This window comes from Curtobacterium sp. MCBD17_030, from assembly GCF_003224255.1.
In the GTDB taxonomy this organism is placed as follows: Bacteria; Actinomycetota; Actinomycetes; order Actinomycetales; family Microbacteriaceae; genus Curtobacterium.
This window is the reverse complement of the sequence record NZ_QKLI01000001.1, coordinates 461374-517858: the sequence shown is the minus strand read 5'-3', so window position 1 is coordinate 517858 and position 56485 is coordinate 461374. Positions and strand designations below refer to the sequence as shown.

58 protein-coding genes and 4 tRNA genes (2 of these 62 running past the window's edge) are annotated in these 56485 nt (G+C 71.8%); 47 read left to right on the top strand and 15 right to left on the bottom strand.

Annotated features, from left to right (window positions below; all coding sequences use genetic code 11):
• Nucleotides 1-36: the 5' end (the start) of a flagellar protein FlgN gene (locus DEI89_RS02415; protein ID WP_110902402.1), read on the bottom strand. It extends 450 nt beyond the left edge of the window; 36 of the gene's 486 nt are visible here — the first part of the coding sequence; it begins with the start codon at nt 34-36; its stop codon lies beyond the left edge, outside the window.
• A gap of 368 nt (nt 37-404) precedes the next feature.
• Here DEI89_RS02415 and DEI89_RS02410 point away from each other — a divergent pair, with 368 nt between their 5' ends.
• From DEI89_RS02410 to DEI89_RS02330, 17 genes are all read left to right on the top strand, one after another.
• Nucleotides 405-1223, top strand: a complete 819-nt coding sequence (locus DEI89_RS02410; protein WP_110902401.1) for a sigma-70 family RNA polymerase sigma factor — start codon at nt 405-407, stop codon at nt 1221-1223.
• A gap of 131 nt (nt 1224-1354) precedes the next feature.
• Nucleotides 1355-2569 carry a flagellin gene (locus DEI89_RS02405; protein ID WP_110902400.1) on the top strand — a complete coding sequence of 405 codons (1215 nt, stop codon included), beginning with the start codon at nt 1355-1357 and terminating at the stop codon, nt 2567-2569.
• 122 nt (nt 2570-2691) lie between these two features.
• Nucleotides 2692-4092: a flagellar filament capping protein FliD gene (gene fliD / locus DEI89_RS02400; RefSeq protein ID WP_110902399.1), complete on the top strand. Its 1401-nt coding sequence runs from the start codon at nt 2692-2694 to the stop codon at nt 4090-4092.
• A 17-nt stretch (nt 4093-4109) separates the two neighbouring features.
• The gene (fliS, locus tag DEI89_RS02395; RefSeq protein ID WP_110902398.1) at nt 4110-4592 is read left to right on the top strand and encodes a flagellar export chaperone FliS; all 483 of its coding nucleotides are present in this window, start codon (nt 4110-4112) and stop codon (nt 4590-4592) included.
• Nucleotides 4582-4893, top strand: coding sequence for a hypothetical protein (locus DEI89_RS02390; RefSeq protein WP_110902397.1), 312 nt, complete (start codon nt 4582-4584; stop codon nt 4891-4893). The genes fliS and DEI89_RS02390 overlap by 11 nt, the downstream gene beginning before the upstream one ends.
• A 157-nt stretch (nt 4894-5050) precedes the next feature.
• On the top strand, nt 5051-5395 hold the full coding sequence (locus DEI89_RS02385) for a flagellar basal body protein (protein ID WP_110902396.1): 345 nt from the start codon (nt 5051-5053) through the stop codon (nt 5393-5395).
• Nucleotides 5392-5787 (top strand): flagellar basal body rod protein FlgC, encoded by a 396-nt coding sequence (locus DEI89_RS02380; RefSeq protein WP_258368647.1) that lies wholly within the window; start codon nt 5392-5394, stop codon nt 5785-5787. The genes DEI89_RS02385 and DEI89_RS02380 overlap by 4 nt, the downstream gene beginning before the upstream one ends.
• The gene (fliE, locus tag DEI89_RS02375; protein WP_181421458.1) at nt 5787-6119 is read left to right on the top strand and encodes a flagellar hook-basal body complex protein FliE; all 333 of its coding nucleotides are present in this window, start codon (nt 5787-5789) and stop codon (nt 6117-6119) included. Before DEI89_RS02380 ends, fliE begins: the two co-directional genes overlap by 1 nt.
• Nucleotides 6119-7795 (top strand): flagellar basal-body MS-ring/collar protein FliF, encoded by a 1677-nt coding sequence (fliF, locus tag DEI89_RS02370; protein ID WP_110902395.1) that lies wholly within the window; start codon nt 6119-6121, stop codon nt 7793-7795. Before fliE ends, fliF begins: the two co-directional genes overlap by 1 nt.
• Nucleotides 7792-8829: a flagellar motor switch protein FliG gene (gene fliG / locus DEI89_RS02365; protein ID WP_110902394.1), complete on the top strand. Its 1038-nt coding sequence runs from the start codon at nt 7792-7794 to the stop codon at nt 8827-8829. Before fliF ends, fliG begins: the two co-directional genes overlap by 4 nt.
• Nucleotides 8822-9445, top strand: coding sequence for a hypothetical protein (locus DEI89_RS02360; RefSeq protein ID WP_110902393.1), 624 nt, complete (start codon nt 8822-8824; stop codon nt 9443-9445). Before fliG ends, DEI89_RS02360 begins: the two co-directional genes overlap by 8 nt.
• Nucleotides 9442-10800 carry a FliI/YscN family ATPase gene (locus DEI89_RS02355; protein ID WP_258368644.1) on the top strand — a complete coding sequence of 453 codons (1359 nt, stop codon included), beginning with the start codon at nt 9442-9444 and terminating at the stop codon, nt 10798-10800. Before DEI89_RS02360 ends, DEI89_RS02355 begins: the two co-directional genes overlap by 4 nt.
• Nucleotides 10800-11225, top strand: coding sequence for a flagellar FliJ family protein (locus DEI89_RS02350; protein WP_110902392.1), 426 nt, complete (start codon nt 10800-10802; stop codon nt 11223-11225). The genes DEI89_RS02355 and DEI89_RS02350 overlap by 1 nt, the downstream gene beginning before the upstream one ends.
• Nucleotides 11222-11980: a C40 family peptidase gene (locus DEI89_RS18210; RefSeq protein WP_110902391.1), complete on the top strand. Its 759-nt coding sequence runs from the start codon at nt 11222-11224 to the stop codon at nt 11978-11980. The genes DEI89_RS02350 and DEI89_RS18210 overlap by 4 nt, the downstream gene beginning before the upstream one ends.
• Nucleotides 11977-13533 carry a flagellar hook-length control protein FliK gene (locus DEI89_RS02340; protein WP_146236658.1) on the top strand — a complete coding sequence of 519 codons (1557 nt, stop codon included), beginning with the start codon at nt 11977-11979 and terminating at the stop codon, nt 13531-13533. Before DEI89_RS18210 ends, DEI89_RS02340 begins: the two co-directional genes overlap by 4 nt.
• Before the next feature lie 28 nt (nt 13534-13561).
• Nucleotides 13562-14002 carry a flagellar hook assembly protein FlgD gene (locus DEI89_RS02335; protein ID WP_110902389.1) on the top strand — a complete coding sequence of 147 codons (441 nt, stop codon included), beginning with the start codon at nt 13562-13564 and terminating at the stop codon, nt 14000-14002.
• A 43-nt stretch (nt 14003-14045) separates the two neighbouring features.
• Nucleotides 14046-15221, top strand: a complete 1176-nt coding sequence (locus DEI89_RS02330) for a flagellar hook protein FlgE (protein WP_110902388.1) — start codon at nt 14046-14048, stop codon at nt 15219-15221.
• A 75-nt stretch (nt 15222-15296) separates the two neighbouring features.
• Here the strand turns inward: DEI89_RS02330 and DEI89_RS02325 are convergent, their stop codons facing one another.
• Both DEI89_RS02325 and DEI89_RS02320 read right to left on the bottom strand, forming a co-directional pair.
• Nucleotides 15297-15965, bottom strand: a complete 669-nt coding sequence (locus DEI89_RS02325) for an NADPH-dependent F420 reductase (RefSeq protein WP_220034504.1) — start codon at nt 15963-15965, stop codon at nt 15297-15299.
• A 40-nt stretch (nt 15966-16005) separates the two neighbouring features.
• Nucleotides 16006-16818 carry an inositol monophosphatase family protein gene (locus DEI89_RS02320; RefSeq protein ID WP_110902387.1) on the bottom strand — a complete coding sequence of 271 codons (813 nt, stop codon included), beginning with the start codon at nt 16816-16818 and terminating at the stop codon, nt 16006-16008.
• Between the two features lie 106 nt (nt 16819-16924).
• Between DEI89_RS02320 and DEI89_RS02315 the strand changes: the two genes are divergently transcribed.
• The 6 genes from DEI89_RS02315 (at nt 16925) to DEI89_RS02290 (ending at nt 21270) form a co-directional block, all read left to right on the top strand.
• Nucleotides 16925-17833: a LysR family transcriptional regulator gene (locus DEI89_RS02315; RefSeq protein WP_110902386.1), complete on the top strand. Its 909-nt coding sequence runs from the start codon at nt 16925-16927 to the stop codon at nt 17831-17833.
• Between the two features lie 225 nt (nt 17834-18058).
• Nucleotides 18059-18715 carry a hypothetical protein gene (locus tag DEI89_RS02310; RefSeq protein ID WP_146236657.1) on the top strand — a complete coding sequence of 219 codons (657 nt, stop codon included), beginning with the start codon at nt 18059-18061 and terminating at the stop codon, nt 18713-18715.
• A gap of 47 nt (nt 18716-18762) precedes the next feature.
• Nucleotides 18763-19179, top strand: a complete 417-nt coding sequence (locus DEI89_RS02305) for a DUF4259 domain-containing protein (RefSeq protein ID WP_110902384.1) — start codon at nt 18763-18765, stop codon at nt 19177-19179.
• A gap of 67 nt (nt 19180-19246) precedes the next feature.
• Nucleotides 19247-19858 (top strand): class I SAM-dependent methyltransferase, encoded by a 612-nt coding sequence (locus DEI89_RS02300; RefSeq protein WP_110902383.1) that lies wholly within the window; start codon nt 19247-19249, stop codon nt 19856-19858.
• A 5-nt stretch (nt 19859-19863) separates the two neighbouring features.
• Nucleotides 19864-20688, top strand: coding sequence for an alpha/beta hydrolase (locus tag DEI89_RS02295; RefSeq protein WP_181421457.1), 825 nt, complete (start codon nt 19864-19866; stop codon nt 20686-20688).
• 126 nt (nt 20689-20814) lie between these two features.
• Nucleotides 20815-21270, top strand: coding sequence for a hypothetical protein (locus tag DEI89_RS02290; protein ID WP_110902381.1), 456 nt, complete (start codon nt 20815-20817; stop codon nt 21268-21270).
• A gap of 134 nt (nt 21271-21404) precedes the next feature.
• Here DEI89_RS02290 and DEI89_RS02285 read toward each other — a convergent pair whose 3' ends face one another.
• Together DEI89_RS02285 and DEI89_RS02280 are read right to left on the bottom strand one after the other, a co-directional pair.
• On the bottom strand, nt 21405-21776 hold the full coding sequence (locus tag DEI89_RS02285) for a VOC family protein (RefSeq protein WP_110902380.1): 372 nt from the start codon (nt 21774-21776) through the stop codon (nt 21405-21407).
• Nucleotides 21777-21872: 96 nt separating this feature from the next.
• Nucleotides 21873-22574 (bottom strand): YafY family protein, encoded by a 702-nt coding sequence (locus DEI89_RS02280; RefSeq protein WP_110902512.1) that lies wholly within the window; start codon nt 22572-22574, stop codon nt 21873-21875.
• 191 nt (nt 22575-22765) lie between these two features.
• Between DEI89_RS02280 and DEI89_RS02275 the strand changes: the two genes are divergently transcribed.
• Nucleotides 22766-24457: a class I adenylate-forming enzyme family protein gene (locus tag DEI89_RS02275; RefSeq protein WP_110902379.1), complete on the top strand. Its 1692-nt coding sequence runs from the start codon at nt 22766-22768 to the stop codon at nt 24455-24457.
• 75 nt (nt 24458-24532) lie between these two features.
• On the opposite strand, the gene DEI89_RS02270 is transcribed toward DEI89_RS02275, so the two are convergent.
• Nucleotides 24533-26125, bottom strand: a complete 1593-nt coding sequence (locus DEI89_RS02270) for a peptide chain release factor 3 (RefSeq protein WP_258368638.1) — start codon at nt 26123-26125, stop codon at nt 24533-24535.
• A 217-nt stretch (nt 26126-26342) separates the two neighbouring features.
• Between DEI89_RS02270 and DEI89_RS02265 the strand changes: the two genes are divergently transcribed.
• Nucleotides 26343-27272 carry a helix-turn-helix transcriptional regulator gene (locus tag DEI89_RS02265; RefSeq protein ID WP_110902378.1) on the top strand — a complete coding sequence of 310 codons (930 nt, stop codon included), beginning with the start codon at nt 26343-26345 and terminating at the stop codon, nt 27270-27272.
• A gap of 70 nt (nt 27273-27342) precedes the next feature.
• Nucleotides 27343-28536 carry an MFS transporter gene (locus DEI89_RS02260; protein WP_110902377.1) on the top strand — a complete coding sequence of 398 codons (1194 nt, stop codon included), beginning with the start codon at nt 27343-27345 and terminating at the stop codon, nt 28534-28536.
• Between the two features lie 12 nt (nt 28537-28548).
• Here DEI89_RS02260 and DEI89_RS02255 read toward each other — a convergent pair whose 3' ends face one another.
• A complete protein-coding gene (locus DEI89_RS02255; protein ID WP_110902376.1) occupies nt 28549-29886 on the bottom strand; it encodes an LCP family protein in 1338 nt (445 codons plus the stop codon).
• A gap of 90 nt (nt 29887-29976) precedes the next feature.
• On the bottom strand, nt 29977-30381 hold the full coding sequence (locus DEI89_RS02250) for a MerR family transcriptional regulator (RefSeq protein WP_110902375.1): 405 nt from the start codon (nt 30379-30381) through the stop codon (nt 29977-29979).
• A gap of 96 nt (nt 30382-30477) precedes the next feature.
• Between DEI89_RS02250 and DEI89_RS02245 the strand changes: the two genes are divergently transcribed.
• Nucleotides 30478-31179 carry an SDR family oxidoreductase gene (locus DEI89_RS02245; protein WP_110902374.1) on the top strand — a complete coding sequence of 234 codons (702 nt, stop codon included), beginning with the start codon at nt 30478-30480 and terminating at the stop codon, nt 31177-31179.
• 81 nt (nt 31180-31260) lie between these two features.
• On the opposite strand, the gene DEI89_RS02240 is transcribed toward DEI89_RS02245, so the two are convergent.
• Nucleotides 31261-32004: an SDR family NAD(P)-dependent oxidoreductase gene (locus DEI89_RS02240; RefSeq protein ID WP_110902373.1), complete on the bottom strand. Its 744-nt coding sequence runs from the start codon at nt 32002-32004 to the stop codon at nt 31261-31263.
• A gap of 34 nt (nt 32005-32038) precedes the next feature.
• Here DEI89_RS02240 and DEI89_RS02235 point away from each other — a divergent pair, with 34 nt between their 5' ends.
• From DEI89_RS02235 to csrA, 15 genes are all read left to right on the top strand, one after another.
• Nucleotides 32039-32257: a hypothetical protein gene (locus tag DEI89_RS02235; RefSeq protein ID WP_110902372.1), complete on the top strand. Its 219-nt coding sequence runs from the start codon at nt 32039-32041 to the stop codon at nt 32255-32257.
• A gap of 50 nt (nt 32258-32307) precedes the next feature.
• Nucleotides 32308-33897, top strand: a complete 1590-nt coding sequence (locus DEI89_RS02230; RefSeq protein ID WP_110902371.1) for a Na+/H+ antiporter — start codon at nt 32308-32310, stop codon at nt 33895-33897.
• A gap of 124 nt (nt 33898-34021) precedes the next feature.
• Entirely contained in the window at nt 34022-34303 is a 282-nt protein-coding gene (locus DEI89_RS02225) for a flagellar FlbD family protein (RefSeq protein ID WP_110902370.1), read from the top strand.
• 1 nt (nt 34304) lies between these two features.
• Complete coding sequence (locus DEI89_RS02220; protein ID WP_110902369.1) at nt 34305-35117, top strand: motility protein A; 813 nt, start codon at nt 34305-34307, stop codon at nt 35115-35117.
• Nucleotides 35118-35119: 2 nt separating this feature from the next.
• The gene (locus DEI89_RS02215; protein WP_110902368.1) at nt 35120-36049 is read left to right on the top strand and encodes a flagellar motor protein MotB; all 930 of its coding nucleotides are present in this window, start codon (nt 35120-35122) and stop codon (nt 36047-36049) included.
• A gap of 68 nt (nt 36050-36117) precedes the next feature.
• Nucleotides 36118-36999: a flagellar motor switch protein FliM gene (locus tag DEI89_RS02210; RefSeq protein WP_110902367.1), complete on the top strand. Its 882-nt coding sequence runs from the start codon at nt 36118-36120 to the stop codon at nt 36997-36999.
• The gene (fliN, locus tag DEI89_RS02205) at nt 36996-37709 is read left to right on the top strand and encodes a flagellar motor switch protein FliN (protein ID WP_110902366.1); all 714 of its coding nucleotides are present in this window, start codon (nt 36996-36998) and stop codon (nt 37707-37709) included. Before DEI89_RS02210 ends, fliN begins: the two co-directional genes overlap by 4 nt.
• 4 nt (nt 37710-37713) lie before the next feature.
• Nucleotides 37714-38259: a flagellar biosynthetic protein FliO gene (locus DEI89_RS02200; protein WP_110902365.1), complete on the top strand. Its 546-nt coding sequence runs from the start codon at nt 37714-37716 to the stop codon at nt 38257-38259.
• A gap of 50 nt (nt 38260-38309) precedes the next feature.
• Nucleotides 38310-39083, top strand: a complete 774-nt coding sequence (gene fliP, locus DEI89_RS02195; RefSeq protein ID WP_258366098.1) for a flagellar type III secretion system pore protein FliP — start codon at nt 38310-38312, stop codon at nt 39081-39083.
• 42 nt (nt 39084-39125) lie between these two features.
• Nucleotides 39126-39401, top strand: coding sequence for a flagellar biosynthetic protein FliQ (locus DEI89_RS02190; RefSeq protein ID WP_110902510.1), 276 nt, complete (start codon nt 39126-39128; stop codon nt 39399-39401).
• Nucleotides 39401-40162, top strand: coding sequence for a flagellar biosynthetic protein FliR (locus DEI89_RS02185; RefSeq protein WP_110902363.1), 762 nt, complete (start codon nt 39401-39403; stop codon nt 40160-40162). The genes DEI89_RS02190 and DEI89_RS02185 overlap by 1 nt, the downstream gene beginning before the upstream one ends.
• A 4-nt stretch (nt 40163-40166) precedes the next feature.
• Nucleotides 40167-41366, top strand: coding sequence for a flagellar biosynthesis protein FlhB (locus DEI89_RS02180; RefSeq protein ID WP_110902362.1), 1200 nt, complete (start codon nt 40167-40169; stop codon nt 41364-41366).
• On the top strand, nt 41363-43417 hold the full coding sequence (locus tag DEI89_RS02175; RefSeq protein WP_110902361.1) for a flagellar biosynthesis protein FlhA: 2055 nt from the start codon (nt 41363-41365) through the stop codon (nt 43415-43417). The genes DEI89_RS02180 and DEI89_RS02175 overlap by 4 nt, the downstream gene beginning before the upstream one ends.
• Nucleotides 43392-44345 carry a hypothetical protein gene (locus tag DEI89_RS02170; protein ID WP_110902360.1) on the top strand — a complete coding sequence of 318 codons (954 nt, stop codon included), beginning with the start codon at nt 43392-43394 and terminating at the stop codon, nt 44343-44345. Before DEI89_RS02175 ends, DEI89_RS02170 begins: the two co-directional genes overlap by 26 nt.
• Before the next feature lie 69 nt (nt 44346-44414).
• Nucleotides 44415-44666: a carbon storage regulator CsrA gene (gene csrA / locus DEI89_RS02165; RefSeq protein ID WP_110902359.1), complete on the top strand. Its 252-nt coding sequence runs from the start codon at nt 44415-44417 to the stop codon at nt 44664-44666.
• 517 nt (nt 44667-45183) lie between these two features.
• On the opposite strand, the gene DEI89_RS02160 is transcribed toward csrA, so the two are convergent.
• The gene (locus DEI89_RS02160; protein WP_110902358.1) at nt 45184-47337 is read right to left on the bottom strand and encodes an acyl-CoA dehydrogenase; all 2154 of its coding nucleotides are present in this window, start codon (nt 47335-47337) and stop codon (nt 45184-45186) included.
• A 232-nt stretch (nt 47338-47569) separates the two neighbouring features.
• Here DEI89_RS02160 and DEI89_RS02155 point away from each other — a divergent pair, with 232 nt between their 5' ends.
• Nucleotides 47570-49033 carry a peptide MFS transporter gene (locus DEI89_RS02155; RefSeq protein ID WP_110902357.1) on the top strand — a complete coding sequence of 488 codons (1464 nt, stop codon included), beginning with the start codon at nt 47570-47572 and terminating at the stop codon, nt 49031-49033.
• A 213-nt stretch (nt 49034-49246) separates the two neighbouring features.
• Here the strand turns inward: DEI89_RS02155 and DEI89_RS02150 are convergent, their stop codons facing one another.
• The 5 genes from DEI89_RS02150 to DEI89_RS02130 form a co-directional block, all read right to left on the bottom strand.
• Complete coding sequence (locus DEI89_RS02150; RefSeq protein ID WP_146236656.1) at nt 49247-49588, bottom strand: hypothetical protein; 342 nt, start codon at nt 49586-49588, stop codon at nt 49247-49249.
• A gap of 46 nt (nt 49589-49634) precedes the next feature.
• Nucleotides 49635-53000: an ATP-binding protein gene (locus tag DEI89_RS02145; RefSeq protein ID WP_110902355.1), complete on the bottom strand. Its 3366-nt coding sequence runs from the start codon at nt 52998-53000 to the stop codon at nt 49635-49637.
• Nucleotides 52997-53866, bottom strand: coding sequence for a DUF4194 domain-containing protein (locus DEI89_RS02140; protein ID WP_110902354.1), 870 nt, complete (start codon nt 53864-53866; stop codon nt 52997-52999). Before DEI89_RS02140 ends, DEI89_RS02145 begins: the two co-directional genes overlap by 4 nt.
• Nucleotides 53863-55398 carry a DUF3375 family protein gene (locus DEI89_RS02135; protein ID WP_110902353.1) on the bottom strand — a complete coding sequence of 512 codons (1536 nt, stop codon included), beginning with the start codon at nt 55396-55398 and terminating at the stop codon, nt 53863-53865. Before DEI89_RS02135 ends, DEI89_RS02140 begins: the two co-directional genes overlap by 4 nt.
• 129 nt (nt 55399-55527) lie before the next feature.
• Nucleotides 55528-55600 (bottom strand) — tRNA-Val (locus DEI89_RS02130).
• Nucleotides 55601-55848: 248 nt separating this feature from the next.
• Here DEI89_RS02130 and DEI89_RS02125 point away from each other — a divergent pair.
• The 4 genes from DEI89_RS02125 to DEI89_RS02110 all read left to right on the top strand — a co-directional run.
• Nucleotides 55849-55920: transfer RNA gene (locus DEI89_RS02125), tRNA-Gly, on the top strand.
• Between the two features lie 86 nt (nt 55921-56006).
• Nucleotides 56007-56080: transfer RNA gene (locus DEI89_RS02120), tRNA-Cys, on the top strand.
• Nucleotides 56081-56103: 23 nt separating this feature from the next.
• A tRNA-Val gene (locus DEI89_RS02115) sits at nt 56104-56178 on the top strand.
• Between the two features lie 260 nt (nt 56179-56438).
• Nucleotides 56439-56485, top strand: partial view of a hypothetical protein gene (locus DEI89_RS02110; RefSeq protein ID WP_110902352.1) — the beginning only. Its footprint extends 190 nt past the window's final position; the window shows 47 of its 237 coding nt (coding positions 1-47); its start codon is at nt 56439-56441; the stop codon falls past the right edge of the window.

Below are 56485 nucleotides of genomic sequence, written 5' to 3'. Positions count from 1 at the left end.
GCGCCACAGGACGGCGGACAGGTCGTTCACGCTCATCAGCTCCCTCCGGGATCAGGCGACCGCCAGCTGCGGTCACCAGGAGTTATCGACGCTGACCGCTCCGGCGTAAGCACCGGGTACCGCGTCCTCCGACCGGGGGACAAACACCACGCAGTCCCCCGAAAGGCGGACCGGCGTGGGGGCACCTCCCCCCGCATTGGGTACGGAAGTGGTCTCGTCCGGCGCTCAGGCAGCCGATAGGTTCGAGATCAGCACCGGGGGACAACCCCACACTCGCGTCCACGGGCGCGAGCGCACCGCAGGGACGGATCCCGGCGGTTCTTCGACGTATCCGGCGGTCCCGACGCCGGTGCTCGTCATGCCCAGGGACGGGTCAGTCGACACAGGACGACCAGGGGAACACCATGGACCGGAACGAACGCAACGCGATGATCGTCGAGCACCTGCCGCTCGTCGGGTACATCGTCGCCGAGACCTGCGCTCGCGCCACACACCTCAGCCGCGACGACCTCGGACAGGTGGGCTCCGTCGCACTGGTGCAGGCCGCCGACGCCTTCGACCCGACCCTCGGTGTGCCGTTCGGTGCGTACGCCCGCACGCGCATCACCGGTGCGATCGCCGACGACCTGCGCGCCGGCGACTGGGCCAGCCGCGGGACCCGGAAGCGCATCCGGGAGACCCTCGCCACGCAGGAGGCCCTCTCCGCCGGGCTCGGACGCCGTGTCACCCCGCAGGAGATCGCCGACGCGATGGGCGTCGACCGGCAGACGGCCGTGGACGCCCTCACCGACGCCGCGCGCACCGTCAGCCCGATCGACGAGACCGTGCACGACACCGTCGCCGCCGACCTGCCACTGCCCGGCGAGGACCTGCTCGAAGCCGAGAAGCGCCGCTACCTGGTCGCCGCCGTGCAGGCGCTGCCCGACCGGATGCGCCTGATCGTCGAGGCCGTGTACTTCGCCGACCGCACGGTCACCGAGGTCGCGGCCGAGCTGGGCATCACCCACTCCGCCGTCTCGCAGCAGCGGTCGGAGGCGATGCGCCTGCTCCGCGACGGCCTCGCCGAGCACTACGGCGACGGTGGTGCCGCCCCCGAGCCGGCGTCCCGCACCACCGCCGCCCGCCGGAGCGCCTACCTGGCCCGCGTCGCCACGAACGCCGCCGCCGGGGTCACCCGTGCGGTGCAGGACGCGACCTCGGTCGGCGTCGTCGCGGCCAGTTGACCGTCCGGCGGTCCAGCGGACGCGAACTCGTCCGACGGATCGTCTAACGCCTCCGGCGGAACGGCCGAGAGGAACACATGTCAGCCCACGGACGGGCTGACGATCGGCCCAGTTTCACGGAGGAACACATCATGGGTATGTCCATCAACACCAACCTCTCGGCACTCAACACGTACCGGAACCTCAACGCGACGCAGAACGACCTGTCGAAGTCGCTCGAGAAGCTCTCGAGCGGCCTCCGCATCAACCGTGCTGCCGACGACGCTGCCGGGCTGTCGATCTCCGAGGGACTGAAGTCCCAGGTCGGTGGCCTCACGGTCGCCGCCCGCAACGCGCAGGACGGCATCTCCGTCGTGCAGACCGCTGAAGGTGGCCTCACCGAGACCCACTCGATCCTCCAGCGCATGCGCGACCTGGCCGTCCAGGCCGGCAACGACTCGAACAACGCCACGTCGCGCGACGCCATCAAGACCGAGGTCGGGCAGCTCCAGAAGGAGCTCGGCCGTATCGCCACGTCGACCAACTTCAACGGCACCTCGCTGCTGAACAACAACAGCACGCTGAAGTTCCAGGTCGGCGCGAACGCCGGCAGCGACAGCCAGATCGCGGTCGACCTGTCGGGTGCCAACGTGCAGAAGGTCGTTGACGGCCTCGGAGCGACGCAGTCCGAGGGCACCGCGTTCACCATCGACACGTCGAAGCTCGGCGACCTCACTGGCAAGACCTTCTCGTTCTCCTCGTCGGTCACGCCGAAGGGCGGAACTGACCCGGTCTCGACGACCACCATCACGACCGGGGCGCTGAACGCGGGCCTGGACAAGGACGGCAAGGACGTCGCCTTCAGCACCGTCGACCAGTTCGTCACCGCTCTCAACGGAGACGTGAACTTCTCGAAGGCCTACACCGCCACCGCGGTGAAGGACGCCAACGGCGCCACCACTGGGGTCAACGTTCGTGCCGTCGACGGCGGCACCGTCGCCGAAACCAGCCCGCTGGACGGCGACACCGCCACGTTCTCCGCTAAGGCCGGCGATGCTACGACTGGTCTGCAGTTCGACACCGCAGACCACGCTCAGGCGGCCATCGTCGCGATCGACAAGCAGATCGCGTCGGTCTCGTCGGCTCGTTCCAACCTCGGTGCGATCCAGAACCGCTTCGACCACGCCATCAACGTGACGAACGTGGCCAAGGAGAACCTCACCGCGGCGAAGTCCCGCATCACCGACGTCGACATGGCGGAGGAGATGGTCAAGTACACGCGCGACAACATCCTCAGCCAGGCCGGCACGTCGATGCTCGCGCAGGCGAACCAGAGCACGCAGGGCGTCCTGTCGCTGCTCCGCTAGTCGCACCGGTCGTCACCACCGAGGAGCCGTTCGGGTGCTCCTCGGTGGTGGCGCCCACCCCCTCGGACTGACCGCGGTCGGTCCGCCACCACCTCGATCCGACGACCGCCGGGGAGCCCGCGATGTCCACCACGTCCGCGACGAGCACCTCGCTCGCGATCGACGGCCTGGTCTCCGGGCTCAAGACCACCGACCTCATCAACTCGCTGATGAGCATCGAGCAGGTCCCGCAGACCCTGCTCAAGTCCAAGGTCACCACGACCAACTCGTTCATCTCGTCGCTGCAGACGATCAACGGACTCGTGCAGTCCCTGGCGACGAAGGCCTCGGCGGCCGCGAAGGCCGGTTCGCTCGACACCTTCACGGCCACGTCGAGCGCCACGAACGCCAGCGTGTCGACGAGCGCGAGTGCCACCGCGGGCTCGGTGTCCTTCACGGTCGGTCAGACCGCCGCCGCGCAGGTCGGTGTCACCGCCGCGATGTCGTCCTGGGGGGACACCGCGTCGCCGTTGACCTTCACGAAGCCGGACGGCACCAGCACGACGGTCACCCCGGCGTCGGGCTCACTCGATGACACCGTGACCGCGATCAACGGCTCCGCCGCCGGGGTCACCGCGACGAAGGTCGCCGCGGGGACCGACGCCAGCGGCACCAAGCTCTACCGGCTGCAGTTGACGAGCACCGCGACGGGTGCCGCGAACGGGTTCACCCTGCACCGGGGGACCGCGGCGGACGTCACCGCGGGGACCGCGACCGACGTGCTGGCCGAGCCCGGCGCGGCCGTCGTCACCCGGGCCGCCGACGCGTCGGTGACCCTGTGGGCCGGGACCGCGGCCGCGCAGACCGTCACCAGTGCGACGAACGCGTTCAGCGACCTGCTGCCCGGCGTCAACGTCACCGTCTCGAAGGCGTCGACGGACCCCACGACGATCACTGTCGGCCGGGACAGCACGAAGGCGCAGGGCGTGGCCTCGGGGCTCGTCGATGCGCTCAACGCCGTCACGTCGTACTACGCGTCGAACACCGGCGTCACGAGCACCACGAGTCCGACGAGCGGGACGACGAGCACCACGGCGGGGGTCCTGCTCGGCGACGCCACGACGCGCTCGGCCGTCCAGCGGCTGACCAGCGCGATGTCGACCCCGGTCAACGGGAAGTCGCCGTCGTCCATCGGCATCGTGATCTCGAAGGACGGCGACTTCGACTTCGACGCCGCCGCGTTCCAGAAGGCCCTCGCCGCCGACCCCGCCGGCACGCAGGCGATGCTGTCCGGCGTGGCGAAGGCCGTATCGGACGCCGCCACGGCCGCCAGCGACAAGTACACCGGTTCCATCACGACCGCGATCACGGGCAAGCAGTCCGTGGTCAAGGACCTCAACACGCAGATCGACTCCTGGACCGATCGACTGACCCTGCGCCGCGCGACCCTGCAGACGCAGTACGCCGCGCTCGAGACCAGCCTCAGCAAACTGCAGTCGCAGTCGAGCTGGCTGGCAGGTCAGCTGTCGACGCTGTCCAGCTGAGTCGCAGGAGAACCGTCATGAACGCCTTCGACCTCAGCGGTGCCGCCGCGTTCCGGCAGGCCGCCCAGCCCCGGTCCGTCGCCGACCAGCGCCGCGCCCAGTACACGAACGAGGCCGTGCTGTCGGCGACGCCCGCGCAGCTCGTCACCATGCTGTACGACCGCCTGCTGCTCGACCTGCACCGTGCCGAGACCGCCCAGGTCGCCGCGGACTGGGACGCCGCCCGCGAGCAGCTCCTGCACGCGCAGGCCATCGTCGGGGAGCTGTCCTCGACGCTGAAGATCGACGTGTGGGACGGCGGCGAGGGACTGCTCGCCGTGTACAACTACGCGTCGACGTCGCTCATCACCGCGAACGTCCACCGTGACGTCCAAGCCACCCGGGACTGCATCCGGATCCTCGACCCGCTCCGTCAGGCGTGGCACGACGCCGCCGCCTCGTTGCCGGCGGCCCCGGTCGCCCCGCATCACACCGCGGGCGGGGCGCTCGGTGTCGCCTGACCAGGACACCCACGACCGCTGGGAAGCGGCCCTCGCCGACCTCGAGGCGACCCTCGAGCGCGACGCCGCCGACGTGACCGCCGCGGCCGGCGACGGCACCCCCTGGTCCGAGCCGACCGGGCTGGGACCGATCCCACGCGCCCTGGTGGGTCGTGCCTCCCGTCTGCTCGCCGCGCAGCGGGACCGGATGACGGCGGTCGAGGACGCCCGCCGCGTGACGCTCGAGCACCTCGGCGCGCTCCGCGCGGTCGACGCCACGCGCACGCCGCAGGCCTCCGTCTACCTCGACGCGAGCGCCTGACGCCACACCGGCCCCCGTTCGGGGCGACGGCTTACACGGCTCAGCGGAGCCGCCGATAGGCCTCTCTGAGCACGGATCGCTCGACCACCCGGCCACGGATCGGCCACCACCGCCACGGCGACGTCACCCCGACGACGCCCGACGAGGGGACCCATCCGTGTTCGACTCCGTGACGTCTGCCGCGCTGCAGAGCGCACTCGACGGCCTGTCGATGCGTCAGCGCGTGATCGCCGACAACATCGCGAACATCAACACCACGGACTTCCGGGCCGGCAAGGTCCAGTTCGAGGACGCGCTCGCGAAGTCGATCGTCGACGGGAACGGCCGCACCACGCCGACCGTCGCGCGGAGCCTGGAGCCGACGAACACGAACGGCAACAACGTCAACCTCGACGAGGAGACGCTGTCGAACGTCGACACGGTGCTGCGGTACCAGTTCGCGACGCAGGCGATGAACTCCGAGCTCACCAGCGTCCGTGCGGCGATGCGGACCAACTCGTGACGACCTTCGACGCGATCGGGATCGCGAGCACCGGCATGACCGTGCACCGCAAGTGGCTCGACGCGATCTCCGACAACATCGCCAACGTCAACACCGTCCGGTCCATGGACGACTCCGCGTTCCAGGCCCGCTACGTCGAGGTCCAGGAGGGCAACGGCGTCTCCGGCGCCTACGTCAAGGGCGCCGCGTTCGGCAGCGCCGCCGGCCGGGTCACCTACGACCCGGACAACCCGCTCGCCAACCCCGAGGGCTACGTCCGCATGCCGGACATCGACCTCGGCACGCAGATGGCGGACCTCATCATGGCCCAGCGCGGCTACCAGGCGAACGCCGCCGTGGTCGACCGAGCCAAGACCGCCTACGAGGCGGCACTGCAGATCGGGAAGAACTGATGCCCATCGACGCCGTGAACGGTGTGACCACCAACGCGATGACGAACGCCGTGACGAACGTCACCGGCACCAGCAGCGACCTCGGTTCGTCCGCGGTCACCGGGACCGGGGGCGACGGGTTCGCCGCCAGTCTCGGCAACGCCGTCGACGGGCTGCAGCAGCTGCAGAGCGACTCGAAGACTCTGGCCCTGAAGGCCGTCACGGGCAACCTCGACGACATCCACGACGCCACCATCGCGTCCACCCGTGCGCAGGTCACCCTCGAGCTCGTCGCCGCCGTCCGGAACAAGGGCGTCGACGCGTTCAACGAGATCATGCGGATGCAGGCCTGATGCCCGCCGGCATGCAGAACGTGCTCGGCCGGCTCGGCGCGTACGTCAAGGGGTTCACCGCCGCACAGCGGACCATCGCGGTCATCGGCATCGCGGCACTCGTGCTCGGCGGCATCGCGCTCGCGTCCTGGCTCGGCAAGCCGTCGTACGCGCCGCTGTTCACCGGCCTGGCCGCTGCCGACGCGAGTTCGGTCACCGACCAGCTCACCACCGACGGCGTGCCCTTCCAACTCACCGACGGCGGCGCGACGATCCTGGTCCCGCAGGCGAAGGTCTACACGGAGCGACTCAAGGCCGCCTCGAACGGGTTGCCGTCGTCGAACGAGGGCGGCTACTCGCTGCTCGACACCATGGGCGTGACGAGCTCCGAGTTCCAGCAGGACGTCACCTACAAGCGCGCGATCGAGGGCGAGCTCGCCAAGACGATCTCCGCGATGGACGGCGTGCAGACCGCGAGCGTGCAGCTGGCGATCCCGAAGAAGTCCGTGTTCGTGTCCGAGGAGAAGGACCCCACCGCGTCGGTCTTCATCGCCACCAAGAACGGCGCCCAACTCGGCACCGACCAGGTCCAGGCCATCGTGCACCTGACCAGCGCCGCCGTCGAGGGCATGCAGCCGACCGACGTGTCCGTCGTCGACCAGAAGGGCCAGACCCTGTCGGCGGTCGGCACCGGCGCGACCGGCTCCGGTACCGACCAGGCCGCCGACTACGACGCCGCCACGAGCAAGAAGGTGCAGGACCTGCTCGACACCACGCTGGGTGCCGGCAACGCCAGCGTCGTCGTCGCGGCGACGATGAGCGACAACTCCGGCACCCGCACGACCGAGTCCTACACGACGCCGACGACCGGCCCGGTGGCGCTCAACGAGTCGTCCACGAAGGAGCAGTACGGCGCCGGGGCCACCGGTGCCGGCGCCGGCGCGACGGGCGTCCTCGGACCGGACAACATCGCCGTCCCGAACGGCACCGCCAACTCGGGCACCGGGAACGGCGACGGCGGGTACGAGAACCAGTCCGCGACGAAGAACAACGCCGTCGACAAGACCACCGAGACGACGCAGATCCCGGCCGGTGCGATGGACCGCCAGACGATCTCCGTCGCGCTCAACTCCAAGGCGAAATCCGTGCAGGGCGTCAACCTGCAGAGCATCAACGACCTGGTGGCGAACGCCGCCGGCGTCGACGCGACCCGCGGCGACCAGGTCAAGGTCGCGATGATGGACTTCGACACCAGTGCCGCCGACGACGCCGCGAAGGCGCTCGAGGCGCAGCAGCAGGCGGACCAGCAGGAGGCGCTCTGGTCGGCGATCCGCACCGCCGGGATCGTCGTCGGGATCGTCCTGGCCCTCGTCGCCCTGATGGTGGTCCTGGCCCGTCGCAGCCGCCGCCAGCAGCGCGAACAGGTCGACATCGGTGAGCTCGACGCGTTCGGTGAGGCGTTCCCGCTGCCGCTCGCCGTCGAACCGGCCGACGTCCGCACCGGTCTCGAGGCCGGGGACGCCCCGACCGTGGCGCTGCAGGCCCTGCCGCACGACGACGCCCCGACCGAGGTCCTCACCACGGACGAGATCACCGCGGAACGCCGCCGCCAGGACATCGCGGCCCTCGCCGAGCGCGACCCGAAGCGCACCGCCGAGCTCCTCCGCGGCCTGCTCGACGACCGGGCGTCGGTGTGAGCGCCGTCGTCCCCGCACCCGGCACCGACCGACCGCTGACCGGGGCGCAGAAGGTCGCGCTCATCCTCATGCAGATGGACACCGAGCGGGCCGCCGAGGTCATGAAGCAGTTCACCGAGCTGGAGGCCGAGGAGATCTCGCAGGAGATCGTCCGGATGCGCCGCGTCGACGACGAGGTCGTCGACCGCACCCTCGGCGAGTTCCACCGCCTCACCCGCACCGGCCGCACGAACCGTCGCGGCGGCAAGGAGACCGCGCTGGGCCTGCTCGAGGCGTCCTTCGGGGCCGAGCGCGCCGCCGGTGTGATGGACCGGCTGGCGTCGAACCTGGCCGGTCAGTCGTTCGAGTTCCTCGACGACGCCGAGCCCGGCCAGGTCATCGCCCTGCTCGAGGGCGAGCTGCCCCAGACCATCGCCCTCGTGCTCGCGCACCTGAAGCCCGCCCAGGCGAGCGCCGTCCTCGCCGGGTTCGACGAGCGCGTCCGCACCGACGTCGCGCAGGCGTTCGCCACGATGGGCACCGCCACGCCCGAGTCCGTCGGCATCGTCGCCGGGGTCCTGCGCTCGCGCGCCGGAGCCGTCGTCTCGCCGCGCGAGAGCGTCGACGTCGTCGGCGGCATCGCGCCGCTGGTCGAGATCATCAACCGGTCGGACGTCGCCACCGAGAAGGCCGTGCTCGACGGTCTGGAGGCTCGTGACCCGGAACTCGCCGAGGACATCCGTTCGCGGATGCTCACCTTCGAGGACATCGTCAAGCTCGAGTCGCGCGACATCCAGCAGGTGCTCCGCGGCATCGACTCGAAGATCCTGGCCACCGCCATGAAGGGTGCGTCCACGCCGGTCGTCGAGACGATCCGCGCGAACGTCTCCGAGCGCAACCGCGAACTGCTCGACGACGAACTGCAGTCGATGGGCCCGGTCCGGGTGTCGCAGGTCGAGGAGGCGCGCGCCGAGGTCGTCCGCTCCGTCCGCGAGCTCGAGGCCCAGGGCGTCATCACGGTCCACCGCGCCGAGGAGGACGAGCTCGTTGACTGACGCCTTCGCCCCGGTCGCGTTCCCGGTGATCACCGACGCCGCCCTGGCCCGTCGTGCCGCGAGCGCGGACGTCCGCGGCCATGCTGCCGGGTACGCCGCCGGGCTCCGTGCCGCCCAGGTCGAGACCGACGCAGCCCGTGCCCGGATGGACGCCGAGCACGCCGCACGACTGTCCGACCTCGAGGCGTTCGTCGTCGACCGGCTCGCGGTCCTCGACCGTGCCGCCGCGGCGCTCCAGGCCCGGGTCGCGCCGGTCCTCGCCGACGCCGAGCAGTCGGTCGCCAGCGCGGCCGTCGACCTGGCCGAGGCCGTCGTCGGGTACGCGGTGCGGGCCTCCCGGGCTGACGACGTGGACGGGGTGTCCGGACGTCCGGCCGCCGCCGAGGAGACGCTCCGACGCGCCCTGGCCGCTGCGAGCGCGCCCGTGGTGACGGCGGTCCGGCTCAGCCCGGCGGACGCGGCGGCCGTCGCGGACCTGACGATGCCGGTCCCCGTGGTGGCGGATGCGTCCCTCCGGGACGGCGACGCCGTGGTCGACCTGCCCGACGGACTGCTCGACGCACGCATCGACGCTGCCCTCGACCGTGCTCGCGCTGCCCTCGGGGGCGTCCGGTGAGCGCTTCCGGCGTCCTCGAGCACGGGCTGCTCCGCCCGCGGGGCCTCGACGACGCGATTCGTGCTGCGCAGCCGCAGCGGGTCGGCACCGTGACGAGCGCCGTCGGCCTCGGCCTGACGATCGCCGGGCTCGACGCCCACGTCGGCGAGGTCATCACGGTCGGTGCCGAGGGTGCGGCCCAGACCGCGGTCGAGGTCGTCGCCACGGACTCGTCCGGGGTGCGCTGCATGCCCCTCGGCCGCCTGAACGGGATCACCGCCGGCACCCCTGCCCGCTCGACCGGCCGGCCCGTGCTCGTGCCGACCGGCCTCGGGCTGTTCGGCCGCGTCATCGACGGTCTCGGCCGTCCGATCGACGACCGCGGGCCGCTCGCGGCAGACGCCTGGGTCCCGCTGGACCACGACACCCCGAACGCCATGGCGCGCACCCGCATCGACACCCCGATGCAGCTCGGCGTCCGTGTGCTCGACACGCTGACCACCGTCGGCCGGGGCCAGCGCATGGGTCTCTTCGCGGGCTCCGGTGTCGGCAAGTCCTCGCTGCTGTCGATGATCGCGCGGGGGAGCGACGCTGCCGTGAACGTGATCGCCCTGGTCGGCGAACGCGGCCGCGAGGTCCGGGAGTTCCTGGAGGACGACCTGGGGCCTGCCGGGCTCGCCCGCTCGATCGTCGTCGTGTCGACGTCCGACGAACCCGCCCTGATGCGCCTGCGTGCCGCGTTCGTCGCGACCCGCATCGCGGAGTCCTTCCGCGACGCCGGCCAGGACGTCGTGCTGATGATGGACTCGCTGACCCGCGTCGCGATGGCGCAGCGGGAGATCGGCCTGTCCGTCGGCGAACCGCCGGCCACCCGGGGCTACCCGCCGTCGACGTTCTCCGTGCTCGCCGGCCTGCTCGAGCGCGCCGGCACCGACCGGGTCGGCAGCGTCACCGGGATCTACACCGTCCTGGTCGACGGCGACGACCACAACGAGCCGATCGCCGACGCCGCACGCAGCATCCTCGACGGGCACGTGGTGCTCGACCGGAAGCTCGCCGTCACCGGGCACTTCCCCTCCGTCGACGCGCTCGGGTCGATCTCGCGCGTCGCATCGAAGGTGACGACGCCCGAGCAGCGCGCCACCGCGACCGCGCTCCGGAAGGTCATGGCCGCACGGCGTGCCGCGCAGGACCTGCTCGACGTCGGCGCCTACCAGCGCGGCACCAACCCGCTGGTCGACGCCGCCGTGGACCACCAGGACGCCATCGACGCGTTCCTCCGCCAGGGCATGGCCGAGCAGGTCACCGCCGCCGGGTCGTGGGAGCGCCTCGCCGGTCTCGTCCGCACCCTCGGCAGCGGCGGGGGGCTCGTCTGATGGCCCGCCGCTTCCCGCTCGCCGGGCTCCTGCGTCTGCGGCACGCCGAACAGGACCGTGCCGCCGCGACCCTCGCGGACGCGAACGGCCGGGTCCGCGAGGCTGCCGACGCCCGGATGGCTGCCCGCCGCACCCTCGACGACGAACCGTCGACGGTCACCGACGCGGCGACGCTCAGCGCCGTCGCCTCGGCCCGTGCCGCGACCCGCGGGATGCTCGAGGAGCTCGACGCCGTCGTCCGGTCCCGCCGTGCCGACGTCGACCGTGCCCAGCAGACCTACAACGCCGCACGCCGCTCGGCACTCGGGCTCGAGAAGCTCGAGGGGCAGCACACCACGCGGGTCGCCGCCGAGGACCTGCGCACCGAACAGAACGCACTCGACGAGATCGCGGCTCGTCGCCGCACCGAGGGGGGACACCGATGAGCATCGACGCCGTGCTCTCGCGGATCAGCGAGATCCGCAGCCAGATCGAGACGCTGCAGGGCGGCGCCACTGCGCCGGCCACCGCCGGGTCGGCCGCCGCTTCCTCCGCCGCTGCGTCCACCTTCGCCGACGCGCTGGCCACCGAGACCGGCGCCGGCGCGCGGTCCGGCACGACCACCGGTGCAGCCGCCACGACCGCCGCCGCCGCAGCCACCGCCGCACCCGCCACGTCCGTCGATGCCGGCCGCGGCACCCTGGCGACCGGCAGCGGTGCCACCGGCGACGCCGTCGTCGCCGCGGCGGAGAAGTACCTCGGCGTCCCGTACGTGTTCGGCGGCGAGACGCGCGCCGGCATGGACTGCTCCGGTCTGGTGCAGACCGTCTTCAAGGACCTCGGCGTCACCATGCCGCGGGTCGTCCCGGACCAGGCGGACATGGGTGTCGCGGTGCCGTCCCTGGCGCAGGCGCAGCCCGGCGACCTCATCATCCCCAAGGGCGAGCAGCACATCGTCATCTACGTCGGCGACGGCAAGGTGCTGCACGCCCCGCGCCCGGGCAAGGACGTCCGGATCGTCGACAACTGGTACAAGGACTCCGACATCGCCACCATCCGCCGCATCGTGCCGTCCGGCCAGGAGGCTGCAGCCACCTCCGCCGCGCAGGTCGCCCGGACCGCCGGTGCGAGCAGCGCCACGAACGCCACCGACATGCAGATGGCCGCGCTGCAGTCGCTCTTCGCCGGGAGCGCCGCGTGAGCGCGCTCGTGACGGGTGCACCGCTGACGCCGGTGCCGGCCGTCGTCCGGCCGCGTGCGGCGGAGGCCCGTTCGAGCACTGACTTCGGGGCGGCTCTGTCCGCTGTCTCCGGTGCGGGGGAGCGCGATCGCGGACGGCAGGACCCGGCGGGGGAGCCGAGCACGAGCGTCCCGACGTCGTCGTCAACGACGTCGTCGGCCACGCCCGCGACCGTCGCCACGCCGGTCACCGCGACGCCCGCGACCGGGCCCGTGACGCCGACGACCAGCACCGCTGCCCTGCCGATCGAGGCCGCGCGGACCGGCTCCGACTCGACCGGGCAGCCCGCAGCGGGCACCCTCGCCAGGGCCGTTCCGGTCGTCGCCGCCGCCGTGCTCGTCCGCGCCAGTGCGGCCAGCGCCGGTGTGGCCGGCGCCGGGGTCGTCGGGACCGACGTCGCCGGTGCCGTCGCCGACACCTCCGCGATGCTCGACACTCCCGGCGACGGCGACGGCGACGGCGGAGTGGCGACGGCGGACCCCGCCGACGCCACCGGCAACGCGCCGACCGTCGCGGTGCCGGTCCCCGGACCCGTCCTGCCGTCTGCGCCGCTCGTCGCCGCACCGGTGGACACGGCTCCTCAGGTCCCGACAGCGGTGCCGTCCGCGTCCGCGTCCGCGTCCGCGTCCTCGTCGGCGAACGACACCTCGGCCACCGCCGCGGTCGGGGCGCCGGCAGTCGCAGCGTCGGCGGACACCGTCGCGCCGAGCACCACCGCGGCGTCGCCCACCGGCGCCCTGTCCTCCGTCTCCATCCCGGTGCCCGCCGCCGCGATGGCTTCACCCACGGCCGCTCCGTACCCGGTCGCCCCGACCACGGGCGCGGCTACTCCGACCGCGACCGTCACCGCCGCCGCTGCCGGCAACCCGGCCACCGCTGCCCTCCGTCAGACCACCGCGGCCGCCGCGGACCAGGGCGGGGCGAGCCTCCCGGCCGGCACCGGCACGGTCGACGTACCCGCCGTGCTGGCCGTCCCCTCGACCGCGGCTCCCGCGAGCGTCGGGACCACCGCAGCGTCGGTCGCCCCGGCCACCGCAGCTGCCGCGCCGCAACCGCTGGCGCAGCAGCTGGCGCGTCCGCTGTTCACCCTCGCGCAGGCCGGACCCGGTGAGCACGTCCTGACCGTGCAGCTCACTCCGGAGGCCCTCGGCCCCGTCACCGTCCGAGCCCACGTCACCGGACACGGCATGCACGTCGAGTTGTTCGCGGCCTCGGACGCGGGTCGCGACGCGGTGCGGCAGATCCTGCCGGACCTCCGTCGTGACTCCGGTGGTGGCACCACGCTCGACCTGTCCGCGCAGAACCACCCGGCGGACGCCGCTGCCGACGGTCGCGACCGCTCAGCCGCCGACACCGCCGGGCGTGACGGCTCCGGACGCGACGGCGCCGGTCGCGACGGTGCCGGCCGTGACACCGCTCGTCCCACCGGACGGGAGGCCCGCACCGGCCCCGCCACGGCCCTCCCGTCCGCCCCGACCACCGTCCGCACCGCGGGACTCGACGTCCTCGCCTGACCGGCCACCACGACAAGGAACGAGAACCATGCCACTCGACGGGATCACCGGCTCCGTGGACACCGCCACGGCCGCCGCAGCAGTCGCCGCCAACCCCACCTCGTCGCGGTCGCAGACGATGGACTCCGAGGTCTTCATGAAGCTCCTCGTGACGCAGCTCCGCAACCAGGACCCGTCGTCGCCGATGGACACGAACCAGATGATCAGCCAGCAGACGCAGCTCGCGATGATGGAGCAGGTCACCAACCAGACCACGACGGCCAACGAGGACTTCTCGCTGCAGATGCGCATGGCCGCCGCGAACCTCGTCGGGAAGCAGGTCAGCTACACCGACGCCGCCTCCGGCGCGGCCGTCACCGGGACTGCCACCGCGGTCTCCTACGCGAAGAGCGTGCCGACCGTGACCGTGAACGGGAAGGAGGTCGATCTCGACGTGATCTCCGGTATCACCACCGCCTCCGGTTCCTGACCCCATCCACTTCCCACACTCCTCGTCCACGAAGGGACGCACCATGCTCCGCTCGCTCTACTCCGGGATCTCCGGCCTCCGCTCGCACCAGGAAATGCTGGATGTTACTGGAAACAATATCGCGAACGTGAACACCGTCGGCTTCAAATCGTCGACCACCGTGTTCCAGGACACCCTGTCGCAGATGACCCAGGGTGCCGGCGGCCCCCAGACCGGCATCGGCGGCACGAACCCCGCACAGATCGGCCTCGGTGTGCAGGTCGCCGGCGTCTCCACCAACTTCGCCCAGGGCTCCGCACAGGCGACCGGCAAGGCCACCGACCTGATGATCTCCGGCGACGGTTTCTTCGTCACCCGCCTGGGCAACGACACCGTGTACAGCCGCGCCGGCGCGTTCGACTTCGACGCTGACGGCCGCCTGGTCAGCGCGGACGGCAAGATCGTCCAGGGCTACTCGGCCACCAACGGCGTCGTCGACGACGGCGGCCAGATGAGCGACATCACGCTGCCGCTGCAGGCCGCCGCCCCCGCCACCGCGACCAGCACCGCTGGCGTCACCGGCAACCTGCCGTCCGACACCAAGACCGGCGAGGTCCTCAACCGCGACGCCACCGTCTACGACCAGTACGGCACGAAGCACACCCTGTCGCTCGCGTACACGAAGACCGACACCGGGTGGACCGTCGCCGCCTCGAACGGGCAGGGCGCCTCGGCCACCGGCACCGTCACGTTCGGCGCCGACGGCAAGATCACACGCGGTGCGACCCTGCAGGTCGGGGGCGTTTCGGTCGACATGACGCAGCTGACGGGCTTCGCCGCGCTCAACACGGCGTCGATCTCGTCGCAGAACGGGCACGAGGCCGGCTCGCTGAAGAGCTACTCGATCTCGAAGGACGGCACCGTGATGGGCACGTTCTCGAACGGTGCCTCGCTCGCCGTCGGCCGCATCGCCCTCGCGACCTTCGCCAACCCGGCCGGCCTCGAGAAGACCGGCGCGTCGGGCTACCGCGCGACCGCGAACTCCGGGGCCGCCACCGTCGGCGTCCCGGGATCCGCGGGCGTCGGCTCGCTGGCTGCCGGCACGCTCGAGATGTCGAACGTGGACCTGTCGCAGGAGTTCACCAACCTGATCGTCGCGCAGCGCGGCTTCCAGGCGAACGCCCGCATCATCACCACCTCGGACGAGGTGCTGCAGGAGCTGACGAACCTGAAGCGCTGATGATCGACGAGGACCCCCGGTCTCCCGTGTGAGGGGAGACCGGGGGTCCTCGGTGTCGGCGTGCTGACCGGACGGTCAGCGGGCGACGGCGATCGCGAAGGGCACGAAGCCGACCGACCCGAGCAGACTCGGCACCAGGAGCGCCACCGCCTCGGTGCCCCGAGCTGTGCTGATGTCTCCGAGGTCGACCACCCAGTCGTCCTGCCATCCGAGGCTGCTCAGGACGGTCCGCACCAGGTCCTTCGCGTCGGGGTCGTCGCCGGAGAGGAACGCGGTGGGTGGGTTCCGGAGCACACCGGGGCTCGTCATGACGGAGAACAGCATCGTGTTCAGGCCCTTGACGACCTTCGTCGCCGGGAGTGCTGCCTGCAGGAGCTCACCGAGACTCGTGTCCCGGTGGAGGAGCCCACCGGGGAGGCCGTCGGCGCTCCGGACGGTGGCGTTCGAGACGTCCAGGAGCACCTTGCCGGCGAGTGCCTCACGGTGGCCGGTGAGACGTTCGAGCGAACCGTCGCCCGGGGTCGCGTTGATGACGAGATCGCTGTTCGCGATCGCGGTCGCGACGGCCGAGACGCTGGCGTCGCTCCGGGCCGCGGCGGTGCCCGGGTCGCGGACCCCGAGCGTGACCCGGTGGCCAGCGGCGGCCAGCCCGGCTGCGAGGGTCGTGCCGACGCGCCCGGCGCCGAGGACGGCGATGGTGCTCGTCGTGATCGTGGTCGTGGTCGTGGTGGTGTTCATGGTCATGCGGACTCCTTGTCCTGGGGAAGCTGCGGGGCGACCGGCGTCAGCGGAGAACCGCGGCGATGCCCGATGCCAGGCCGGGGGTGGTGGCGATGAAGTCGTCGCTGGCGAGGGTCCACGGCGCGCCGGTGGTGTCGATGACGGCGCCGTGGGCCTCCTGCACGAGCAGTGCGCCGGCGACGAGACCGGACCGGACCTGGCCGTACTGCCAGAACGCGTCGGTGTGCCCGGCGGCGACCTGCACGAGCTGCAGGGTCGCGGGGACGGTGGCGGACACGAGCAGTGCGGCGCCGAGCATCCGGTCGATCGACGCGCTCATGCGGCGGCGGACGTCCGCCGCCTCCCCGGGCGCGGCCTGCCCGGTGCCGACGAGTGCGGCGGCCAGGTCGGACTTCGCCGACACCGCGAGGGGTGAACCGTTCAGGGACGCCCCTGCGCCTCGGACCGCGGTGAAGGTCTGGCCGAGGGCGGGCAGGAACACCGCGGTGACGACGGGGACGTCGTCGCGGACGAGTGTCGCGGTGACTCCCCAGTCGACCCGGCCGTGGATGTGGTTCACGTTGCCCTCGGCGGCGTCCGTGACCCACCACTCTCCGGCACCCAGGGAGCCGCGACCTTCTTCGTCGTCGTCCCACCGGGCCTCCGGGCGGAGCCGCTCGAGTGCCGGGCGGAGCACCGCGACCGAAGCGGCGTCGTTGTCGCCGATCGCCGCGAGGAGCGTGTCGAGGTCGTCGACGCGGTCCTCGGTCGAGAAGCGGTCGAGCAACACGGCCCCTGCTTCGGTGACCGCGGCCGTGAGGCCGGCGAGCAGCGCGAGGTCGTCGACCGTCTGCGCAGAGTTGATCGTGTCGTCCATGGGGTTCTTCTCCTTCGCCGCGGCGTTCCTCGTCGCTGTGGTGGCAACGGTAGGAGCGGGCGGTGATGCGCACAAATACAATCCGTGCACATGTAGATTGCGTTTCGTGCAACTGGACCTGAATCTCCTGACCGCGTTGGATGCGTTGCTCGAAGAGGAGAGCGTCACCGGTGCCGCAGACCGACTGCACCTGTCCGCCCCCGCGATGAGTCGCACCCTCGGTCGGATCCGCCAGGCGACCGGGGACCAGATCCTCGTCCGTGCCGGTCGCGTCATGCGGCCGACCCCGCGTGCGATCGCGCTGCGGGACGAGGTGCGTGCCCTGGTCCTGCGGAGTGCCGACGTGTTGACACCGGAACGGGAGTTGCACCTCGACGCGCTGCAGCGTGTGTTCACGATCCAGGCGCACGACGCCCTGACGACGGCACTGGCGCCCGTTCTCGTGCAGCGGGTGGCGACGGTCGCGCCCGGTGTCCGGGTGCGGTTCCTCGGCGAGGCGTCCGGCGGGAACACCGAACTCGGACGTGGGGTGGTCGACCTGGAGATCGGATCAGCGGCGCCGGTGTCACCGTCGATCGACCACGAGGCCGTCGGCACGGACGAGCTCGTCGGAGTGGCCCGTGCCGGTCATCCGATGCTCTCGGCACCGATCGACCTCGAGCAGTGGGTCGCGGTGCCGCACGTGGTGGTGTCGCGCCGAGGCCGGTTGCGGGACCGCGTCGACGATCACCTGGAGTCGGTCGGCCGATCGCGGACGGTCGTGTCGTCCCTGGCGGCGACCGGCGCGGCGATCGAGGTCGTCCGGTCGACCGACGCCGTCGCCGTCGTGCCGGCCTCCGTGGCAGCACGACTGGACGACGGAGTGGGGTCGTTCCGGCTGCCGGTCGCTCTCCCGCCGGTACCGATCGTCCTCGCCTGGCACCGCCAGTTCACCGCCGACGTGGCACACCGGTGGTTCCGCGCCCTCACCGGGGACGTGCTGCGGTCCGAACGGGATCCACGCCGTCAGTCATGATCGGGTTCACGGACCTCGGACCGTCCCCGCACCAGACGGTGCGGCAACTCGAGCGCTGGTCCGAAGCGCACCGCGACGACGTGTCAGCGGACAAGGACCGGTTCGACGCCCGGTGAACCGCCGGGCGGCGACGGGTGCCCGATGCGCGGACCACGGCGCTGACCCCTAGGCTCGGACGCGGACTCGCCGGTGCACGGGGCGCACGGCGGAGGCAAGGGGGAACGCATGTCCATCACGTCCAGGATCAGCAGCGTGGGCGCGGCAACGGTCATCGCGGTCATCGCGTTGTCCGGGTGCGCAGGACCCGGCAGCACTGCGCCGGCCAGCCAGCGGCCGACGTCGCAGGCATCATCGCCGAGCGCGTCGTCGACACCGGACGCGTCGCCGACACCGACCGCCGACGCCGCAGGACCGACCGATCTGACGTTCGAGGACGGCACTGCGCTCTCGACGACCGAGCTGCCGGCGTTCAGTCTCGAGATCTCCGCGCTCGGCGACTGGAAGCAGACCGGCGAGGATTCCGCCACGGGGACGCGGGAGTACACGAAGTCGGACGGGTCGGTCGCGACGATCACGCAGCAGCGGATCACCGACCTCGACCCGTCGATCGGGGACCGCGCGGCCACGGAGCAGCTGTTCACGGCTGCCGGGCTGCCGGCCGAGCAGCTCGAGGAGCAGCTCCTACCGACCATGACCGATGGGACGGCGCAGTTCCTGTCGATCGCGGGCCACAACACCGACGGATCGTGGTCAGCCACGGTGGCACGCGCGTTCGCGAAGCCGGGAGCGGCGCTCATCGTGAAGGTGAGGACCTCCTCGCAGGAGGCGCTGCGTCCCGACCTGCACGACATCCTCGTCCACGCGAAGGTCGTCATCGTCTGAGTCGGCGGTCCGGCCCCTCCACCGTCCACGCCGTCTAGGGTTGCCGCATGGGGACCTGGAGCGCAGAACCGGTCGGCAACGACGCAGCGGCGGACTTCGTCGGCGATCTGGACGACGAGCGGGGGTGGGCCGTCGTGGAGTCGGCACTCACCGCGGCGACGGAGGCCGGACCCGGGATGGACAGCGACGTCGCGGAACTCGCGATCGCCGCCGCCGAGGTCGTCGCGCACGGTCTCGGACGGCCGACGCAGGACGACGCCTACACCGCGACCATCGGGCAGTTCGTCGCCCGTGCCGGCCAGCCCGATGCGGGGCTCGTCCGACTGGCCGCGCAGGCCGTCGCCGCTGCCTCTAGTGGTGACGGCGAACTCGCGGAACTGTGGGACGACGCCGGTACGACCGAGCTCGCCGAGTGGCGTGGGTCGATCGCACGCCTGCGCGCGAACCTCCGCACCGACCAGTAGGTCACGACGGAGCGTCAGGACCGCCGGGTCGGACCGCTCCCTCGGCTTTCGTCGGTAGCCTGCCCCGATGGGGACGAGTGTCGAGGACGCGTACACCGACCGAGCAGCCGAGTACGTCGAACTCCTCGGGACCATGGACTCGGTCCACCCGTCGGACGTGCAGCTCGTCAGCGCCTGGGCGGCATCGGTCGAGGGGCCGGTACTCGACGCCGGGTGTGGTCCAGGGCACTGGACCGCGTTCCTCGCCGAGGCGGGTCACGACGTCCGCGGGATCGACGCTGTGCCGGCCTTCATCGACCACGCCCGGGGTACCTACCCGGGCGTCCGGTTCACGACCGGCAGCATCGACGCCCTGGACGACCCGTCCGACTCGTACGGTGGTGTGCTCGCCTGGTACTCGCTCGTCCACCACGACCCGGAGCGCATCCGCCGTCCTCTCGAGGAGTTCGCCCGGGTCCTCCGCCCGGGCGGCATGCTCCTCGTCGGCTTCTTCGTCGGTCCCGCGGTCGAGCCGTTCGACCACGCGGTCGTGACGGCACACCGGTGGCCCGCCGAAGCGCTCGAGCAGGAGTTGCGGGCCGCGGGCTTCGACGTCGTCGAGACGCACACCCGCTGCGCGGCGAGCGGGACACCGCGGCCGCACGGGGCGGTCCTCGTTCGCCTCGGTGCGGGGGCCTGATCCCCGTGCGCAAGTTGGACGCCGTCGGTGCGGAATCGCTCCGCTGGTACCGACCGGAGGCGGAGGACAGCAGCGCGGGTCCCACGCTGCTCTGGCTGCACGGCGGCGGGTTCTTCCGGGGGAGTCCTGCGCAACCCGAGGCCCACGACGTCGCCCGCGTCCTCGCCGACCAGGGCGTCAGGGTGGTGACGGCGGCGTACCGCCTGGCGCCGTTCCCCGGCACAGGACCGCTGCGGCGGCGACCGGGAGGGCCAGCGGAGCAACCGGAGCGCTTCCGGCTGCCACTCGAGGACGTCACCGCCGCGGCACGGGCCGTGTCGGCCCAGTCCCCGGAGGGGATCGTCCTCGGCGGCGCGAGCGCCGGGGCGTGTCTGGCTGCCGCCGCGGCCCTGCACGCGGTGGACGACGGCACCCCTCCGGTCGGAGCTGTCTTCGCGTACGGGTTCTTCCACGCCGCGCGCCCCCGGGAGAGCGACCCAGCGCACCGCTCGCGCGGCCATCGTCGCATCACGCACGCGCCGTGGGCGCTCGACGTCGCGAACCGCAACCACGCCGGCACCCGGCGGGCGCTGGTGCACCGGTACGCGTTCCCCGGCGGGCACGACCTGACCGGTTTCCCGCCGACGCTCGTCGTGAACGCCGAGCGTGACACGATGCGGACCTCGGGCGATCGCTTCGCGGCCGAGCTCGCGGCCGCGGGCGCCGACGTGGAACGCCATGTGCTGCCGGGCAGTGCGCACGCCTTCCTGAACCGCCCGGGCCTCCCGGCCTTCACCACGGGAACCGCCCTCATCGCCGAGTGGATGCGGTGCCGCCGGACTCCCGCGTGAACAGCCGGTGTCCGATCGGTCCGATCACTCGACCGGTCGCGCTCCTCCGCATCCCGAGGCCGACGCCCAGGACGACGTGACCGAACCGTGTCCCACGGTCGGGACCGCCCGGTGCAGGATCGACGCATGGGGACGGGGCGAGCGACGGCCATCGGCGGGGCGGTGGCGCTCGTCGTCGCCCTCGGCCTCGCCGGGTGCAGCGTCGGTCCGACCACCTGCACGGCGATCGGCTGGGCGAACGGCGTCGAGGTGACGCTCCTCGGTGACACCACCGACGTCGCCGCCGTGACCGCGTGCGGCGGTGCCGGATGCGAGCCACCCGCAGCCGACGATCCGCCGCCCTTCCCACCGGAGGCGGACCCGGCGAACACACCGACACCCGTCGCCGGCGGCGACAGCCGGACGCTGTACCTGGGCATGGACACGCCGGAGCGCGGTGCGGTCGCCGTGTACGACCGTGCCGGCCACGTGCTCATCGAGCAGTCGGTGGCGCTGCGATGGGACAGTCCGCACGATGCGGAGCCGTGCGGCGGTCCGTCCTCCGGTCGCGTCACCGTCCGCCTTCCCGCGGCGCCCGGCTGACCGCTGCGGCACCCGCCGGACGGGAGGCACGGCGCCGGCCCGCACCGCGCCTCCCGTCGCGTTGCCCGGCTGGGGAGTGACCGGACGGCCGCCGGACGAGCCGCGACGTCCTGCCGCTGTCACGCGGCCGCCGCTCAGGACGCCGGCCTGCTGAACAGGTTCACGACGTTGCCGTCGGGGTCGCGGACGAGCGCCGACCGGTTGCCCCACGGCATCGTCGTCGGCGCCAGGACGACGTCGCCGGGGTCAGGCTGCAGACGTTCGAACTCGCCGTCGACGTCCGCGACCTCGAACTCGATGAACACCGACCGGTTCGTCTGCGCGGACACGGCGTCCCCGAGCATCGCGACCGTGGCCGTGCTCGCGATGGCCAGGACCGCGCCGGAGCCGCTGAACTGCGCGAAGACCGGCGCGGGTCGTTCGGCGGGGCGGCCGGTGACACGCTCGTAGAACGCGGCGAGACGGTCGACGTCCTCGGTGACGATGCGGATGGATGTGAACGACACGGGTGCCTCCTGGAGCAGTGGTGATCTGGTCCGGCCAGCCTCCCCGACACCCGCGACACCGTCCTGTCGGTGTTTCCCGGATCCGGTCGCCTCCGGTCAGTCGACGTGCTCGGTGACGGATCGGAGGCGACCGTACGGGATGTCCAGGTCCTCGCGGCGGAGCGTCCGCGGCTGCGGACGCTCGTCGGTCAGTTCGATCGACAGCACCCGGTCGCCGCGGAAGGCGCGGACACCGTCCCGCAGGCGGCACCAGGCGATCAGGTACCAGTCGCCGGTCTTGCCGATCGACCCCAGCGGTTCGACCTCCCGGACGGACTCCGACCCCGAGCGGTCCCGGTACCGCAGCCGGACCACCCGGTCTGCCCGGAGTGCGGCGGCGAAGGCCGGCAGCACCGGTGCGTCGTCGGCGGGTTCGAGCAGGTGCACCCGTGACGCCAGGGCCCTGGCACGTCGAGCGTCGTCCTCCGGCATCACCGCGAGGACCTTCCGGACGGCGGTCGCGGCGGCCTGTCGGAAGGGCCCACGCTGCAGCGTCCCGAGCCCGACCAACACCGCGAGCGCTTCGTCCGGTGTGAACCCGGTCGGCCAGAGCGTCGCGGTCGCGTCGATGACGTAGCCCCCGGTCCTGCCGGGCTCCGCCCAGATCGGGAGGCCCGACTGCTGCAACGCCGAGAGGTCGCGCTCGACGGTCCGCACCGACACCCCGAACCGCTCGGCGAGCCAGCGCGCGCTGCGGGGCCGGGGAGCGACAGCGCGCAACTCCTCGACGAGGGCGTAGAGGCGGTCGGTGCGGTTCACTCCACCATCATGCGACTCGGGAGTCGGCGCGGAGACCACGATCTGGGACCCGTCGGCGTCGGCCGAGCTCGACGAGCCCTGCCCCGGTCCGGGAGTGATCCGGCGGTGGACGTCTGTCCGCACAGCGGGGTCCGGGTTCGCTCCTGGCGGAATGGTTCCGGTGCTGAAGTTCATGCGGCTTTGATCGTCACATGAGTGCAGATGGTTCCGACGTCCGACGTGCGTACGACCCGACCCGGCTGCGGGCGGTCTTCGAGCGGAACTTCACCTATGCCTCCGCCGTGGAGCGCAACGTGCACCGGTTCGGCGGCAAGCCCGCTCTGAGCGACCCGGAGACCGGGCGGTCGTGGACGTACGCCCAGCTCGGCGCGGTCACCGGACACCTGGTCGGTGGCCTCGCACGCCACGGTGTGCAAGCCGGCGACGTCGTCTGCTACCAGCTGATGAACCGGCCGGAGTTCGCGTTCCTCTACGTCGCGACCCAGGGCTTGCGTGCCGTGGGCTCGCCGATGAACTTCCGTCTTGCACCCGGGGAGACCGCACACATCCTCGACGACGCCGAGCCCGTGGTCTTCGTCTACGAAGCCGCTGCTTCCGCCGACGTCGCGACCGCGCTCGCACTGGCCTCCCATCGACCGGCCGTGCTGGTCTCGGTCGGAGAGCCGGCCCCTGACGTCGAGCCGTTGCCGGGCTCGATCACCTTCGCGGAGTTGCTCGACACGTCGGCACCGTCGTTCCGAGCTCCCGAAGCCGGCACCGTCTGGGACGAGACCACCCGCCTCTACACCTCGGGCACCACGGGCCGCCCGAAGGCCGTGCCCCTGTCGAGCCTCAACGAGACCCTGAGTGCGCACGACGTGATCATGCACCTGCCGCTGTCACCCCGGGACCGGACGCTGAACATGTCGCCCTGGTTCCACCGGGGCGGCGTGTACTGCGCGGGACCGAACCCGGTGTTCTACGTCGGGGCGGAAGCCGTCACCCTGCGGCAGTTCGACCCGGTGCGCGTCCTCGACCTGATCGAGGAGTCGAGCCTGACGTTCGTCGTCGGAGCTCCGACGAACCTGGAGCGCCTCGCGGACGAGCAGGAGGCGCGACCCCGTGACCTGTCGAGCCTCACCGGCATCGTGACGATGGGGGCACCCTTCGAACGGCAGGCGGCGCTGCGGTACCAGCGGGTGCTCACCCCGAACATCTCGAACGGGTACGGCACGACCGAGACCTTCTGGAACACGTTCCTCCGTGGCTACGAGTTGACCGCCAACGCGGGTGCCGCCGGACGCGCGAACATCGACGACGACGTCGCCGTCGTGCAGGCCCTCGCCGGACGGCTCGCCGACCCGCGGGACCAGGTGGCCAAGGACGGCAAGGAGATCGGCGAGATCGCGATCCGGTCGATCAAGTCCGGGTACGCCTACGTGCACAACCCGGACGCAGAGCAGGCGAAGTTCCAGGACGGGTGGTTCTACCCGGGTGACCTCGCCACCTGGAACGAGGACGAAGTCGTCACGATCGTCGGCCGGAAGGACGACATGCTCATCTCCGGCGGCGAGAACGTGCACCCCGTGCAGGTCGAAGAGGTCCTCGCCGGTCACGCCGGGGTCGCGGACTCGATCGTGGTCGGGAAGGCGGACCCCGAGTGGGGCCAGGTCGTCGTCGCGTACGTCGTCCGTCGCAGCGGACAGCTGACCGATCCCACTTCCGCGGCTTCGGCTCTCGACGCGCACTGCAGGACGAGCACCGACCTCGCCGACTTCAAGCGGCCGCGCCTCTACGCCTTCGTCGACGAGTTGCCCTACACGGCCACCGGGAAGAAGCAGCACTTCGTGATGCAGCGCCGCACCACCGACGACGCGGAAGCCGGTCTGTTCGTCCGCCCCTGAGTGCAGTGGCGCCAGCGCGCTGGCGACCCGACGGCGAGGTCGGCGGATGTTCACCGTCGCGACTCAGCGGGAGGTTCACACCGGTGCCGGCAGCTCCAGGCCCTTGAGCTCGCGCATCACGGAGTTGAGGTGCCACTGGTCGCGGAACAGCCCGTAGCGGTCGCGGTCGGTGGTGACGATCTCCAGGTCGCGCCGCCGCTCGAGCAACGCGAGGTCGGAGTCCGTGACGGTGCGCACCATCGTCCACGGCAGCGGTTCGACGCGGACGGCGGTGCCGAACTCCGCCGACAGGCGCGACGTCAGGACCTCGAGCTGCAGCGACCCGATGACGCCGACCATCGGCGCCTGCGCTGTCCGACGCTCGGACTCGAGCAGCTGCACGACGCCCTCCCCGGCGAGCTGTTGCATGCCCTTGCGGAACTTCTTCGCGGTGCTCGGGTCGGTGGGCGCGACGGTGGCGAACATCTCCGGCGCGAACCGGGGGAGCGGCTCGAACTCGACGGCCTCGTCGCTGTACAGGGTGTCCCCGGGGTGCAGCATCGTCGCGTTCACCAGACCGACCACGTCGCCGGGCCAGGCGACGTCGACGGTGTCGCGCTCCCGACCGAACACGCTGAGCGCGTGCTTGGTGTTGAACCGTCGGCCGGACTGCGCGTGGGTCAGCATCATGCCGCGGTCGAACCGGCCCGAGCAGATGCGGACGAAGGCGACCTGGTCGTGGTGGGCAGGGTCCATGTTCGCCTGCACCTTGAACACCTGGGCTGCGAAGGGCTCGGTGACCGGACGGGGCGCGCCGTCCTCGGTGCGACGGGGGAGCGCGGCAGGGGCGGTGTCGCGCAGGAAGCGCAGCAGGTCGACCGTGCCGAGGTGCTTGGTGGCGACGCCGAAGAACACCGGCATGCTCACGCGCGCGTGGAAGTCGTCCTGGTCGGGCAGCCCACGGACCTCGCGGGTGAGCTCGACCTCTTCCAGCGCGGTCGCCCACGCACTGCTGAACAGTTCGGCGGCCTCGTCCGCCGAGCGCTCGGTCGCGACCGGCAGGTGCCCACCGCCGGTGGACTCGTACGTGGTCAGGGTCCCGGTCATGGTGTCCACCAGTCCCTGCAGGTCACCGGCCTCACCGACCGGCCAGGTGACCGGCGTCGGGGCACGTCCGGTGCGCTCCTCGAGCTCGTCGAGCAGGTCGAGGGCTTCACGGCCGGGGCGGTCCCACTTGTTGACGACGGCGATGACGGGGATGTCGCGGGTGCGGCAGACCTCGAACAGACGGATCGTCTGCGCCTCCATGCCCTTCGCGGCGTCGATCAGCATGACCGCGCAGTCGACGGCCGCGAGCGCGCGGTAGGTGTCCTCGGAGAAGTCGGCGTGGCCGGGGGTGTCGACGACGTTGATGAGCGTGCCGCCAGCGTCGAGTTGGACGACGGCGGAGCTGATCGAGATCCCGCGGCTCCGCTCGATCTCCATCCAGTCGGACACGGTCGCGCGCCGGGTGGACTTGCCCTTGACCGCACCGGCCTCGTCGATCGCGGAAGCCGCCAGGGTCAGCGACTCGGTGAGCGTGGACTTGCCGGCGTCCGGGTGGGCGATCACGGCGACGGTCCGACGGCGTTCGGCTTCCCGCTCGATCGTGCCGGCGGCGGCGGTGTCCGCCGGGGACGGACCGGTCACGCGTCGCCCCGCTCGTGGCGTCGACCGACGGCGTGACCTGGGTGTTCCGACTTCTGCACCCTCCGACGATAGCGACTGCTCCGGACAGTCGACGAACCGGGGCCCTCCGGGAGGCCCGCCGGGTCCGGCGCGTTCCGGACGCCCGCGACCCCCGACCGCCGCCGGGGTACCGCGACAGGGAACCCCTCTCCGGCACCTTCCGCCGTACCGTGGGCCCATGCCGAACGAGAACGAGGTACGGGACTTCCTGATGTCGCGGCGCGCGCGCATCGCGCCGGAGTCGGTCGGACTCCCGGGCGGTGCCGGTCGGCGGGTCCCGGGCCTCCGACGCGGCGAGGTCGCGGTCCTCGCCGGGGTGAGCGCCGAGTACTACGCGCGGATCGAGCGGGGGAACCTGGCCGGGGTCACCGACACCGTGCTCGACGCGATCGCCCGGACGCTGCGGTTCGACGACTCCGAGCGATCGCACCTGTTCGACCTGGCCCGGTCGGCGAACGTGTCACCGGTGCGCCGGGCCCGCACGAGCACCTCGGGGTCGGTCCGTCCGGGGCTCCGCTTCGCGCTCGAGGCGATGCGGGACGTCGTCGCCTTCGTGCAGAACGCCCGTCTCGACGTGGTGGCGATGAGCGACCTCGCCCGGGCGCTGTACAGCGACGTCGTCGAGACCGGAGGCGACCAGCCGAACTTCGCCCGGTTCGCGTTCCTGCACCAGGACCTGTCCCGTCGGCTCTACCCGGACTGGGAGGGAGCGGCGGACATCTCGGTCGCGATGCTGCGGACCGCGGCCGGCCGCCACCCCGACGACCGCGGACTGCGGGACCTGATCGGTGAGCTCGCGACGCTCAGCCCGGAGTTCCGGCAGAAGTGGGCGGCGCACGAGGTCCGGTTGCACACCCACGGCGTCAAGGCCTTCCACCACCACGCGGTCGGCGACGTCCGGCTCTACTTCGAGAACCTGACGCCGGGCCTCGACAGCGAGCACAGTCTGCTCGTCTACGCGGCGGAGCCGGGCAGCACGGACGCCGAGTCCTTGCAGCTGCTGGCGAGCTGGGCCGCGACACGGGCGGGGGACGGTGCCCGGGCGACCTGCGTGTCGGACGAGATGCGCGCCTCCCGGCCGGCTGGCGTCGACCGAGACGTGCCCTGACAGGGCGTCCTCCGTCCGGTGGCCCCGCCGTACGGTCGATCCGGCCGCAGCACCGACAGGACGGACCCCGATGACGACCACCGCATCCACCCCGACGACGACGGGGGACACCCAGACCCGCATCCCGTGGAGCGCGCTCGTCGCCCTCGCCGCGATCGGGTTCCTGCTGCTGTCCGCCGAGACGATGCCGGCAGGGCTGCTGCCGCTGATGGCCCGGGACCTGGACACCGGCGAGGGTGTCATCGGTCAGTTCATCAGCGTCTGGGCGCTCGGCACCGTCGTGGTCACCGTGCCGGCCATCACGCTCACCCGCGGGATGCGCCGGAAGCCGCTGCTGCTCATGACCCTGACCTGCCTGGTGCTCGCGAACGCCGTGACCGCGATCTCGTCGGACGTCGTCGTCTCGCTCGTCTCCCGCTTCGTCGGCGGTGCGGCCACCGGCGTCCTGTGGGGGATGCTGGCCGCGTACGGGCGTCGGATCAGCCCGCCCTCCCGTGGTGGCCTGGCCCTGGCGATCGTGTCGACGGGTGCGCCGGTCGGTTTCGCCCTCGGCACACCACTCGGCGCCTGGGTCGGCGGGGTGCTGGACTGGCGCTGGTCCTTCGTCGGCATCTCCGTGCTCGGCGTCGTGCTGCTCGTCCTGGTCACGCTCCTGGTGCCGGACATCGCGGGACAGCCCGCCGGCGGGCGCCTGCCGCTGCAGCGGGTGTTCCTCCTCCGCGGGGTGCCGGTCGTCCTCGCCGTCATCTTCGTGTGGATGCTGGGCCACAACACGATCTACACGTACATCACACCGTTCCTGCGCGACACCGGCACGGGTCTCTCGGCGGACCTGGTGCTGCTGGTCTACGGCGTCTGCTCGATCGGTGGCGTCGTCCTGACGGCGGCCCTGATCGACCGGTACCCCCGGGGGCTGCTGTGGGCGAGCCTCGGCGGCTTCGTCGTCGCTGCGGTGCTGCTCGTCGTCGGGCACGGATCAGCCCCGGTCGTCCTCGGTGCGGCCGTGCTGTGGGGGCTGACCTTCGGAGGTGCGGCGCCACAGTTGCAGAGTGCACTGACGATCGCGGGCGGCACGGAGTCGGACCTGGCGAACGCGTTCCTGCCGGTGGCGTTCAACCTCGCGATCTCCGCCGCCGGTCTGGTCGGCGCGCTGCTCATCGCGGTCTCGGGTGGGCTGGTCCTCGCGGTGTCCATGGCCGTCCTCGGGGCCCTGGCGCTGGTCGTGACGGTGGTCGGCCGGCAGACCTTCGCCGGTCGTGCCTGAACGGAGCCCGGCCTAGTACTCCGACTTCGCCGCGCAGGTCACCGTGTCGGCGGTCTGGCCGGAGACCGAGTCCGGCAGCTCAGCCGCGGACGCGCTCGCCCGGGGCGTCGCCGGAGGCGTCGTCGTGTTCCCGGAAACGGGCGGGGTGGTGGTGGTGGCTGATGGGCTGGCGGGAGCCGACGGCTTCGCGGTGGGCGCGTCGGGATCGCGCACGGCGGAACGGCCGAGGCTGTTCGGGGCGAGCTGCACCGGTTCGTCGGCCTGCAGCGCAGCCGTCAGGGTCTCCGCGGGCCCCTCGGACACCAGGACCCGAGCCGGGTCCTGGGGGTCGTCGACGACCGGGAACTGGACGAACACCATGTTCGAGAGTCCGACGGTGTTGACCGCGAGGGCGAGGCGCGCCAGGGTCGCCGCGTCGTTGAGCGAATCCGACAGGACCATGTTCTTGAAGGCGGTGTCCGCGAGCCGCAGGACCTTCGCCGGGTTGGTGAGCGTGCCGGCGGAGACGGTCTGGCGGGCGAGGGCGGACATGAACGTCTGCTGGTTGCTGATCCGGCCGAGGTCGCTCGCGTCGCCGACGCCGTGTCGCGACCGGAGGAACGCAGCGGCCTCGGCCCCTCGGAGCTCGCGGTTGCCGGGCTGCAGGTCGAGCGCCGGGGTGACGTCATCGTCCTTGATCGGCGTGGCGAGGCAGACCGTGACACCGCCGACCGCGTCGGCCATCCGGACGACCCCGTCGAAGGTGATCTTGCCCGCGTAGGCGATCTGCAGGCCGGTGAGCTTGCCGATGGTGCTCGCGACGCAGGCCAGGCCGTGCTGCTCGCCGCCGCGGGAGAGCGCCGTGTTGAGCATCGCGGCGGACGAGGCCGGGGTGACGGCACCGTCGTCGTTCGTGCACGCGGGGATCGGGACGACGAGGTCACGCGGGAAGCTGATGACCGACATGTTCGAGTGGTCGGCCGAGATGTGCACGAGGAGGTTGGTGTCGTTGTTGCCGACGCCGTTGCTCGCCTGCTGGTTCGCCGGGTCGTCGAACCCGGCACCCTGTCCGTCGCGGGTGTCGGTCGCGACGAGCAGCATGTTGACCTCGCCCGACTGGGCCGTCAGCGCGGGCGCCTTCTTCGCAGTGGTGCCGGGCATCACGAGGGAGACCGAGGGCTGGGCGCTCTGCAGGACCTGCCAGGTGGCGATGGCGGCGATCGAACCGGACCCCACCACGGCGACCGCGGCGACGACGGCGACGCCGCGCAGCACGAACCCGAACGGACCGCGACGACGCAGCCTGCCGTGCCGGATGAGCGGTGACGAGCTCGTCGACTGGTCCGCGTGCGCTCGTCCGTCGTCCGACATGCATCCCCCGGGGTCAGTCCGGGAGAGGCCCCGGTTCCGTCATCATGCCGGACCGCAGGGCTCCGCACCGTCGAGACACCTGAGAGACCGTCAGGCGGCGGCGCCCTCGTCCACCGCGAGCACCTCGGTCCGGAGCGCGGGGCAGTGCTCGGGACTCGGGTGCTCGGAGATGTGGATGACCTCGTCGAGCCGGTCCCGGGTCGCCGTCAGCTCGGCCAGCTGTGCGGTGATCCGGTCGCGTTCCTGCACGAGCAGGGCGAAGGACTCGGCCGTGGCTTCACCGGCGTCGACGCAGGGCAGGAGCCGGACGATGGTGCGGCTCGGCAGTCCGGCGGCGAAGAGCTGCTGCACGAGGCGGACCCGGTCCACGGCCTCCGTCCCGTAGGTCCGTTGCCCGGTGCCGGTCCGGGTGGCGGTGAGCATCCCCTGCTCCTCGTAGTAGCGGAGCGAGCGGACGCTCACCCCGGTCCGGGCAGCGAGGTCGCCGATGCGCATGTCGTCTCCGTTCGGGGCTTGCCCCTGACACTGATGTGAGGTCTTACCGTAACCGAGCCGCAGCGGGACGGACCCGTTCGGCGGAAGGAAACCACCATGGACATCACCGGATCCGTCGCCCTCGTCACCGGTTCGAACCGCGGCATCGGACGACACTTCGTCGAACAGCTCCTCGAACGCGGCGCGTCGAAGGTCTACGCCACCGCCCGGCGTCCCGACCTCGTCGACGTCCCCGGGGTCGAGGTGCTCGCCCTCGACATCACCGACCCGGCCTCGGTCGCGGCCGCCGCCGCAGCAGCCAGCGACGTCACGCTGCTGATCGACAACGCCGGCGTCTCGTCGTCCGGCTCGCTGCTCACCGACGACCTGGCGGACGCCCGCCGAGCCGTCGACACCCACCTCTGGGGAACGCTCGACATGGTCCGGACGTTCGCGCCCGTCATCGAGCGGAACGGCGGGGGTGCGATCGTCAACGTCCTCTCCGCGCTCTCCTGGTTCTCGGCGCCGGGCGCGGGTGGGTACGCCATCGCGAAGGCGGCCGAGTGGAACATGACCAACGCCGTCCGGCTCGAGCTCGCCGGCCGAGGAGTCACCGTGCAGGGCCTCCACCTCGGCGCCGCCGACACCGACATGATGGCCGGCTACGACGGCCCGATGACCGACCCCGCGGACGTCGTCCGTGCGGCCCTCGACGGGGTCGAGCGGGACGCCACCGAGGTGCTGGTCGACGACTGGACCCGCATGGTCAAGGCCTCCCTCGCGGGCGACCCGGTGGACTTCTCCGCCGAGATCGGCTGAACCGCCCGCTCGGGATCGGCCGGCAGCCGCCGGGGACCTGACTGACGGGAGGCCCGTGGCGACACCGCCACGGACCTCCCGTCAGTCAGGTGCACCGGACCGTCGGATCCGTTCGCCCGTCACGTCCGCCAGTGCGGCGAGCAGCGCGTCCTGGAACGCGGAGTCGCGCACGGCGGTCTGCGGTGTCGCCCGCTCCCCGTGGTACCAGTAGCCGGGGGTCTCGGCGTCCGGATCGTCGGTGACGGCGAGCCAGTCCTGTGTGCGGTGGCCGGCCTCCAGGTCGTCGGGTGCCCCCGCGCCGCCCATCTTCGTCGGCACCCAACCCGGGTCGACGGCGTGTGCGACGACGCCCGGCCGCAGGCGGGGGAGCGCAGCGGCGATCGCGGTCACGAAGAGCTTGCTGTCCGAGTACGACGAGCCGGTCGACGTGTGCCAGTCGATCCGGTCGAGCGACGCCGAGCCGCCGCGGTGCATGCCGCTCGTGAGGACGACGTGCCGTCGGACGTCCGGCAGCAGCGCGGTGAGCAGGTACGGCGCGACGACGTTGACGGGCAGGACGTCCGGCCCCGAGAGGACCCCGGCGTTGTGGATGACCGCGGTGAGTCCGGAGCCGCCGAGCTCGCTGGCAAGGCGCCAGACCGCACGCGCGTCGGCGAGGTCCGCCGTGACCAGGGTCGCGCCACGGTCGACGAGGTCGGACAGGGTCTCGGCGCGGCTGCCGTTCCGTGCGTGCACGACGACGTGGTGGCCGTCAGCGAGCAGGGACTCGGCGGAGAGCCGCCCGAGTCCCTCGGTGGATCCGGTGACGAGGACGGTGTGTTCCATCAGCGCAGCGTACGTCGTGGCCGATGATGGGGGAGTGGACGGTCAGGGACAGCAGCCGCGATGGCGGAAGACGTGGTCGACGGTGCAGGTCGGGGTGTTGTCCGCGGCCGTGGTCGGCTGCATCGTGCTCCTGCTGACCGGGGACGGAACGCTCGACCGTGTCTACGCGGTCGCGCTCGTGTTCTTCGGCATCGCCCTGCTCGGGCACGTCACCTTCCTGGTGCTCACGGCCCGGGCCGAGCGGGGACGCTGAGCGGACGACCGCGTACACGTCCACCCGCACCCTGTCAGGCTGGACTCCCCATGGAACTCATCGCGCCCGAACTCGTCGTCGTGCTCGTGGTGGCGATCGCCGTCGCGACCGCCGTCTCGAACCGGCTGCGCGTCGCGCCCCCGGTCCTCCTGCTCGCCTTCGGGGCCGCGATCGCCTTCATCCCCGCGTTCGGGAAGCTGGAGCTACCCGCCGACGTGGTGCTCTTCCTGTTCCTGCCGGCACTGCTCTACTGGGAGAGCCTGACGATCTCGCTCCGCGAGATCCGGAACAACCTGCGCGGCATCGTCCTGATGGGCACGCTCCTGGTCGTGCTCACCGCCGGCGGTGTGGCGACGATCCTGCACCTGCTCGGGATGCCCTGGGGCCCCGCGTGGGTGCTCGGTGCCGCGGTCGCGCCGACGGACGCCACCGCGGTCGGTGCGCTGACCCGGTCGCTGCCACGTCGGAACACGACCGTCCTGCGCGCGGAGTCCCTGGTGAACGACGGGACGACGCTCGTCATCTACGGCATCGCGGTCGCGGTCACGGCGGGGGAGCAGGAGCTCACCGTCTGGAACGTGTCCGGCATGCTCCTCCTGTCCTACCTCGGTGGGATCGCGGCCGGACTCGTGACGTCGTGGCTCGGGATGCTCGTCCTCCGTCGGATCCACGCGGTCGTGCTCGAGAACCTGCTGACGCTGCTGGTGCCGTTCGCCGCCTTCCTCGCTGCCGAGGCGGTGGGTGCCTCCGGCGTCCTCGCGGTCGTGGTGGCAGGGCTCGTCGTCAGCCAGGTCGCGCCGAAGCTCGACCGGGCCGAGACGCGCCAGCAGGTGCGGTCGTTCTGGTCCTTCAGCACGTTCCTGCTCAACGGCGCCCTGTTCGTGCTGGTCGGGATCGAGGCGACGATCGCGGTCCGGGAGCTCGCCGGGCAGGAGATCGCCCGGGGCCTCGGGCTGATCGGGATCGTCTCGGTCACCGTCGTCGTCCTGCGCTTCGCGTTCCTCAACCTCACCTGGGGGACGGTGCGGCTCGTCACGCTGCGGACGGGAGGCTCGCCCCGCGAAGGACACCGCGACCGGCTGGTCAGTGGGTTGACCGGGTTCCGCGGCGCCGTCTCGCTCGCCGCCGCCGTGGCCGTCCCGCGGCTGGTCGAGAGCGGTGGCGCGTTCCCGGACCGCGACCTCATCGTGTTCGTCACCGCCGGTGTCGTGGTGGTCACCATCGTCGGGCAGTCGCTCGTGCTGCCGGCCGTCGTGCGCTGGGCGTCCTTCGACGGCAGCGGCGAGGTCCTCGAGGAGCGCCGATCCGCCGAGCGCACGGCGTTGGAGGAAGCTCTCGACGCGCTGCCGCGGCTGGCCCGGAAGACCGGTGCCGAAGCGGAGATCGTCGACCGCATCCGCGAGGACTACGAGGGTCACCTGGCGCTCGTCAAGGCCGAGGAGAGCGACGACGAGGAGCACCCGCTGCTGGTCCAGCGCGGCGCTGCGGTCGAACTCGAGCTCGCACTCGTCCGGCTGAAGGCGGCGACGGTCCTGCGGTTGCGCGACCAGGGTGAGATCGACGACCTGGTCCTGCGGCAGGTCCGCGCCGAGTACGACGCCGAGGAGACCCGACTGCTCCGGCTCGACCAGCGCGGCTGACGATCCGTCCGCCTCCTTACGGCCGGCGGGCGTCCGCCGATAGTGCGTACTGACCACCCACGGACGGGCGGTCGAACACCTGCCCCACGGACGGCGGCGGGTCGATCGAGAACCAGGACGGGCCATGATCGTCGTCACGCGACTGAACGGCAGCGGTTTCGCTGTGAACCCCGATCTCGTGGAGCGCATCCAGGAGACGCCGGACACGACGCTCATCATGGTCGACGGGGCGAAGTACATCGTCCGCGAGTCGCTGGCCGAGGTCATCGACCGCATCGCCGGGTACCGAGCACGCATAGTCAGCATGGCGTACGGCACCGACCGGCCCGTCGGCCGCGACGGCACGGGCCCGCAGCCGACCCTCGCCCCGGTCGCTCCGCTCCGCGCCCAGGACGGAGGTCGCTGACGTGGACATCGCGACCATCATCGGCATCCTCCTGGCCTTCGGCGCACTCTTCGGCATGGTCGAGATGGAGCACGTCGAACTCGGCGGTCTGTTCCTCCCCGCGCCGATGCTCCTGGTCTTCGGCGCCACCATCGGCTGCGGCATCGCGAGCACCACGCTGAAGGACGCCCTCTCGGCGTTCAGGTCCGCGCCGAAGGCGTTCACCGGCAAGGTCACCCCGCCGCAGGCCGTCATCGACGACGTCGTCGGACTGGCCGAGACCGCCCGTTCGAACGGCCTGCTCGCGCTCGAGCAGGAGGCCGACAAGCACGACGACCCGTTCATGAAGAAGGCGCTGCAGAACATCGCCGACGGCACCGACGGCGACGAGCTGCGGATCCTGCTCGAGGACGAGATCGAGTCGAACGCCGCGCCGATGCGGAGCGCGAGTGCGTTCTTCATGGGGCTCGGCGGCTTCGCCCCGACAGTCGGCATCATCGGCACCGTCGTCTCCCTGACCCACGTCCTGGCGAACCTCGGCAAGCCGGACGAACTCGGCCCGCTCATCGCCAGTGCCTTCGTCGCGACGCTGTGGGGTCTGCTCACCGCCAACTTCCTCTGGCTGCCGATCGGCGGGAAGCTCCGGAAGCTCGCCCAGCTCGAGTCGGACCGGCAGACACTGCTGATGGAGGGCCTCCTGGCCGTGCAGGCCGGCAGCCAGCCACGGCTCCTCGGTGAGCGCCTCACCGCGATGGTGCCGCCGAGCGCCCGTGGTGCATCGGGCAAGAGCGCCAAGGTCAAGGCCGGCGCCGACGACCAGCAGCTGGCGGCCTGAGCATGAGCGCCAACCCCCGGGGGCGCGGGCGTGGTCGGAAGAAGCGCGGCCACGACGAGGCCGAACACCCCGACGAGCGCTGGATGGCCTCGTACATGGACATGATCACGGTCCTGATGTGCATGTTCCTCGTGCTGTTCGCCATGTCGACCGTCGACCAGGAGAAGTACATGGCGCTGAAGAACTCGCTCGCCACCGGGTTCGGCGAAGTGAAGTCGCAGAAGGTCGACACCGCTTCCGGCACCGTTGTGACGAAGGACCAGGTCGAGGACGGCTCCGGCTACTCGACCGACAAGGCGCACGCGGACCACTCCACCGCGGCCTCGGGCGCGAAGGACACCAACGTCGACCCGGCGTCCACCGTCGTGCCGCAGACCGCGGCCAAGGCGGACGTGAAGGCCGCGCAGGAGGAGCTCGACGACCTCAGAGCCATCGAGGCCGCGATCAAGGGCAACCTCGACGAGGCCGGCCAGAGTTCCAACGTGCAGTTCACGGTCGACGCCCGCGGACTCACCGTCCGGCTGATCGGCAGCGAGACGTACTTCGGGACGAACAGCGCCGACCTGTCGGACCAGGCGAAGCGGATCATGGACGCCATCGCCCCGGTCCTCCGCGGCGCCGACCACGACGTCAGCGTCGAGGGACACGCCGACAGCCGGAACTCCACCGCTCCGTACGCGACGAACTGGGAGCTCAGCGCCGCCCGCGCGACCGGGGTGCTCCGTGACCTCGTCGAACGGGGCGGGATGCCGGCCGCCCGGATCCAGTCCGTCGGCTTCGGGTCCAGCCGGCCGCTCGCGAAGGGCAGCACGGACGGGGACCTCGCGTTGAACCGCCGCGTCGACATCGTGGTCCTGTCGAACGCCGACCAGGACGTCAGCGCCCTCATGCCGAGCCTCGCGAAGGCGCAGGACGGAGCGCGCTCCGGGTAGGCGCGACCGTCGCCCCAGAAGAGGGGCCAGAGCTGACGGCCGCCCCCGGGCAGCCGAGAGTACGACTCGTGACCGAGACCCTGACCGCGCCCGAGGTGTACGACTTCGCGCGCCCGTCGACGCTCGCTCGCGAGCACGCCCGGGTCCTCGAGCTCGCCTTCGAGACCTTCGCGCGGCAGTGGGGCACGCAGCTGACCGCGAAGGTCCGTGTCCTCAGCCAGGTCACCTGCGAGCAGGTCGCGATGATGACCTACGACGAGTACGCGGCGTCGTTGCCCGCACTCACCGGGATGGTCTTGCTGCCCATCGAGGGAGTCACCGCCAAGGGGGTCCTGCAGGTCCCGCTCGACGCCGCCCTGGCCTGGGTGTCACACTCGCTCGGCGCCTCGAAGCCGCTGCCGACACCCGAGCGGACGTTCACCCCGATCGAGCAGGCCCTCGTGCGCCGCCTGGTCGAGGACGCCCTCGACGACCTCCGCTACTCCCTCGGCGGGCTGCTCGACCAGCCCGTCACCGCCGGGGCCTTCCAGTTCAACAGCCAGTTCGCCCAGGCCGCCCAGAAGTCCGACCTGATGATCGTCGTGTCGTTCGAGATCCGGGTGGGGGAGCGCATCGCCGCCGGCACGCTCGCCCTGCCCGCCGAGGCCGTCCTGCCCCAGCTCGTCGACCGCCCGGCCGACGTCTCGACCGCCGACGCGAAGGCACTGCTCGACGCGCAGCTCGCGTCGGTGCCGGTCGGCGTCTCGCTCCGCTTCGCCCCGGCCACCGTCCTGCCGGCACAGGTCCTCGGCCTCGCCGTCGGCGACGTCCTGCCGCTGCCGCACCCGCAGCACCGCCCACTCACCATCTCCGTCGACGGTGAACCCGTCGGCACCGCCGCCGTCGGCGCGAACGGCTCGCGGCTCGCGGGCGTCGTCGTCACCACCACCGCATCGGAGCCGTCCGCATGACCGCCGTCACCTCCACCCTGCACACGACCGCCGCCGAGGCGCTCGCCAGCGCATTGCCCACCGCCGTCCCGCTCGTTGCGGTCGCCCAGCCGGGAGGCCCGTCCGCCAACCTGCAGGCACGTGCCGCCGACGCCGTGGTCGCCTCCTTCGTCGGTGGCGTCTCCGCGGACCTCGCCGTGGTGCTGCTCGACCTCGCCGCCATCACGGCAGCGGGCGGCGTCGACGCCGGCCTCGTGTCCGTCGCCGACGTCCTCCGCCCGTCCCTCGAGGCAGCGGTCGCCCCGTTCGGTGCCGGCGTGCTCGGTGAGGGCCGCCGCGACTCCGCCGTCGCCCTGGTCGCCGACCCGGAGGCCGTGGTGTTCGCCCTGACCGGCGCCGGGCAGCCGATGGGCTGGGTCGCGATCCGGATCCGCGAGAACGGCACCGTCGCCGAGCCGATCGCGGCCGCGCCGGTCCTGTCCGCCGGCAACCTCGGCCGCATCAACAGCGTCGAGATGACCCTCACCGTCGAGATCGGCCGCACCCGGATGTCGGTGCGGGACGTGCTCGGCATGGAGCCCGGTGCCGTCGTCGAACTCGACCGCTCCGCCGGTGCCCCCGCCGACGTGCTCCTCAACGGACGGCTCATCGCGCACGGCGAGGTCGTCGTCGTCGACCAGGACTACGCCGTCCGCATCACCAAGATCCTCGACGTCGCCGAGACGGTCTGACCCGGTGGACACGCTCGTCATCGCACTCCGCGTCGCGCTCTCCCTCGGTGTCGTGCTCGCCCTCATGTGGGTGCTGCACCGCCGCATGCAGAAGGGGCAGTTCGGCGCGGGACGTACCCGGGGGCGTCGTTCGGCGTCACTCGAGGTCGTCGCCCGTCAGGGCATCGGCGGCAAGGCGAGCGTGGTCGTGGTCGACGTCGACGGGGAGCGGCTCGTCCTCGGCGTGGCCGAGCACGGCGTGACCCTCCTCACGAGCGGCCGGGCACCCGCGCCGGAACTCACGATCGTGACGGGCCCGGTCGCACTGCCGACGGCGGACGCGTTCCGTGCGGAACTGGACCGGCAGGACCAGGCCGCACCCAGCCTCCAGTCCGACACCGCGTCCGCCGGGACGCCCACCGATCCACTGCCGCTGCGGCCGCGCGGCCGACGCGCCGCGCCGCGCACCAACGCCCTCGTCCCGACGGCCACGCAGCTGCAGGGCTCGGTCCTCTCCGCGGACACCTGGCGCCAGGCGGCGTCGGCGCTCCGCTCCCGGCGGACCGGGTGAGCGCGGCCCGCACGGGCAGGGTGCTGCTGTTCGTCCTCCTCGGACTGACGATGGTGGCCGGCTTCCTCATGCTCACCACGACCGGCGCCCACGCGGCCGGTGTGGTCCAGCCGACCGCCCCCGCGGCCCCGACCGCCCCGCCGACGCCGTCCACCGGCGGCTTCAGCGTCGACGTCAACGGCCCCGACGGCACGCCGTCCTCCGCCGTGGTCACCCTGATCGGGATCACGCTGCTCAGCGTCGCACCGGCGCTGCTGCTGATGATGACCTCGTTCACCAAGATCTTCGTCGTCCTCGCCATGACCCGGAACGCGCTCGGCTTGCAGTCGATCCCGCCGAACCAGGTGATCGCCGGACTCGCCCTGTTCCTGTCGCTGTTCGTGATGGCACCCGTCATCGGGCACGTCAACGACGACGCCGTGCAGCCGTACCTGGCCGGGCACCTCGACTTCCAGCAGGCCGTCGAGATCGGCACCAAGCCGCTCCGGACGTTCATGCTGCACCAGACCCGCGACGAGGACGTCGCCCTCATCACCCGCGCCGCCGGTCAGGCGAACCCGAAGGACATGTCCGCCGTGCCGATGACGACGGTCATCCCGGCGTTCATCATCTCGGAGCTCCGCAGCGCGTTCATCATCGGGTTCGTCATCTTCATCCCGTTCCTGGTGATCGACCTCGTCGTCTCCGCAGCCCTGATGTCGATGGGCATGATGATGCTCCCGCCGGTGATGATCTCGCTGCCCTTCAAGATCCTGCTGTTCGTCCTGGTCGACGGCTGGGGACTCATCATCACCTCGCTCATCGAGAGCTACCACGTTGTCTAGCGCGACGTGGTCCGGACCCGACACCGTGCCCGGGGGGCTCTCGTGAACCAGCAGGCGGTCATCGACCTCACCCTCCAGGCGCTCCTGGTCGCCGGCAAGCTCGCGGCGCCCGTGCTCATCACCTCGCTCGTCGTCGGCTTCGCGATCTCGCTGTTCCAGTCCGTGACCCAGATCCAGGAGGTCACGCTCTCGTTCGTGCCGAAGGCCCTGGCCGTGGCGATCGCCCTGGTCGTCTGCGGCAACTGGATGATCTCCGAGATGATCGCCTTCACGCACGTGGCGTTCGACATGATCCCGAAGCTGCTCGGGAGCGGCTGATGGACCTGGTCTTCGACGCCGCCCGGCTCGAGGGCACGATGCTCGCCGGCGTCCGGCTCGTCGCGTTCTTCGTGGTCGCCCCGCCGTTCTCGTACAAGGCGTTCCCCGGCGTCGTGAAGGTGATCCTCGGCCTGGGCCTCGCGATCGGCGTCGCCCCGAAGGTCACCGCCGGGTACGAGCAGCTCGACACGGCCGCCTTCCTCGTCGCCCTCGTCACCCAGCTGCTCGTCGGACTGGTGCTCGGCTTCATGGTGTACCTGGTGTTCGCGGCCGTGCAGTCCGCGGGCGCGCTCGTCGACCTGTTCGGCGGGTTCACGCTCGCGCAGGCGTACGACCCGCAGTCGCAGGTGAACGGCGCCCAGTTCACCCGGCTGTTCCAGATGGCCTCGCTCGCGCTGCTGTTCGCCTCTGGCGGCTACCAGCTGATCATCGGCGGGCTGGTCCGGTCCTTCGACGGCGTGCCGCTCGTGGACGGCCGCTTCCCGATCGACGGGATCGCGCCGATGCTCGTCGCGGCGTTCGGGCAGATGTTCCTCGCGGCACTGCAGATCGCCGGCCCGCTCGTCGTCGTGCTGTTCCTCGCCGACGTCGGCCTGGGCCTGCTCACCCGCGTCGCCCCCGCCCTGAACGCGTTCCAGATGGGCTTCCCGATCAAGATCGGCCTCACCGTCCTGTTCGCCGGCGCGCTCTTCATGGCCCTGCCGAGCGTCGTGTCGTCGCTCACCGGCGACGCCGTCCAGGCGATCACGGGCAGGGGGTGACGGCATGTCGGACAGTGGAGAACGCTCCGAACAGGCATCCGACAAGCGGATGCGCGAGGTGCGCCGCAAGGGGCAGCTCGGCCGGTCGCAGGACCTCAGCGCCTGGATCGGCATCGCCGTCGCCGCGCTGATGGTCCCGTCCACGATCGGGCACGCCTCGGCGGCCGGGCAGCAGCAGCTGCACGCCGTGACCCTCGTCATCGCGGACCCGAGCATCGGCACCATGCGGCACGTCCTCGACGACGCCCTCGCCTCGATCGGCAGCACGATCGGCCCGATGCTCGCCGTCGTCGCCGTCGCGGTGCTCGCCGTCGCGGTCGCCCAGGGCGGCGTGCACATCAAGAAGCTCACCCCGGAGCCGGACCACTTCGATCCCGTCGCCGGCGTGAAGCGGGTGTTCGGTACGCAGGCGCTCTGGAACGGGGTGAAGGCACTGCTGAAGACGGCGGTGGTCGGGCTCGTGCTGTGGTTCGCCGTGCAGGGACTTGTCCCCGTGCTCATGTCGAGCGGCTCGCTGCCGCTGACGAGCGTCCTCGAAGCTGCCGGAGCCGGCGCGGGCACCCTGCTCCGCGCCGCGATCGCCGCCGGGCTCGTCCTCGCCGCGCTCGACGTGTTCGTCGTCATCCGCCGGAACCGCAAGCGCACGATGATGACCAAGCGCGAGGTCAAGGACGAGAACAAGCAGGCCGAGGGTGACCCGCTCGTGAAGTCGCAGCGTCGCTCCCGGCAGCTCGCCGCCAGCCGGAACCGGATGATCGCCGCGATCGGCACCGCCGACGTCGTGATGACCAACCCGACCCACTACGCCGTGGCGATCAGGTACGAGGCCGGCAAGTCCGCACCCCGGGTCGTGGCGAAGGGCGCCGGACCCGTCGCCGACGCAATCCGCCTGAAGGCCACCGAGGAACGGGTGCCGATGGTCCAGGACGTCCCGCTCACCCGTGCACTGCACGCCGCGTGCGAGCTCGGTCAGGAGATCCCCGTCGACCTCTACACGCCCGTCGCCCGCGTCCTGTCGTTCGTGATGACGCTCGCCGCCCGCGGTGCCACCGTCGGCACGCACACCCCGCCCCCCCCCACCACCCCGGAGGAGGTCGCCACCGTGCTCGACCCGACCACGCTCAGCGGCGACGTCCGCCCCCGCAAGCTCCGGACCCCGCGTCCCGTCACCGAACCCACTCCCGGAGAGGCCCTCCCCGCATGAAGCGCGCCGACCTGCCGAAGTTCGCCGTCCCGGTGCTCATCGTCGGCATCATCCTGCTGTTGATCCTGCCGGTGCCGCCGTTCCTGCTGGACGTCCTCATCATCTGCAACATCCTGCTGGCGCTGGTGATCCTGCTCACCACGCTGTTCGTGAAGAAGCCGCTCGACTTCTCGGTGTTCCCGTCGCTGCTGCTCGTCGCGACGCTGTTCCGGCTCGGGCTCAACGTCGCCTCGACCCGCCTCGTGCTCGCGCAGGGCTTCGCAGGCGACGTCATCCAGGCCTTCGGGCACGTCGCCGTGGCCGGCTCGGTCATCATCGGCGCGGTGATCTTCCTCATCCTCGTGGTGATCCAGTTCGTCGTCGTCACGAAGGGCGCCGAGCGCGTCGCCGAGGTCGGTGCGCGCTTCACCCTCGACGCGATGCCCGGCAAGCAGATGGCCATCGACGCCGACCTCAACGCCGGACTCATCACGGACGAACAGGCCAAGGAGCGCCGCGCGGCGGTGTCCGCCGAGGCCGACTTCTACGGCGCGATGGACGGCGCGTCGAAGTTCGTCAAGGGCGACGCGATCGCCGGCATCCTGATCCTCGTCATCAACCTCGTCGGCGGCATCGCGATCGGCATGCTGCAGAACGGCATGTCGATCACGGACGCGCTCTCGCACTACGGCATCCTCACCATCGGTGACGGCCTCGTGTCGCAGATCCCCGCGCTCCTGATGGCCGTGTCGACCGGCATGATCGTCACCCGCTCCGGGGCCGAGTCCGACATCGGCACGTCGGCCTCCGACCAGCTGTCACAGTCCCGGACCGCCCTGATGATCGCTGGCGCTGCCGCGATCGCGATGGGGTTCATCCCCGGCATGCCGATCCTGCCGTTCCTGCTCATCGGCGCGACCCTGCTCTTCACCGGGTGGCGGATCGGCCAGAACGCGAAGCGTGCCGCCGCCACGGCCGCCGAGCAGCAGGCGCTCGCGGCCGCCGCCCCGGCGAGCGACACCCCCGAGGACCTCCTCGAGCAGATGCGCGTGCACGCCCTCGAGATCCTGCTCGCCCCCGACCTCGTCGACATGGTCTCCGGCGCCTCCGACGACCTGCTCGGCCGGGTCCGTGCACTCCGCCGCAAGATCGCCATCGACATGGGGATCGTCGTCCCGCCGGTCCGGACCCGGGACAGCATCGACCTCCCGCCCGCCACCTACGCCATCCGGATCGCCGGGGTCGAGGCCGGTCGCGGCACCGCCCCCGCGCGGAGCGTCCTGGCCCTCGGCGAACAGCTCGACGGCCTGCCCGGTGACCCCACCGTCGAGCCGGTGTTCGGCCTCGCCGGCAAGTGGGTCCCCGCGGAACTCCGGCACGCCGCCGAGATGACCGGCGCGACCGTCATCGACCGCGTGTCCGTGCTGGTCACCCACCTGCAGGCCGTGATCGGCGACAACGCTGCCCGGCTGCTCACCCGCGAGGACGTCAAGGTCCTGGCCGAGGGCGTCAAGCAGGTCAACCCCGCCGCCGTCGAGGAGCTCGTGCCCGGGATGCTCTCGATGGCCGAACTGCAGCGGGTCCTGCAGGGGCTGCTCGCCGAGCGGGTGCCGATCAACGACCTCGGCCGGATCTGCGAGGCGCTGACCCTCCGCGCGAAGGTCTCCACCGACCCCGAGGGCCTGGTCGAGTCGGCTCGCGCCTCGCTCGGTCCGGCACTGGCCGCCCGACACCTCGACGGCACGGTGCTCCGTGTCATCATGATCGACCCGGTGCTCGAACAGGCGATGCTCGAGGGGCTCCGGCCGTCCGAGCAGGGCAGCCAGATCCTCCTCGACGCGCACCGGATCGAACAGGTCCTGGGCTCCGTCCGGGACTCGGTCCGCGCCGTCGAGGACCAGGGCCTGTCCGCCGTCCTGGTCTGTGCCCCCCAGCTCCGCCCGGCCGTGCACCGCATGGTGTCGGCGCAGGCGAACGGGCTGCCGGTGCTGTCGTACCAGGAGGCGACCGCCGCGGGCTCCACCATCGAGACCGTGGGGGTGGTCCGTGCCGCCGATCCGATCGCAGCGTAGCGGCGCGACGCTCGACGAGGTCCGCGCCGGCGTCCTCGCCGAGTTCGGCCCCGGCGCGCGCATCGTCTCCGCCGAACGCGTCACCACCGGCGGGGTGGCCGGGCTGTTCCGGAAGGCCCACGTCGAGGCCGTCATCGAGGTCCCCGACCCGCTCGACCCGCCGACCGCCCGCGTCGCGATCGCCTCCTCCCCGGCCAAGCGAGCGGGCATCGCGGCGCTCCTCGCCGACGCCGAGGCAGCCGAGTCCCGCATCGCCGACTCCGACGGCACCGCCACCGTCCGGGCGGACGCCTTCGCGTTGGTCCTCGACGGTTTCGCCGCGGACGGACTGGCCCCGCCGCGCCGGGCCGCCACCCGACCGGCCGCGGTCGAGCCGGGCCTCCCGTCCGCGACCGACGGTGCGGTGCCGTCCGTGACCAGCCTGCCGGGAGGCCCGGACACCGACCCGTGGGCCGACCTGCGCGCCGAGCTGCTCGCCCCCTCGACCACCGGTGTCCCCTCCGCTCCGGCACCCGCACCCGCACCCGCACCCGTGGTCCGCTCGGCGGACGGTGACCTCGTCCTGCTCGTCGGCCGCGCCACCGACGTCGACGCCGCCGCCGGGGTGTTCGCGAGTCGGCACGGCCTGCGTGCCACGGCGGCCTCGGACCGGCGGAGCGGCATCCTCGCCCGCGCCGACGCCGTGCGCGACGGCGTCGCACTGCTCGCGGTCGCGGCGTGGACCGACGTGGCGACCACCACGTCACTCGCACCGGACCAGGTGTGGGTCGTCGTCGACGTCGGGCGGAAGCACGAGGACGCCGTCACGATGCTCAGCGCCGTGGTCGAGGTCGGCGTCCCGATCGCCGGCATCCTGGCGATCGGCGCCGAGGAGACGAGCACCCCGGAGACCGTCCGCCTGCTCGGGGTCCCGGTCCGGACGCTCTGACCGATGCTCGCCGCCGCCTGGTGCTCGTCGCTGCCGGGCTGGCGGCGGGGGAGTCGCTAGGCTGGTGCGGTGCTGGTACTCACGCGGAAGGTCGGCGAGCGGATCCTCATCGGTGACGACATCGTCATCACGGTGCTCGACTCCCGCGGTGACGGTGTCCGCATCGGGATCGACGCCCCTCGTGGCGTGAAGATCCAGCGCGAAGAGGTCGTCCGTGCCGTCGCCGAGGCGAACGTCGCCGCTGCCGCAGGCGCCGACGACGACGCCGAAGCACGCCTGCGCGCCGCACTCGGCACCCCGCGGCCGCCCGCTGCCGACTGACGCGCTGCGGCCTGCTGGCGTGGCGCCGCTCGGCTGCTGGCGCGGCCGGCCGGGCGCGGCGCCGTTCGGCTGCGCCGCGGCGCCGTACGGCTGCGCCCAACGGCATCCGGCTCGAACCGCGGTGTCCCGCGGTTCGACCGGGTTCCTGTTGTGCGGGTCCTCGCCGCGCCAGCTGGCGGCAGCCCGGCGGTACCCCGGCGGCAGTGCTGCCCGCCGCGCCCGGCCGGGCGCGGCGCCGTTCGGCTGCGCCCAACGGCATCCGGCTCGAACCGCGGTGTCCCGCGGTTCGCCCGGGTTCCTGTTGTGCGGATCCTCGCCGCGCCAGCTGGCGGCAGCCCGGCGGTACCCCGGCGGCAGTGCCGCCCGCCGCGCCCGCCCGGGCGCGGCACCGTTCGGCTGCGCCCAACGGCATCCGGCCCGAACCGCGGTGTCCCGCGGTTCGGGCCGGTTCCTGTTGTGCGGATCCTCGCCGCGCCCCGCGCGCCGCGCCCCGCGCGCGCCGCGCCCCGCGCCGCGCCTACGGCCGGGGCTTCTTCTCCTGCTCGGGGAGCCGACCCGCAGCACGCTCGGCGGCGTACCAGGCCCGGGCCTCGTCCTGTCGTGCCTGCTCAGTACCGGCAGCGATGGGGGAGCGGACGTGCGCCGGCTCGTACCCGAAGGACTCGATGAGCTGCGGGACGACCGGACGGATCCGCGCCACGAGCCGGTCGACGTACGCCGAGACCGCTCGGGCACGCTGCGCCGAGAGCCGACCGTGCAGCAGGTGCCAGTCGAGGTGCTGTTCGATCAACCCGAGGGCGAACAGGTCGCGCAGCCAGACCAGCACGGTCCGGGTGTCTCCCGGCGGGACGTCGGCGATCGCGTCCGTGAAGGCGTCCCACTGCATGAGCTCGGCGTGCGCCTTCGACGCCTCGATGAGCTCGTGCTGCGACCGGTTCAACAGCACGGCCGCGCGGGCGCGGTCTTTGCCGGCGGTCCGGAGGCGCATCCCGATCTCGGTGACCATCGTCTCGACGCGCCCGGCCAGCAGCGCGCGCTGCGTCCCGCTGTCCTGCAGGTCGGCCACCGAGGCCGCGAGCGAACCGCGGTCGGACACGGTCTGGCCCAGCCGGCGGAGGCCCGTGGCATCGGCGAGCTTCGACCCGACCTGGGTCGCGACGAACTTCGCTGTCGAGGCGGCGTCGCGCGGTGCGGCCTTGCGGAAGTCGGTGAGCAGGCGCTTGCCGACGAGCTGCAGCAGGACGGTGTTGTCGCCCTCGAACGTCACGTAGACGTCGAGATCGGCGCGGAGGCCCGTGATGCGGTTCTCGGCGAGGAACCCGGCGCCGCCGGTCGCCTCGCGGCACTCCTGCAGCGTGTCGAGTGCCGACCAGGTGGACATGGACTTGAACGCCGCTGCCTGGGTCTCGAGGTCCTCGCGACGCTCCGGGGTGTCCGCTCGCCCGCTGAACACGTCGTCGAAGGTCTGCAGCAGCTTCTCGTGGGCGAAGGACTGCGCGAACACGGTCGCCAGACGCGGGATGAGACGGCGCTGGTGCCGGCCGTAGTCGAGGAGCACACCCTCCTGCCCGTCGCCGGTGGGGAACTGCCGACGCTGCATCGCGTAGGTCAGGGCGATCTGCAGCCCGACCTTCTGCGCGACGACCGCGGCGCCGTCGAGCGACACCCGGCCCTGCACGAGCGTGCCGAGCATGGTGAAGAAGCGCCGGCCGGGGGACTCGATGGGCGAGGAGTACGTGCCGTCCTCGGCGACGTCGCCGTAGCGGTTGAGCAGGTTCGTGCGGGGGATCCGGACGTGGTCGAACCAGAGCCGGCCGTTGTCGATGCCGTTCAGTCCGCCCTTGACCCCGTCGTCCTCGCCGCCGACCCCGGGCAGGAAGCCGTCGTCGTCGCGGAGCGGGACGTAGAAGGCGTGCACACCGTGGTCGATGCCCTGCGTGACGAGCTTGGCGAACACGACCGCGGCCTTGCCGTGCAGGGCGGCGTTGCCGATGTAGTCCTTCCACGCACCGCGGAAGGGCGTGTGCACGACGAACTCCTGCGTCTCCGGGTCGTAGGTCGCACTCGTCGCGATGTTCTGCACGTCGGAGCCGTGGCCGGTCTCGGTCATCGCGAAACAGCCGGGGACGTCGAAGGCGATGATGCCGGGCAGGAACTCGCGGTGGTTCCGCTCGGTGCCCAGGTGGTGCACGGCCGAGGCGAAGAGACCCCACTGCACGCCGGCCTTGATCTGCAGTGACGGGTCGGCGACGGTCAGTTCCTCGAACGCCGCCAGGTTGCCGCCGTGGTTGTCCTGACCGCCGAACTGCGGCGGGTAAGGACGCTGGATCGCCCCGGCGTCGACCAGGATGCGGAGCTGCTCGAAGACCCGGGCACGGTGCTCGGCGATCGGCTGTCCCTCGATCTTGTGCAGCGCGGGGTCGCGGGCCAGTCGGCGGGAGATCCGGCGGTCCTCGGCCCAGCGACCGAGCAGGTGCTCGGCGAGCAGGTCGACGTCGATCCGGACGTCGGTGTCCGTGCCGCCGGTCGGGGTGCCGGCTGCCGGGTCGCCCGTGGCGTCGGCCTTCGGCGCGCTGCCGGAGGCTCGCGTGTCCGAGCCCGGCGTGCCGGTCGGACCGGCGCTGCTCGGACGGCGCTCGGTGTTGCTGCGGACTGGTGCGGTGTCGACCATCGGGTGCCTCCTGAACTGCACGGTGGACGGACCGCGTCACTGCAGGGCGGTCCGACCAAGCCAGCGTAGGCACCCGTGTTGCGGATGGCATGACAGCCGTGCCAGGGCCACAACCGGTCCGGTCGGCCGAACCTCGTCATTGGTGGGAACCCTCCAAGACCCGCCCGGGACATCCGTGGGGACCCTGGTGGGGATTCGGCCCGTCCCTCGTTCCGGGGGCACACTGGCCGGCATGTCGAGCACCACGAAGCCGGACCGGCGCGGCAGCGGACGCACCTTCTTCGGGCAGCCGTTCGAGCTGTCCACACCGTTCGCCGTCGAGCTCTGGGAGCGCTTCTCGTTCTACGGCATGCAGGGCATCGTCCTGCTCTACATGTACTACTCGCTCACACGGGGTGGCCTGGGCATCGACCAGGGGGTGGCGAACGGCATCATGGGCGCCTACGGCGGCTCGGTGTACCTCTTCACGATCCTCGGCGCGTGGGTGGCCGACCGCCTGATCGGCGCCGACCGGACGCTCTTCGGCAGCGCCGTCGTCGTGATGCTCGGTCACATCGCGCTCGCCCTGGTCCCCGGGGTCGCGGGCATCGGGGTCGGGCTCGTGCTGATCGCGCTCGGCTCCGGCGGCCTCAAGGCCACCGCCACGACGATCGTCGGCTCGCTCTACACGCGCGACGACCCGCGGCGCGACGCCGGCTTCTCGCTGTACTACCTCGGTGTGAACCTCGGCGCCTTCGCCGGGCCACTGCTCACCGGACTACTGCAGTCGACGCTCGGATTCCACTACGGCTTCGGGCTCGCCGCGGTCGGGATGGCCGCGGGACTCGTGCAGTACGCGATCCGCCGACGGAACCTGCCCGACGCCGTGCAGCACGTGACGAACCCGCTGCCGCGGTCGCGCTACCCGCTGGCCGTCATCGTGGCGGTCGCCGGACTGGCCGTCATCGCGGTGGCCGTGCTCACCGGACTGCTGACCGTGTCGACGCTGCCGGTCGTCGTGGTGGTCGTGGTGGTCGTCGCGACGATCGCCTACTTCGTCGTGATCCTGTCCAGTGGCCTGACCCCCGACGAGCGCTCCCGGGTGTTCGCGTTCATCCCGCTGTTCATCGGCAGCGCGGTGTTCTGGTCGCTGTACCAGCAGCAGTTCACCGTCGTGACGGTCTACGCGGACCAGCGCCTGGACCGTGACCTGTTCGGCTTCACGATGCCCGTGTCGTGGGCGCAGTCGATCAACCCGGTCATGATCATCGTGCTGTCGGGACTCTTCGCCGCACTCTGGACCCGCCTGGGCGACCGCCAACCGTCCACGCCGACGAAGTTCGGCCTGGGGACGGGGATCATGGGCGTGGCGTTCCTGCTCTTCCTGCCCTTCGTCGGCACCGGTGAGAACGGCACGCCGCTGCTCGCCCTCGTCGGCATCCTGTTCGTGTTCACCGTCGCAGAACTGCTGTTGTCACCGACCGGGCAGTCCGTCGCCACGAAGCTCGCGCCGCCGAAGTTCCAGACGCAGATGGTGGCGCTGTTCTTCCTGTCGGTGTCGCTCGGCACCGCGCTGACCGGCGTGCTCTCCCGGTACTACGACCCGGAGCACGAGGCGCCGTACTTCACGGTCCTCGGTTTGGTCGCCGTCGTGGTCGGTGTCGTCCTGCTGGTGATCGCCCGGCCGGTGCTGCGACTCATGCGCGGCATCCGCTAGCTGACGCGCGGCACCGCACGTCCGACGGGCACGGTCCGGTAGCCTGGAGCGCAGCAGACCGGCCCCGCCAGACCGGCACCAGATCACGAGGAGTCACCCCCATGCTCGAGCTCATCGCAGGCATCATCATCGGCATCGGCGTCCTCGGTGGGTTCGGCACCTGCCTGGCCGTCGCCGCCATGATGAAGTCCGGCTCCGAAGAGTACTGACCGGTCAGGACGCTCCGGCGTCCACGGTCTCCGGTTCCATCGGGATCGGCACCAACTGACGACTCTGGACGGTCGCGCGCTCGAACGGGCCGCGGCCGTCCGTCGTGTAGGCGGGCTCGTCGAACTCGACGACCCAGGCCACGCGGACCCCGGCACCGGCGTACCCGGCGAGCTGCGCGCCTCCCGGAGCGACGATCAACCCGATCGGGTCGTCCGCCCACTGGTCGCCGCGGTCCGACGGGACCACCCGGACGACGGCACCGATGCCGAGGACCGGGACGTCCGGCGGCACCGCCCCGGCGGAGTCGTCGGGAGCAGCAGGGCGGGGAGCGCGACGTCCGAACACGCCACGACCCTACCGCCGGACCACCGGCAGCGAGCCTGGACCGTGCTCAGTCCCGTCGGATCTGGGTGACGGACGAGTACCCGGTGTCCGGGTGCTTCCGCATCGACAGCAGCCGCTCCATCGACGGTTCCAGGGCCGTGACCTTGTCGAGCGGCGCGCTGACCACGAGCTGGAAGCCGAGTCGCAGCCACGCGGTCACCGCACGGCCGGCGAACTCGGAGTCTGCCTTGATGAACGCCTCGTCGAGGAACACCGGCGCGAACCGTGGTCGGGGCCGGGTCTCGTCGCCGAGCTGGTAGCGGAGCGCCGCACCGACGATGAACGCCACGAGCTCCTGCGTCTCGCCACCGGACTTGTCACCGAGGGACGAGTACACGCCGAGGTCGTCACCCGCCGTGTCGTAGCGGACGGCCGTGATCTCCATGTGCCGACGGACGTCCAGGACGGCGTCCCGCTGCGTGGTGCGCCCGCGCGGGGACTCCGGGTCGGGTCGGATGACGGCCATGAACCGGCGCAGGCGTCGGAACCGTGTCTCGAGGACGTCGTCGGTCAACTCGGTGTCGACCGAGGCGGACAGGGCGCGGAGCTCCCTGCGGAACTGGGTGACGTCCTCGCGCGTGACGCGGCGGATGACGATCTTCAGTCGGTCGCGGTTCGCGCCGAACGGCAGGTCGCGCAGGATCTCGTTGACCGGTTCGAGGCGCTCCTCGATCTCCACGACCGCGCGGTCGAACGCGCCGGAGAGCGGCACGAGGTCCTCGCCGCTCCACTGGGACAGCCGTCGACGCCATTCGCTGCGTCGCGCATGGAGGCCCGTGGCGACGATCTGGTCGAGGATCGCGCGGTAGTCGGGGTACGACGCCACCCCGGTGCCGAGGTTCGGGTCCGGCCAGGCGTCCTGGTAGCGCTCGAACGTCGTGGTGAGTGCCACCGAGGCGGTCGCGGCACCGTCGAGGGCCTGCGACAGGCGCTCCTCGAGTCGCCGCCGGAGGCGTTTGGTCGCGTCGTCGAAACCGTCGACGCCCTCGGGTGCCCCGACCTCGTCGAAGGCCTCGGCGAGCAGACGTTCCTGCTGCTCGTCCGGCAGCCGCTCGGGCGCGTCGGTGAACCGCTCGAGGATCTCGCTGGCGGCGTCCTGGCCGTCGACGAGCACCGCGTGTCGTTCCTCCAGACGCTTGACGCTGAGCCGTGCGGCGGCGCGACGGTCGGCGGCGTCGTCGAGTGCCGCGCGGAGCCGGGCGACGGACGCGCGGAGAGTCCGCAGTCCGTCGTCGGCGGCCAGGAGCGCCTGGCGTTCGTCCTCCAGTCGGGTGAGCGACGCGTCGGCGCCGGCCACGTCGACGGCGTCCCACGTGACGTCCACGCGGTGTCGGTGCGCGGTGCGGAGCGTGTCGAGGGCGGCCAGGTCCTGCGCGATGTCGGTGCGGCGGGCCTCCAGGGCGGTGAGGTCGGCGGCGATCTCGGCGAGCTCCGTCTCGACGGAGCGGACCCGGGACTCGTTCGTGAAGCCGATGACGTTCGCCTGGCGGCGGTCGCCGTGTGCGCCGCGGCGGCCGTCGCGGAGCTGCCCGGCGACGGTGACACGTCGGCCACCCCCGCCGAGGTCGGCGGCGTCCTCGACGCAGCGGGCGTCGATCCGGTCGGACTCGATGCGCTCGCGGACCCAGGTGCTGAACGGCGACGGCTTGATCGCGAGTTTACCGGAGACCATCGAGCTGTCGCCGGGCAGGTCGATGTGCGGACCCATCGGGACGCCCTCGAACTGCACCCGGACGGGCAGACGCAGCGCGTCGATCGCGGCGCTGAAGTCGTCCAGGCGGTCCTCGTCGACGAGCAGGGTGCGGGCGACCGGGGCCAGCACGGACTCGATCGCAGTGCGCCACTGCTCCTCGGCTGGCAGGACGTCGAGGAGTTCGGCGACGAACGGCACCTCCGCGGGGTCGATGCCGGCGGCGCGGGCCATCGCGACGCGGGCTTCGTGCATCGGCAGCGGCATGGCGCCCTGGCGGTGCTCGAGCGACCGACGCTCCTGACGCAGGGTCCGCTCGCGGTCGAGGAGCGGGTACTCCTCGCGGGTCAGGGCGTCGCGGCGGCTGTCGAGGTCGTCGCGCCGAGCGGGGTAGGTGCCGAGGAACTCGTGGCTGGCGCGCTGGGCCTCGGTGAACTCGGCCTCGGTGGACAACGGTTCGCCGAGGGGCGCGGTGCGCTCGTCGAAGACCTCGCGGGCGCGGGCGACGGCGGCGCGCTCCCGGGTGCCGCGGTCGATGCGGTCCTCGAGCTGCGCCAGCGCGTTGCCGCCGGAGTCGCGCAGTCGGGCCTCCGCGTCGCGGAGCTCGACCTCGACCGCGGCGTGCCGGGCCGAGGCGGCCTCGACCTCGGCGCGGGTGGCGGTCCGCTCGCGGGTGTTCCGCTCGACCTCGAGGTCGAGCAGCTCCCGCTTGCGGGACGCCGTCCAGTGCGCGAAGGGCGAGACGTCCGCGCCGGTCGCGATGCCGTCGAGCGCCGCCGCTGCCGCCCGGGACCGTTCGATCTCGTCGTGCAGCTCGCTGATGGGGGAGAGGATGCGGACCTTGCGTTCCTCGGTGTCCATCGCCTCGTACGCCTCGTCGAGGGCGGCGAAGTGGGCGAGCGCGCGGTCCGCCGCCTCGTAGGTGCCGGGGGTCTCGAGCACGAGCGACTTGTACAGGGCGTCGACGGTCGGCATGTGCTGACCGGCCTGGATGCGGGCGAGCAGGCGCATGGCGCGGTTCCCGCCGCCGGAGTCGCCGATGCCCAGCCGGGTCTGCAGCGTGTACGCGAGCTCCTGGTAGGTGTCACGGATCACGAGCCCCGGGATCCGGCCGGTGAGTTCCAGGTGCGCGAACCGGGAGGGCACGAAGTCCTCGAGTCGGCGCAGGTCGAACACGTCGTCGACGGTCGCCATGGTCATCTGGATGTCCGCCACACCACGGGCACGGCGGGGCACGATGTAGGCGCGGAGGACCGTGAACCGCCGCTCGTCGTCGTTCCGGAACGTGACCGCGACGGCGCCCCAGGTGGTCTGCTCGTCGCCGCGGAGCGTGACGTCCTTGAGCGCACCGGTCTCCGGGTCACGCCGGGTGTCGACCTTGCCGCGCAGGTAGGTGAGCAGGTTGCGCTGGTCCGCGCTGCGCGCCCGGCCGGTCGTCGCGTCGTTCGAGGCGCCGTTGAACGGCACGTCGGACGGCATCATCACCGCGAGGTACGCGTCCATCAGCGTCGACTTGCCGGTCCCCGAGGCACCCGAGATCAGGGTCGCCGTCCCGGAGAGCTCCACCTGGCGGTGGCCCTGGAAACCGCCCCAGTTGACGACCTGCATGGACTCGGCGCGCCACTGCGCGACGGTGTCGAACAGGGCGGGGATGCCCGTGGTGTCGATGTCGACGGTGCTCACGCGCGGTCCTCCTCGGTCTCGTCGGTGTCGGTGTCGGTGTCCGTGTCGTCATCGGTCAGGAGGGTCGGATCACCCTCGTCGGACGCCGCACCACCGTCGGTGGTCGCGTTCCGCAGCGTGGTGCTCGTCAACCACGTGTCGAGCTCGACCAGTCGTTCGAGGGGCAGGAGGACCTCGACGACGCTCGCGATCCGGAAGCGGTCCGGGTCGGAGGTCTTCAGCAGCACCCGGGCCGTCACCAGTCGCTCGACCGCCTTCGCCACGCGGGCCTCGTCACGGGTGCGGTCGGTCGCGGTCGCCGGTCGGAAGCCGGACACGTGCCCGAGGATCTCGGTCCGGTCCACCACGACCTGGTCGGGGCCGGGACGGGCGTCGGCACGCAGTCGCATCCGCAGGTAGACGAGGACGATCGTCTCCTCGCGGGTGTACGGGGCGTCGCGGAGCAGGGTCGGGAAGCCGCGGCGGGTGCTCTCGGAGCGGGCCTGGCGCTTGAAGGCGACCTCGCGGTCCCGGTCGACGTGGAGTTCGAGGAACAGGTCGTTCAGTCGGGACCGGAGCTGGTGCTCGGCGTCCAGGACCGCACGCCACTCGTCCACGTGCGTGCGGGCACTGACGTAGGGGTGCCGCAGCAGGGCGACCAGGGCGCGGCGCTGCGGTTCGTCGAGGCGGCCCTCGTCGCCCTCGAACAGCGCGAACGTGCTCTCGTCACGCTCCGCGAGTGCGTCGCCGGAGAATTCGCCGGAGAATTCGCCGGAGAATTCGCCGGAGAATTCGCCGGCGAAGTCGACGGCTCCGTCGGCGTCCACGCCGGAGGCGTCCTCGAACGCGACCTCGTCGTGGACGGGTGCTGGCGTCGTGTCGCTCACGGTGCCTCCTGGCCGGGTTCGTCGTCGGGGCCCGGAGCATCGCCCGCGGGGACGAGCGCTGCGGTGGGCATGTGGAAGGTGACCGGCTCGCCGTCGGGGCGGACGGTGTGGTGCGGCGCGGAGGCCGTGCCCACCTCGAAGTCCTGGTGTCCGGTGAGCAGGTGGGCGAGTCCGAAGAGCTCGACGGGGCGTCGCTGCTCGGCGGGCAGCGTGTGGAAGGCGTCCACGCTCGAGCCGGTCGCGGCGTGCGCCAGGACGTCGCGCAGCTCGGCGAGCAGCGGACCGCCGTGGCGGCGGAGCGACTCGACGTCGATGTCCTCGAACACGTCGTCGTCGGGTTCCTCGAGCGGCGGTGGTGCGGACTCGGCGTCCGGGTCGTAGAACTTCTCGCGGAGCGTCCCGACCGCGGCGGACGGGGGCAGCAGGCCGAGCGGGACCCGGTCGCGCGCCGAGCCGGTGTCCATCCAGGCCGCGAGTCCGCGGTTCACCGAACGCAGCACGGCGTCGAGTTCGCGGTCCCGCACCACGTCGTGCGCGACGATCTGGTCGCGCAGCGTGGCGGTGAGCATCCGGCGCTGGGCGAGGACGTCCTCGATGCCCTGACGGAGGATGCCGACCGTGCCCCGGAAGGTCCGGCGCTCGGTCGCGCTGAGCGAGCTCGCGAACGGGTGTTCCAGGATCGTGGTGATGTCGTCCCGGAGCCGGAGGAGCAACGCGTCGTCGCGCAGGAGCTCGAAGGCTCCCTGGAACGCCCGGCCCTCGGGCGTGGACTCCATGAGGTTGTCGGTCCGGGCCAGGTAGTCGTCCAGGATCTCGCCGATCGGACGCACCTCTTGTCGGAAGTCCTCGACGATCTCGCGGTGCATGGTCGCCACCGCTTCCTCGACCCGCTTGAAGTCGCTCGGGAGCTGGCGGATCAGGTCGGTCAGGTTCGTGTAGCCGTCGCGCATCCGGTCCTCATCGACCGTGACGACCTCGTCACCGCGGGCCAGGCGGTCCCGCTCGGCCTGCAGCTCCGCGATCTGGGCGTCGAGCCGGCGGACCTGGGTGTCCCGGTCGGGTTCGGCACGGGCGGCCCAACGGTGCACGGCGTCGACGATCATCGCCAGGCGGCTCTCGCTGATGAGCGCGCGCTCGGACGACAGCGCGTCGATGAGGCTCAGGGCTTCGAGGGCGTGACTCGTCAGGCTGTACTGCTCGTCACCGTCGGGGGAGTTCGAGCGGACGAGCCACTGTGCCGCCACCCACTCGCGGCAGAGCGACCGACCGTTGGGACGCGGTGCCTCGCCCGCCGGCAGGTCCCCGCTGGGCGAGTCGCCCGCCGGCACCCGCGCACCGGTCGCCTGCAGTCGGGCGACGTGTTCCTCGACCTGCAGGTGCATCCGGTCGGCCGGGACGTACTGCACGTCGCGGTCGAACACCGTGCGGAACACCGAGACGACCGCGGCACTCGTCGGACGGGACATGAGTCGGAGCGTCGGACGGTCGAGCACCTGGCGGACCCGGGCGAACTCGAGGTCGACGTCGGTCATGCTGCCCCTGGTGGTCGGACGGGTCGTGTGGCTGTACGGGTCGTGTGGTCGGACGGCTCGTGGGATGCGAAGAGCCCGACGCGGTGGCGTCGGGCTCTTCGGGTGTTCTGCTTGCCCGGAACGGGCACGTGGGCGATACCAGACTCGAACTGATGACCTCTTCGGTGTGAACGAAGCGCGCTACCAACTGCGCCAATCGCCCCTCGCACTTGCGTGCGGATCGATAGTAGCGGATGTCGGACCGTGGTCGGAACACCGGCCATTCGTCGCGCGCGTCGCCGGCCGGGCGGGCGCACTGGAGGCCCGTGGAGACCCCGCCGATCCGCATGAACTCGGGGGACACGCCCGGTGAACGGAACCGGTTTTGGAGAAACAGCGTGAACTGGGTACAGTTTACGAGTCGCCGCGAGAGCGGGTCGGGCAACACCGGTGTGACTCAGGTCAGACCATGCGGATGTGGCGCAGTGGTAGCGCATCACCTTGCCAAGGTGAGGGTCGCGAGTTCGAATCTCGTCATCCGCTCGAGGTGCCTGTCTTCTCCGGAAGGCAGCAACTCTCCAGAAGAGGTATCCCACCGATCGGGTACTACGCCAGACGTGGACCTTGATGGTGGGGTGGCCGAGAGGCGAGGCAGCGGCCTGCAAAGCCGTCCACGCGGGTTCGAATCCCGTCCCCACCTCCAGTCCGCTCCGGCGGAACTCATCTGGGCGATTGGCGCAGCGGTAGCGCGCTTCCCTGACACGGAAGAGGTCACTGGTTCGATCCCAGTATCGCCCACCACGAAGAAGCCCCCGGCAGGAATGCCGGGGGCTTTCGTCGTTCCCGCCGTCGGGACACCTCGTGCGACCGCGTCGGCTCGGAACGCGGGGCGAGGGGCGAGAGGCGAGAGGCGAGACGGCGATGGTCCCGCACGGCCGCTCCCGTCCGGAGAACTCTGCGGCTGGCACCGACGGATCCGGGTGCACTGCCGATAGGGGCCGACGGAACGTGACGCCCGGCCCGAGGGGCGGTGGGCGGTTCCCGACCCGAGGAGTGGCACCATGCGGCGTCCGACCCCGATGCGACGGTTCCTGCCCGCGGCGGTGCT

Excerpts from the sequence above, each read along its gene's own strand:
- fliS (WP_110902398.1), top strand. The coding sequence starts at position 4,110 with ATGAACGCCTTCGACCTCAGCGGTGCCGCCGCGTTCCGGCAGGCCGCC.
- DEI89_RS02310 (WP_146236657.1), top strand. The coding sequence starts at position 18,059 with ATGTCCATCACGTCCAGGATCAGCAGCGTGGGCGCGGCAACGGTCATC.
- DEI89_RS02225 (WP_110902370.1), top strand. The coding sequence starts at position 34,022 with ATGATCGTCGTCACGCGACTGAACGGCAGCGGTTTCGCTGTGAACCCC.
- DEI89_RS02240 (WP_110902373.1), bottom strand. The coding sequence starts at position 32,004 with ATGGAACACACCGTCCTCGTCACCGGATCCACCGAGGGACTCGGGCGG.
- DEI89_RS02215 (WP_110902368.1), top strand. The coding sequence starts at position 35,120 with ATGAGCGCCAACCCCCGGGGGCGCGGGCGTGGTCGGAAGAAGCGCGGC.
- fliN (WP_110902366.1), top strand. The coding sequence starts at position 36,996 with ATGACCGCCGTCACCTCCACCCTGCACACGACCGCCGCCGAGGCGCTC.
- DEI89_RS02260 (WP_110902377.1), top strand. The coding sequence starts at position 27,343 with ATGACGACCACCGCATCCACCCCGACGACGACGGGGGACACCCAGACC.
- fliD (WP_110902399.1), top strand. The coding sequence starts at position 2,692 with ATGTCCACCACGTCCGCGACGAGCACCTCGCTCGCGATCGACGGCCTG.
- DEI89_RS02290 (WP_110902381.1), top strand. The coding sequence starts at position 20,815 with ATGGGGACGGGGCGAGCGACGGCCATCGGCGGGGCGGTGGCGCTCGTC.
- fliE (WP_181421458.1), top strand. The coding sequence starts at position 5,787 with ATGCCCATCGACGCCGTGAACGGTGTGACCACCAACGCGATGACGAAC.
- DEI89_RS02230 (WP_110902371.1), top strand. The coding sequence starts at position 32,308 with ATGGAACTCATCGCGCCCGAACTCGTCGTCGTGCTCGTGGTGGCGATC.
- DEI89_RS02265 (WP_110902378.1), top strand. The coding sequence starts at position 26,343 with ATGCCGAACGAGAACGAGGTACGGGACTTCCTGATGTCGCGGCGCGCG.
- DEI89_RS02160 (WP_110902358.1), bottom strand. The coding sequence starts at position 47,337 with ATGGTCGACACCGCACCAGTCCGCAGCAACACCGAGCGCCGTCCGAGC.
- DEI89_RS02155 (WP_110902357.1), top strand. The coding sequence starts at position 47,570 with ATGTCGAGCACCACGAAGCCGGACCGGCGCGGCAGCGGACGCACCTTC.
- DEI89_RS02135 (WP_110902353.1), bottom strand. The coding sequence starts at position 55,398 with ATGACCGACGTCGACCTCGAGTTCGCCCGGGTCCGCCAGGTGCTCGAC.
- DEI89_RS02305 (WP_110902384.1), top strand. The coding sequence starts at position 18,763 with ATGGGGACCTGGAGCGCAGAACCGGTCGGCAACGACGCAGCGGCGGAC.
- DEI89_RS02275 (WP_110902379.1), top strand. The coding sequence starts at position 22,766 with ATGAGTGCAGATGGTTCCGACGTCCGACGTGCGTACGACCCGACCCGG.
- DEI89_RS02350 (WP_110902392.1), top strand. The coding sequence starts at position 10,800 with ATGGCCCGCCGCTTCCCGCTCGCCGGGCTCCTGCGTCTGCGGCACGCC.
- DEI89_RS02180 (WP_110902362.1), top strand. The coding sequence starts at position 40,167 with ATGTCGGACAGTGGAGAACGCTCCGAACAGGCATCCGACAAGCGGATG.
- DEI89_RS02250 (WP_110902375.1), bottom strand. The coding sequence starts at position 30,381 with ATGCGCATCGGCGACCTCGCTGCCCGGACCGGGGTGAGCGTCCGCTCG.
- DEI89_RS02405 (WP_110902400.1), top strand. The coding sequence starts at position 1,355 with ATGGGTATGTCCATCAACACCAACCTCTCGGCACTCAACACGTACCGG.
- DEI89_RS02185 (WP_110902363.1), top strand. The coding sequence starts at position 39,401 with ATGGACCTGGTCTTCGACGCCGCCCGGCTCGAGGGCACGATGCTCGCC.
- DEI89_RS02325 (WP_220034504.1), bottom strand. The coding sequence starts at position 15,965 with ATGACCATGAACACCACCACGACCACGACCACGATCACGACGAGCACC.
- fliF (WP_110902395.1), top strand. The coding sequence starts at position 6,119 with ATGCCCGCCGGCATGCAGAACGTGCTCGGCCGGCTCGGCGCGTACGTC.
- DEI89_RS02175 (WP_110902361.1), top strand. The coding sequence starts at position 41,363 with ATGAAGCGCGCCGACCTGCCGAAGTTCGCCGTCCCGGTGCTCATCGTC.
- DEI89_RS02335 (WP_110902389.1), top strand. The coding sequence starts at position 13,562 with ATGCCACTCGACGGGATCACCGGCTCCGTGGACACCGCCACGGCCGCC.
- DEI89_RS02410 (WP_110902401.1), top strand. The coding sequence starts at position 405 with ATGGACCGGAACGAACGCAACGCGATGATCGTCGAGCACCTGCCGCTC.
- DEI89_RS02255 (WP_110902376.1), bottom strand. The coding sequence starts at position 29,886 with ATGTCGGACGACGGACGAGCGCACGCGGACCAGTCGACGAGCTCGTCA.
- DEI89_RS18210 (WP_110902391.1), top strand. The coding sequence starts at position 11,222 with ATGAGCATCGACGCCGTGCTCTCGCGGATCAGCGAGATCCGCAGCCAG.
- fliP (WP_258366098.1), top strand. The coding sequence starts at position 38,310 with ATGGTGGCCGGCTTCCTCATGCTCACCACGACCGGCGCCCACGCGGCC.
- DEI89_RS02300 (WP_110902383.1), top strand. The coding sequence starts at position 19,247 with ATGGGGACGAGTGTCGAGGACGCGTACACCGACCGAGCAGCCGAGTAC.
- DEI89_RS02245 (WP_110902374.1), top strand. The coding sequence starts at position 30,478 with ATGGACATCACCGGATCCGTCGCCCTCGTCACCGGTTCGAACCGCGGC.
- DEI89_RS02330 (WP_110902388.1), top strand. The coding sequence starts at position 14,046 with ATGCTCCGCTCGCTCTACTCCGGGATCTCCGGCCTCCGCTCGCACCAG.
- DEI89_RS02320 (WP_110902387.1), bottom strand. The coding sequence starts at position 16,818 with ATGGACGACACGATCAACTCTGCGCAGACGGTCGACGACCTCGCGCTG.